Origin of the sequence: Allobosea sp. 67-29 (assembly GCF_001898115.1) — a bacterium.
GTDB lineage: Bacteria > Pseudomonadota > Alphaproteobacteria > Rhizobiales > Beijerinckiaceae > Allobosea.
Map to the genome: position 1 here is coordinate 334,473 of NZ_MKSQ01000026.1, position 42,698 is coordinate 377,170.

34 protein-coding genes, 1 tRNA gene and 3 pseudogenes (1 of these 38 only partly in view) are annotated in these 42,698 nt (G+C 66.3%); 14 read left to right on the plus strand and 24 right to left on the minus strand.

Annotated features, from left to right (window positions below):
- Positions 1-191, minus strand: the beginning of a protein-coding gene (locus tag BGO20_RS20670; protein ID WP_291659350.1) for a serine/threonine-protein kinase. 847 nt of this gene lie to the left of the window's left edge; the window shows 191 of its 1,038 coding nt (coding positions 1-191); its start codon is at positions 189-191; its stop codon lies off the left edge, out of view.
- Complete coding sequence (locus tag BGO20_RS20675; protein ID WP_299858711.1) at positions 184-741, minus strand: hypothetical protein; 558 nt, start codon at positions 739-741, stop codon at positions 184-186. Before BGO20_RS20675 ends, BGO20_RS20670 begins: the two co-directional genes overlap by 8 nt.
- A gap of 476 nt (positions 742-1,217) precedes the next feature.
- On the opposite strand from BGO20_RS20675, the pseudogene BGO20_RS20680 reads away from it, so the two are divergent.
- Positions 1,218-1,420 (plus strand): annotated as a pseudogene (locus tag BGO20_RS20680) (SOS response-associated peptidase); the annotation flags it as partial.
- On the opposite strand, the gene BGO20_RS20685 reads toward BGO20_RS20680, so the two are convergent.
- From BGO20_RS20685 to BGO20_RS20725, 9 genes are all read right to left on the minus strand, one after another.
- Positions 1,410-2,063, minus strand: coding sequence for a hypothetical protein (locus tag BGO20_RS20685; protein WP_291659352.1), 654 nt, complete (start codon positions 2,061-2,063; stop codon positions 1,410-1,412). The pseudogene BGO20_RS20680 and the gene BGO20_RS20685 overlap by 11 nt on opposite strands.
- A gap of 402 nt (positions 2,064-2,465) precedes the next feature.
- Positions 2,466-2,972 (minus strand): hypothetical protein, encoded by a 507-nt coding sequence (locus BGO20_RS20690; protein WP_291659353.1) that lies wholly within the window; start codon positions 2,970-2,972, stop codon positions 2,466-2,468.
- A gap of 76 nt (positions 2,973-3,048) precedes the next feature.
- The gene (locus tag BGO20_RS20695; RefSeq protein ID WP_291659354.1) at positions 3,049-3,381 is read right to left on the minus strand and encodes a GrlR family regulatory protein; all 333 of its coding nucleotides are present in this window, start codon (positions 3,379-3,381) and stop codon (positions 3,049-3,051) included.
- 106 nt (positions 3,382-3,487) lie between these two features.
- Positions 3,488-3,733: a hypothetical protein gene (locus BGO20_RS20700; protein WP_291659355.1), complete on the minus strand. Its 246-nt coding sequence runs from the start codon at positions 3,731-3,733 to the stop codon at positions 3,488-3,490.
- 204 nt (positions 3,734-3,937) lie between these two features.
- A tRNA-Arg gene (locus tag BGO20_RS20705) sits at positions 3,938-4,014 on the minus strand.
- Between the two features lie 528 nt (positions 4,015-4,542).
- Positions 4,543-5,460 (minus strand): serine hydrolase, encoded by a 918-nt coding sequence (locus tag BGO20_RS20710; RefSeq protein ID WP_299858715.1) that lies wholly within the window; start codon positions 5,458-5,460, stop codon positions 4,543-4,545.
- 29 nt (positions 5,461-5,489) lie between these two features.
- Positions 5,490-6,302, minus strand: coding sequence for an ABC transporter permease (locus tag BGO20_RS20715; protein ID WP_291659356.1), 813 nt, complete (start codon positions 6,300-6,302; stop codon positions 5,490-5,492).
- A gap of 4 nt (positions 6,303-6,306) precedes the next feature.
- Complete coding sequence (locus BGO20_RS20720) at positions 6,307-7,242, minus strand: ABC transporter permease (protein ID WP_291659357.1); 936 nt, start codon at positions 7,240-7,242, stop codon at positions 6,307-6,309.
- A gap of 37 nt (positions 7,243-7,279) precedes the next feature.
- Positions 7,280-8,806, minus strand: coding sequence for an ABC transporter substrate-binding protein (locus tag BGO20_RS20725; protein WP_291659358.1), 1,527 nt, complete (start codon positions 8,804-8,806; stop codon positions 7,280-7,282).
- Positions 8,807-8,919: 113 nt separating this feature from the next.
- Between BGO20_RS20725 and BGO20_RS20730 the strand changes: the two genes are divergently transcribed.
- Together BGO20_RS20730 and BGO20_RS20735 are read left to right on the plus strand one after the other, a co-directional pair.
- Positions 8,920-9,798, plus strand: a complete 879-nt coding sequence (locus BGO20_RS20730; protein WP_291659359.1) for a LysR family transcriptional regulator — start codon at positions 8,920-8,922, stop codon at positions 9,796-9,798.
- On the plus strand, positions 9,795-10,676 hold the full coding sequence (locus BGO20_RS20735; RefSeq protein ID WP_291659360.1) for a LysR family transcriptional regulator: 882 nt from the start codon (positions 9,795-9,797) through the stop codon (positions 10,674-10,676). Before BGO20_RS20730 ends, BGO20_RS20735 begins: the two co-directional genes overlap by 4 nt.
- 175 nt (positions 10,677-10,851) lie before the next feature.
- Here the strand turns inward: BGO20_RS20735 and BGO20_RS20740 are convergent.
- The 3 genes and pseudogenes from BGO20_RS20740 to BGO20_RS20750 all read right to left on the minus strand — a co-directional run.
- Positions 10,852-11,367: pseudogene (locus BGO20_RS20740) on the minus strand (isochorismatase family protein); the annotation flags it as partial.
- A 31-nt stretch (positions 11,368-11,398) separates the two neighbouring features.
- Entirely contained in the window at positions 11,399-13,579 is a 2,181-nt protein-coding gene (locus BGO20_RS20745; RefSeq protein WP_291659361.1) for a TRAP transporter permease, read from the minus strand.
- 86 nt (positions 13,580-13,665) lie between these two features.
- Positions 13,666-14,640, minus strand: a complete 975-nt coding sequence (locus tag BGO20_RS20750) for a TAXI family TRAP transporter solute-binding subunit (RefSeq protein ID WP_440142615.1) — start codon at positions 14,638-14,640, stop codon at positions 13,666-13,668.
- A 353-nt stretch (positions 14,641-14,993) separates the two neighbouring features.
- Here BGO20_RS20750 and BGO20_RS20755 point away from each other — a divergent pair, with 353 nt between their 5' ends.
- From BGO20_RS20755 to BGO20_RS20765, 3 genes are all read left to right on the plus strand, one after another.
- The gene (locus tag BGO20_RS20755; protein WP_291659363.1) at positions 14,994-15,992 is read left to right on the plus strand and encodes an ABC transporter substrate-binding protein; all 999 of its coding nucleotides are present in this window, start codon (positions 14,994-14,996) and stop codon (positions 15,990-15,992) included.
- Between the two features lie 91 nt (positions 15,993-16,083).
- On the plus strand, positions 16,084-16,908 hold the full coding sequence (locus BGO20_RS20760; RefSeq protein ID WP_291659364.1) for an ABC transporter ATP-binding protein: 825 nt from the start codon (positions 16,084-16,086) through the stop codon (positions 16,906-16,908).
- Positions 16,909-16,919: 11 nt separating this feature from the next.
- Positions 16,920-17,792: an ABC transporter permease gene (locus tag BGO20_RS20765; RefSeq protein WP_291659365.1), complete on the plus strand. Its 873-nt coding sequence runs from the start codon at positions 16,920-16,922 to the stop codon at positions 17,790-17,792.
- A 3-nt stretch (positions 17,793-17,795) separates the two neighbouring features.
- Here BGO20_RS20765 and BGO20_RS20770 read toward each other — a convergent pair whose 3' ends face one another.
- Both BGO20_RS20770 and BGO20_RS20775 read right to left on the minus strand, forming a co-directional pair.
- A complete protein-coding gene (locus tag BGO20_RS20770; RefSeq protein ID WP_291659366.1) occupies positions 17,796-19,190 on the minus strand; it encodes a sensor histidine kinase in 1,395 nt (464 codons plus the stop codon).
- A complete protein-coding gene (locus BGO20_RS20775; RefSeq protein WP_291659367.1) occupies positions 19,187-19,855 on the minus strand; it encodes a response regulator transcription factor in 669 nt (222 codons plus the stop codon). Before BGO20_RS20775 ends, BGO20_RS20770 begins: the two co-directional genes overlap by 4 nt.
- 370 nt (positions 19,856-20,225) lie before the next feature.
- On the opposite strand from BGO20_RS20775, the gene BGO20_RS20780 reads away from it, so the two are divergent.
- From BGO20_RS20780 to BGO20_RS20815, 8 genes are all read left to right on the plus strand, one after another.
- Positions 20,226-21,977, plus strand: coding sequence for a ShlB/FhaC/HecB family hemolysin secretion/activation protein (locus tag BGO20_RS20780; protein WP_291659368.1), 1,752 nt, complete (start codon positions 20,226-20,228; stop codon positions 21,975-21,977).
- A gap of 32 nt (positions 21,978-22,009) precedes the next feature.
- The gene (locus BGO20_RS20785) at positions 22,010-25,909 is read left to right on the plus strand and encodes a two-partner secretion domain-containing protein (RefSeq protein ID WP_291659369.1); all 3,900 of its coding nucleotides are present in this window, start codon (positions 22,010-22,012) and stop codon (positions 25,907-25,909) included.
- Positions 25,910-26,037: 128 nt separating this feature from the next.
- Positions 26,038-28,026: a caspase family protein gene (locus BGO20_RS20790; protein ID WP_291659370.1), complete on the plus strand. Its 1,989-nt coding sequence runs from the start codon at positions 26,038-26,040 to the stop codon at positions 28,024-28,026.
- Positions 28,027-28,098: 72 nt separating this feature from the next.
- On the plus strand, positions 28,099-29,064 hold the full coding sequence (locus BGO20_RS20795; RefSeq protein ID WP_291659371.1) for a hypothetical protein: 966 nt from the start codon (positions 28,099-28,101) through the stop codon (positions 29,062-29,064).
- 268 nt (positions 29,065-29,332) lie between these two features.
- Positions 29,333-30,469, plus strand: coding sequence for an ABC transporter substrate-binding protein (locus BGO20_RS20800; protein WP_291659372.1), 1,137 nt, complete (start codon positions 29,333-29,335; stop codon positions 30,467-30,469).
- A gap of 11 nt (positions 30,470-30,480) precedes the next feature.
- Positions 30,481-31,542 (plus strand): FecCD family ABC transporter permease, encoded by a 1,062-nt coding sequence (locus tag BGO20_RS20805; protein WP_291659373.1) that lies wholly within the window; start codon positions 30,481-30,483, stop codon positions 31,540-31,542.
- A 3-nt stretch (positions 31,543-31,545) separates the two neighbouring features.
- A complete protein-coding gene (locus tag BGO20_RS20810; RefSeq protein WP_291659374.1) occupies positions 31,546-32,331 on the plus strand; it encodes an ABC transporter ATP-binding protein in 786 nt (261 codons plus the stop codon).
- A gap of 3 nt (positions 32,332-32,334) precedes the next feature.
- Positions 32,335-33,129 (plus strand): class I SAM-dependent methyltransferase, encoded by a 795-nt coding sequence (locus BGO20_RS20815; RefSeq protein WP_291659375.1) that lies wholly within the window; start codon positions 32,335-32,337, stop codon positions 33,127-33,129.
- A 115-nt stretch (positions 33,130-33,244) separates the two neighbouring features.
- Here the strand turns inward: BGO20_RS20815 and BGO20_RS20820 are convergent, their stop codons facing one another.
- From BGO20_RS20820 to BGO20_RS20855, 8 genes and pseudogenes are all read right to left on the minus strand, one after another.
- Positions 33,245-34,279, minus strand: a complete 1,035-nt coding sequence (locus BGO20_RS20820) for a GSCFA domain-containing protein (RefSeq protein WP_291659376.1) — start codon at positions 34,277-34,279, stop codon at positions 33,245-33,247.
- Between the two features lie 120 nt (positions 34,280-34,399).
- Positions 34,400-35,860 (minus strand): polysaccharide pyruvyl transferase family protein, encoded by a 1,461-nt coding sequence (locus tag BGO20_RS20825; protein ID WP_291659377.1) that lies wholly within the window; start codon positions 35,858-35,860, stop codon positions 34,400-34,402.
- Positions 35,857-37,038, minus strand: coding sequence for a hypothetical protein (locus BGO20_RS20830; protein ID WP_291659378.1), 1,182 nt, complete (start codon positions 37,036-37,038; stop codon positions 35,857-35,859). The genes BGO20_RS20825 and BGO20_RS20830 overlap by 4 nt, the downstream gene beginning before the upstream one ends.
- Positions 37,035-38,213, minus strand: coding sequence for a polysaccharide pyruvyl transferase family protein (locus BGO20_RS20835; RefSeq protein WP_291659379.1), 1,179 nt, complete (start codon positions 38,211-38,213; stop codon positions 37,035-37,037). Before BGO20_RS20835 ends, BGO20_RS20830 begins: the two co-directional genes overlap by 4 nt.
- 32 nt (positions 38,214-38,245) lie before the next feature.
- Positions 38,246-39,550: a glycosyltransferase family 4 protein gene (locus BGO20_RS20840; RefSeq protein WP_291659380.1), complete on the minus strand. Its 1,305-nt coding sequence runs from the start codon at positions 39,548-39,550 to the stop codon at positions 38,246-38,248.
- 2 nt (positions 39,551-39,552) lie between these two features.
- Positions 39,553-41,748 (minus strand): glycosyltransferase family protein, encoded by a 2,196-nt coding sequence (locus tag BGO20_RS20845; protein ID WP_291659381.1) that lies wholly within the window; start codon positions 41,746-41,748, stop codon positions 39,553-39,555.
- Positions 41,749-41,752: 4 nt separating this feature from the next.
- Entirely contained in the window at positions 41,753-42,520 is a 768-nt protein-coding gene (locus BGO20_RS20850; RefSeq protein WP_291659382.1) for a hypothetical protein, read from the minus strand.
- Positions 42,517-42,698 (minus strand): annotated as a pseudogene (locus BGO20_RS20855) (glycosyltransferase family 4 protein); the annotation flags it as partial. The pseudogene BGO20_RS20855 and the gene BGO20_RS20850, both read right to left, overlap by 4 nt.

The following is a 42,698-nucleotide window of genomic DNA, read 5'->3' on the forward strand; positions in this document are numbered from 1 at the left end:
GCATACAGCGCCTTAGCCTCTGCAAAATAGACATCGGGCGCCGCAAGGTCGGCTTTGGCAATTTGCTTGACGACGATTTCGGCACCGAGCTGCGGGTCATTCGCGAGGAACGTCTTCGAATTCCGCCCGTCTGCGCCGATTTCCCTGATTTCTTCGAAGAAGAGCTCCGCCTTGCGATAGGGCTTAAGCATTGACCGCCCCCATGGCGCAAAGGATCGCTTCCCGCTCGATTTCCGAATGGCCCGCCCAGCCTTCCACGCCAGGATCAACGGCGCCCTTCACCATCGGCTTAATGATGTCTCGGTTTTCGCCGATGCGGCCCGCGATCGTCGCGATAGTGCCCATATAATAGGACTGCAGAGCACTACTCGCGAACGCCTCTTGGATTACGCCTTCGATCTTGACACGCTCGATGCTCAATTGCTGAGCGAACGGCTCCGTCACGCGCAGACCGGCCCGCTCAACCTGGAATTCTCGGAGTACATCCAAGAGGTTGCTGCGGACGTATTTGAGTGCGTCCGGCACATCGAAGGCCACTGGGATGACGATCTCCTCGACGTTGATGATTTCGCGCCTGTCGGAGTCATAGACAGCGAACGTCACGGCGGACGGCGCCGCGCGAATGCCTATCGTCAACATTTTTCCCCCCAGCAGCTCGTTTTCGTGAACCGTTTCCGACTCGTTTAGCGCTGTCAAGGCGCGCGAATTGATGGGCTCCGCACAACCTGAGCGCCGCCACATCTCGACCCCGGTACGCCTTTTGTTCTGTTTATGTTCTCATCGTTGAGGACGCAAGCCATGTCACCGCAGCCGGCCGATCAGCATGTTGCAGACGCATCTATCGATGCGAAGATCACGTCGCTGATCGCTGATCGAAGAGCATGAAGGGTTCGAACGGGCCGCGTTCCGCGCGTTGGCGCGCAGCTACCTTGTGTTGCTGGCAAAGAGCGACCGAATGGCCGCGGAGGCCGACCAGTCATGCTCGCGGGGCTATCTGCGCGGCCTGTTCTCGCAGGGCGCGCGGCCGATCCGCGAACAGGAGCCGTGAGCGAGCCGCCTGGACCGCACACGTCGTTGGAGTTCTACCCATGGATCATCGTGCGCTTCCGCTGCACGAAATGCCGACGGTATGGCGACGCCCGCCTGGCCAAGCTGGCGGAGAAGTTCGGAGCGGGCGAGACGATCGAAGAGTTGATCGTTCGCTTCCATGCGACCTGTCCCGGCCGAACGCCGAGGTCGGCGCGATCCATCCAAAGGCCGTGCCGGTGTCCTGACGACGCCCGAAGAGTGCGAGGCCTGGATGACGGCGCCATGGGAGCAGGCGAGAGCGCTGCAGCGGCCGTTGGTGGATGGATCGCTTCAGGTGATAGGTCGGGGAACGAAGCAGGACGAGGAGCTCTTAGCCAGACCTAACTTGTGATAATATTTTCGAATTTCTCCAGTATATAAATGTGGTCCCTTGTCTTCAGCGGGGCAGCGCAGAAGTACATATTCGAGTGGAATGAGTGGTTGGCGCGCCGCTCAATTCGAAAAGAGTTGGGGCCATTTTCCGTCGGGTCAATTCTTAGATCAAACCCGCCAACGCGAAACGCTCTGCCAGGGTCTCGATATGACCCCATCGCCTGCATAATCATTGCAGATAGCTCAGGCGCCCCTTTGATATTTAAGTCAAAACCATCAGCCATCTCAACTTCCATATGGCTTCCGTACATACGAGGCAAATTGTTGTTTTCAGTAAAATTTAATCCGAGACCACCAGGTGCCCAACTAATAATATCATCAATTATTTCGTCGCAATCATCTGTTTTGCTCGTCGTTTCAACAGCGATACCATTATTGTAAATTCGCAATTTATCGATAACTACACGTCCATTAAAATATCCATGCAAAAACGATACACCTTTCTCGAAAACAAAATCCTCCGCCTTCAACGGAACCTCGACAAATCCATACCTTCCCTCCAGCGCGCGCACTAAATGCTTACCGTAAACTTGAAGCCCGTCATTAGTTCGAATATCACCAAACCGAATTGCTTGAGAGAATAGAAATCTGTTCGTTTTCATGAATGCACGCCTCCGAGAGCTGGCAATGGCTTCGCCGAAGACGGCGGGACAAGACCCGGCGACGGGCGAGCGCGCAGTTCCTGGTGCGTCGCCCAGGACGGTAGAGTGTCATTGCGTCGGCCCCGGTTCAAAACTGACGCGGAACCCATCTCCAGTTCCTCGCCAGCAATCCCGATAAGAAGATCGCTAACGGTGGCAAGTCGCCAGTTTCCGGGCGACGAGAAAAGTCTGGTGATGATTTCGGGCTTTCGCCCAATACGCCGGGCCAACTCAGCTCGAGTTAGCCCGTCCTGCTCAGCAACATCTTCGAATCTGGACATCACAAAATCATAGAGCCGCGCCTGAAGGCGGGCCTGGAAGTAGGCCAATTTCTCGCGGGGTACCGGCGCGCCCTCCGAAATCTCAGATAGCAACGATGTTCTCCGAGATGTAGTCATTTTCGAACTCTCCTTTGTGGGGAGGATATGTGTGAAACAGCGCGCGCCACTGAGCTTTGCAGTCCGATATTGCATCGCGGAATGCCTTTGAAGATCGATCGGCAAGTGGCGGTCGAGCCAACCACGAAATTGCCCGGGATCTAGGCCAGCACGTTAGAGCGACGAAGACATCTCTTTCCGCGAAGCGGCCGAAAATTCGGAGCGCCGGCCTGTTGACCGCCCGAAAATCCCAAACTTCATCATGCGGTGGGTCAAGTCGACCGAACTCTGCCTCCGCAGCCTTGTACGGTCGCAGACAAACGCCGACATGGTCACCCCGCACGAAGCGCTCGAGCTCAGCTTGCAGGACCATAGCCCGCGCTCGACAAGCCGCCGTATCGTCTAAGCCGTCCAGAACGCTGCGAATTTCCGAAGAGATGTACATGTGGCGCCGCACCGGATCGCTCTCAAGCGCCGGCTGCAGAAGCGACAATCGCCCCTCCTGAACCCGGCGGTTGAGCTCGGTGTGAATTGACATATAAGTCAATAGGCGCCGTTTGGCTAGCGGCTTAATCGGCTAGACGAGTGAGAGTGGCCCTCATCTCGATCCCTGGCGCCTGCGGCGAACTCCCGCGAAGCTCGATCAGGCTGCCGTTAACCTGCCCACGGAACTGCGCCGTGATGTTATCGACCCCAAAGACGCTCTGGATGCCAGGAGTGTTGCTATGACGGGTGACGGTGAGTATGGCCGAGATAGAACTGTCGTCCTCCTCGTAGGTGCCTACATACATCATTGCCGAGTCGCCGCCTCGCGCCTTCCCTTCCTGGATGACAATAACGCCGGTCCCGGCGCCCAGCGGCGTCATGAAGCTTGCTCTGTAAGTTCCGGCCTGAACGCTCATGTTTCCCTCCCTCGACTTCGACCGACACAACTCCATCTGAGTCGTGTCTCACGTAAAAGTTGTCGAAGCCGGCTCAAGCCGCTTTTCCCCGCTGTACACAGGCAGATCAGGCGCTATCGCATCCGTTTCTCGTGATCCCCGTCACGCGCCAGCTCTCCGCCAGGCCCTTCCCGTCGATCGCAGCCGTGTCGATCTGCATCCGGCATTGGCGCTGCGCCGCGATCGTCGGAACACCGTAGCTGCCAGGAATGACGATCGTGCTGGCCGGGCCGTTGACAATGAAAGTCCGGCCCGAGCTCGTCGGATACATGTCGGTTGGCGTCATGCCGGTGCGGCGCATGAAGTCGGCCATCGTACCGCCGACCAGAGATTGAAATTCGGCCTCGCGCTGAGCGGCGATCTCGGCGTTCGTCGTGCAGCCTGCGGCTGCGAGACATAGGGCAAAGGCCCAATGGAATGCGCTGCGCCGAAGAAGCGCACTCCAACCATCCGAGCGGCTGTGTGGGACAGCCGTGTGGGACGGATTGGCAAATTGAGCGTAAATGTTTGATTTTATTGGCGCGCCCGACACGATTCGAACGTGTGACCTTTGCCTTCGGAGGGCAACGCTCTATCCAGCTGAGCTACGGGCGCTAACCGTGGAGGCTGGATAGCCGATCCCCGCCGCTTCGGCAATGTGGGATTTGCGATTATGCGCGGATCTCACGAGGCTAAGGTTGCGCGGTTAAACGGTATCGGCGTGGCGGGGCCGTGGGTGAGGCGGGGATGGCACCCGTGCCCTGACCGGCTCAGATCGCGATCCAGGCGACCTGCAGCTCGCCGGTGGTGTCGAGCACGCCCGGAGGATCACAGAATCCCGAAGAATTTAGCTTCAGGCTTTCACGCTATCCACATGGGCCGTACGGTTGGGCCACTTCTGACCGGGCAATCACTGCTCGCGTGGCTCTCAAACCCGCGTCGGGCCTCGTGATTGAGCCCCTCCGCGCCGCGCAAGCGCGCATCTCAGGCGAGAACTTGTTCGTTTCTCCTTCGCCATGGCAGGCTGGGGAGGCCTTCGAGAAACGCCGGGACGGTTCAGGGTCTTCGCAGGCAGCGCTCTCAGGGCACAGCCTCCGCTGTCAGTGGCGCGTTGGATTGACGTCCGTCAGACGGCGGAGAGTATCAAGGAGCTGGCATCTCCTTCGCCGCGATGGAGCCGAGTTGCGGCAGAAACCCATCGTCCTCGGCGATCGCCTCCCCTTGCGAAAACACCGTCAGAATGAACTCGGCTCCGTTCGGAAGAAGCGCTCTGATCGCATCGTGACGTCGAAAATCGGCGCGCTCGTCGCCAAGCCAGCGGGTGCGCCCGGCCTTCGACCAGATTTGCGTCCCTTCGGGCATGCCGCCGGCCAGATAGCCCATCACCTGATAGGCGCCTCGCTGGACGAAGGGGCTGGCGAGATCGCGAGCGAGGAGATTCTGAACCTTCTCTCGCCTCGCCGCGCTGAGCACCGAGCCATGGAAGATCGCATGCATCAGGCGGGCCATGGCAATCGGCGTGAGAGCGTTGTGCCCGGCCGGCGAACGATCGAGGCCGATCTTTTCGCGGCCATAGCGCAGGTCGTCCATCAGCTTCTGATTGAGGTTGATGCCGGACAGCTCCGGCCAACCGACCTGCTCGAAGAAGCGGTTGATCGCCTGACGTCGCTCAACCCACTCGGCCATCTCCGGCTGGGGAAGCAGCGTGTCGCCCGTCGTTCCGGATACCAGGTCGATGATGTAGTTGGTCGCCGCGTTCGAGGACCAGAGGATCATGTCGCGCATGGCGCGATCGAGCTCCTCGTGCTCGGTCAGCTCCCCCGTTTCCAATGCCGCCTGCGCGGCGACGAGGAAAAACACTTTGACCAGCGAACAGGGATAGCTGCGCCAGTCCGGGCGCAGAGCCACTCCCTTCGGCCGTCCGCCGTCGCGCTCCGGCACCAGCAGCACGAAGCCGAACTGCTCGGCAGGGACGCCGCGCTCGCGAAAGACGGCTTCCGCCTTCGCCGTCAGCAGCGCGCCGATGCGCTGCAGATTTTCATCCGTGTCGAAAAAGCTCATGGCGCACCTGTCGGAGGCGGGTCGTAAGATCAGCCCTTGGGTCGAAGGGCGGTATCGAGGCCTTCGCCGATCAATGCGAAGGTGACGCCGGTGTAGATGATCGCGAGGCCCGGGAAGGTCGCGATCCACCACGCGTCGAACAGGAATTGGCGTCCATCCGAGATCATCAGCCCCCATTCCGGCGTCGGCGGCTGAATGCCAAGCCCGAGGAAGCTGAGCGAGGTCACCGCAAGGATGGTCAGCACCACATCGGCCATCGCGTAGACGATCGCGGGATTGACGGCATTGGGCAGGATATGGGCGGTGACGATGCGCGGCGTCGTGCAGCCGAGGCTGCGCGCTGCCTGGACGAATTCGAGATTGCGCAGCACCAGCACCTCGCCGCGCACGATGCGGGCGAAGGAAATCCAGTTCACCAGAAGGAAGGCCAGGTAGAGATTGGCCTCGCCCGGCCCCAGCACGCCGACGATCGCGATGACCAGCACATAGAAGGGGAAGGCCCAGAAGATGTCGGTGATGCGCATGATGAAGGTGTCGACGCGCCCGCCGATGAAGCCGGAAATGGCGCCGATGATCACGCCGAGAAGGGCCGGCGCGACGACGCAGATCAGCGCGACCTTGAGATCGACATAGCCCCCGGCCAGCACGCGCGAGGCGACGTCACGCCCGAGATCGTCGGTGCCGAACCAGTTCGTCAGGGAGGGCGGCTGGAGCGTGTTTCCGTAGTCGACTTCGAAGGGATCGTGCGGCGTCCAGACCTGGCCGAGCGCGACGAACGCGGCGAGCAGAGCCAGCATGGCGAGCCCGACGAAAAGACTCGGATTGGCGCGGAAACGGCTCATCGGCTCACTCCAGCCTGATGCGCGGATCGGCCAGCGCATAGGCGAGATCGGTCGCCAGATTGATCAGCACGACGAGGACGGCGAAGACGATGGTGAGTCCCTGGATCAGCGGGTAGTCACGGGAAAAGATCGACTCGACGAAGAGCGAGCCGAGCCCCGGCAAGGCGAACACCGTCTCGATCACCACCGTGCCGCCGATCACCCAGCTCGTATGGGCGCCGAGCACCGAGATCGATGAGATCAGCGCGTTGGGCAGCACATGGACGCCCATCAGGCGGCTCGTGCCGGCGCCCTTGGCGCGGGCCGTCGTGACATAGTCCGAGCCGAGCACGGCGAGGATGGCGCTGCGCAGGCTGCGGATCGTCAGTGAAGCGGTCGCCAGCGCAATGACGAGCGCCGGCAGCGTGGTGTGATGCAGGCGCGAGAGCAGGTCGTCGCCATAGCCCGAGGTCGGGAACAACGGCAGCCAGATCGCGAAGAGGATGACGAAGATCAGCCCGAGCCAGAAGGACGGCATCGCGATGACGATGGTGAAGGCGAGCTTGATCGCGAGGTCGACCGGCCCGCCGCGCCGCATCGCCGACCAGAGCGCGAGCGGCACCGTCATCGCCACGGCGAGCACCGTCGAATAGGCGACGAGCCACAGGGTTGCCGGCAGCCGCTCCAGCACGAGCTGCATCACCGGCCGGGCATGCACGACCGAGCGGCCGAGGCTGCCCGAGCCGATATCGGCGAGAAAGAGCAGATATTGCCGCCAGAGCGGCAGGTCGAGGCCGAGACGCTGCTTCATCAGCGCGATCTCCTCGGGGCCACCGCGCGCGCCGAGGAGCAGCGTGGCGGGGTCGCCGGGGAGCGCGCGCAGCAGCAGGAAGCAGGCCAGCGTGATGCCGAAGAGGACCGGCACCAGCTGGGCGAGGCGCTTGACGATGTAGATCAGCATGGCGATGCGGGAGGAAGGGCGCGCCAGCGCCTGTCCATCACTTCAGCTTCACATCCTCGAGGCGGAAATTCGAGGTCGGCAGCACCTCGAAACCCTCGACATTGCTGCGATAGGCATAGGACGTGCCGGGATAGAACAGGAAGACCGAGGGCGCGCCGTCATGGGCGAGCTTGATGATCTCCTGGAACATCTTGCCTCGCTCCGGACCGTCGGCCGTCACGCGCTCCTTCTCGTAGAGCGCGTTGACGCGCTCGTCCTTCCACTCGGTATGATAGGCGTTGGCGCGCTCGGGATTGACAAGGAGGAAGCCGACGAGTTGGTCCGGGTCGATGGTGTCGCTGGTTGCGAGCGATACGGCCATCTCGTAATCGCCGGATTTTGTCGTGGTCCAATGCGTCCCACCCTCGACGAGGCGGATGTCGGCGGTCACGCCGATCTGCTTCAGCGCGGCCTGCAGAGCTTGTCCGACCTGGCGGTGCAGCGGCTTGCCGGAATCGACCAGCAGCGAGGTCTTGAAGCCGTCCTTGTAGCCGGCTTCCGCCAGCAGTGCCTTGGCCTTGGCGATGTCGTGCGGATAGGGCTTCAGGTTCGGGTCGGCATAGGCCATCGGCGGCATCGGCGAGTTCGAGACCTTGCCGGTGCCGTAGAGCAGTGCCTTCACCAGCCCTTCCTTGTCGATGGCGTAGTTCAGCGCCTGTCGGACGCGCTGGTCGTCGAAGGGCTTCTTCCTGGTGTTCATCAGCACGAAATCGGTGCGGAAGACGTTGGCGACGGCGGTCTTGATCTTGCCGTTGCGCCCGAGCGCCTGGAGCTGGTTCAGCGGAATGTCGATGGCAGCGTCGACCTCGCCGGCCTGCAGCTTCAGCACGCGGCTATTGCCCTCGGGGATGACCATCAGCTCGGCGCCGTCGAGGTCGGGCTTCCCGGCCTGCCAGTAATTCGCGTTCTTCCTGAGAGACAGACCCTGCCCCTTGTTCCAGGCCGCGACGGTGAAGGGGCCGCTGCCGATCGGCTTGTCGAAGAACTTGTCGCCAGCCGCCTCGAAGGCCTTCTGCGGCAGAATCGCCGAGGAGAACAGGGCGAGGTTGTTGAGGAGCGGGGTGAACACCTTCTTGAGCTTGAGCACGACAGTGCGGTCGTCCGGCGTCTCGATCGTATCGATGCCGGAGAAGAAGCGCTTCCAGTTCGATGCGTCGCTGCCGGCGCGTTTCAGCGAGAAGGCGACATCGGAGGCCGTCACCGGAGTTCCGTCGGAGAACTTGGCCGCGCGCAGCTTGAAGCTGTAGGTCATGCCGTCATCGCTGACCTTCCAGCTCTCGGCGAGGCCGGGCTCCAGCTTGGTCGCATCCTTGCTGGGTCGCAGCAGGGTGTCGAAGATCAGAAGTTGGGCGTAGATCGAGGCGTTGTCGCTGGTCGCGATCGGGTCGAGCGAGACGAGGTCCTGTGTCTGGGCCAACCTGAGAATGCCTTTGGCGAGCGCCGCGGACGGCGCCGTCATAAGAGCCGGGGCGCCGATGGCGAGCGCGAGGGCGCCAGCCGAGATCAACGAGCGAAGCTTGGTCATACCGATCCCCTGATTCATTGGCCGCGCCATGGCGACGGCTTGTATCCTTCCATGAGGGAGACTAGTCCTTCCAATGAAACATTCGGCAGGTTCATCGACCGTTTGGAATAGTCATGAAGCTGGGCTCTCTGCGCGCGATCGATGCTTTCGTCCGGCTCGGTGGAACCGGCGAGGCGGCGCAGGGACTGGGCATCAGCCAATCGGCGGTGATCAAGACGTTGCGGCAAGCCGAGGAGGAGCTCGATCTCAGCCTCGCCACGACCGCCCAGGGCCGGCTGGTGCCGACCCCGGAGGCTCACTCGCTCGTCCGGCAGGCCCAGCCGCTGTTCGGTGCGCTGAGGCGCGCCGGCCATGAAGCGGATATGATCCGGGTGGGCATGGCCAATCGGCTGAGGGTAGCGACCGTTCCCGGCCTCGCCCACAGCATCCTGCCGCCGGCCATCACCCGAACGCGGCGAGCGCTCGATCAGTCGGCAGCAGTGGAGATCATGTTCGACCATGTGCGGGAGCATCTCGCCACGGGCGAGGCCGATCTCGGCATCTCGTATGGCCCCATGAGAGCGGACGCCATCGAGGACGTGGCGCTGGGGCGAAGCCCTCTGGTCTGCGTGCTGTCGCGCGATCATGCACTCGCCGGGCGTGAGAAACTGGTCAGAGGTCACATCGAGGGCGAGCGCCTGATCAGCTATGGGCCGGACGGCGTCAGCGCGTCCGACAGTTTCCAGGAGGCGTTGACCAGTGCAGGTCTGTCCGAGCGGATCGCCATCACGGTTCGTCACACGGATACGGCCTGCCATCTCGCCCGCGAAGGTGTTGGCATCGCCCTGGTCGACGGGTTCGTGATCAGCAGCAATCTGGTTGAAGGTCTCGCCGCGCTGCCGCTCGAGCAAAGCCCCCTGGTAACGGCCTATGCCCATCATCGCCGGCACTCTCCTCTCGATCGCGCAGCCCGGTTGCTCCTGTCGCAACTGCAGGAAAGATCCGGGCCATGAAGGCATTCACGCCCGCCCATGCCGCGGTCCTTCGCGCGGTGCATCGCTTCGGCACGACGGTCGAAGCGGCGCATCGGCTTCACCTCACGCAGTCGGCCATCAGCAAGATCATTGCGCGCAGCGAAGCCAGCCTTGGCATCCCCGTCTTCGAGCGCAGGGAGGGGCGCCTGCTGTTGCGCCCGGAAGCCGGCGCACTGATGACTGCGCTCGACTCTGTCGATCAGGAATGGCGCGAGCTCGGAGCCGCTGCGGCACGGTTGCGGGCCGGCCGGGAAACGCCGCTGCGTATCGCCTCGACGCCGAGCATCGGACAGGGACTTATCGCCCGCGCCTTGCGTCGCCTGACGGACGAATACCCGCAGGCACGCGTCGAGCTGATCATGGGCGATGCACCGACGGAACTCTCCTTGGGGACGGCCGATATCGGCCTGATGTTCTCCCCGCGCGTCACGGACGACATCACGCTGACGCCTCTCGCCGGCGGCGAGATCATCGCGCTGGTGCGGGAGGACGATTCCCTGGCGAAGCGCCGCACCGTCAGCCTGCATGATCTGAAGACGCGACGCATGATCTGCTTCGATCGCGAGAAATCGCCGCTCGGCTGGCTCATTGCGCAATGCTACGAGAGGGAGGGGCTCGAATATGCGCCGTTCATGACCGTTCCCTACAGCATTTCAGCCGCGCATCTTCTGGCTGAGCCTGGCGATGTGACACTGATCGACAGCCTCCTGACGCAGGCGCAGCGTTTCGATGGGCTGGTTCAGCTCTCCCTGGAGCCGCAGATCCCCACCACGATCTGTCTGATGACCATGCGCAGCCGGCCGCTCTCCCGATTGGCCGCTCGCTTTGTCGAGATCGTCCGGCAGCGGGAGACGTGAACATGGCGCCTGGTCCCAGCGAACGGCGCGTCCCGGCCATCGCGCGAGCTTCGCGGCTCGGTCATCCGCTTGTGAAGGCTTGCTTGCCGCCCTTTCGAAAGGAACGGCGAAGGCTGGGAAGCGGCCGTGCTTTTTGACTGCGCACGTTCCGGAGCATCGCCGTCCTCCACCCGGATTAGCCCGCGGCGGCGGGCACGAGGGTCTTGAGCAGTTGTTGCTCCCAGAGATGGGCGACGCCGCTGCCCGCGGCGTGCTGCGTGAGCACGCCCGTCATCTTCTCCGCCGTTGCGAGGCGCGCCCGGTCGCGCTGCCATTCGGCGGCCAGCGCGAGCCACGTCATCATGTCCGCGCCAGCCGCGATCATGCGCTGGATGGCGACCTCATGGGCCTCGACCGAGGTAGCGCCGGAGGCGTCGGTGATGACCGTGACGTCCCAACCTTCGCCGAGCGCCTGGATGACTGGCATCGCGACGCAGATCTCGGTCCACAGGCCGGCGATGATCAATTGCCTGCGGCCTGTCGCCTTCACCGCGTCCACCACCTTCGAATCTTCCCGGGTATTGATGAAGGTCCGGTCGATCACCTCCTGATCGGGAAACACGTCGGTGATCTGCGGGAAGATGGATGAGCCCTCCCGGGCTGCGATCACGCTGGTCAGGATGGTCGGAACCCCGAATGCCTTGCCGACCTCCCCTCAAGCCGAGCCTTCTCGATGCCGCCCTCTAAGCGGGCAGCTGCCGCTTCGCAGCCCCGGCCTGCCGGATCAGCACCGGAGCGGCCAGCACAAGGCCCACCGCCATCGAAGCCGGCGTCGCCAGGATCATCGGCATCGCGCTGAAGCCGATGAGGAGCCGCTCCCAGCGTGCGAGCGGCGCGACCAGCCAACCTGCGAAGGCAGCCGACAGGCTGGCGATGCTGATGAGGCAGGCAGCGGTCGAGCCGAGGAACTCCATCCAGGTGAATCCCGGCGCCATGATCAGCATGGACGGCGAGAACACGAAGACGAACGGCACCAGCACCTTGCCGAGCGCCAGCCGGAACGCTGTGTTGCCGGTGCGGAACGGATCGGCTCCGGCCATGCTCGCTCCGGCATAGGCCGAGATCGCGACAGGCGGCGTGATATCGGCGAGCACGCCGTAGTAGAAGACGAAGAAATGGGCCACCAGCGGCGTGACGCCGAGCAGGCCGAGCGCCGGTGCCGCCACGGTGACCATGATGATATAGTTCGCCGTCGTCGGCACGCCGCAGCCCAGCAGGATGCAGACGATGCCGGTGAGCACGAGCGTGAAGAACAGCGTCGCCGACTTCACGTCGAAGGGCAGGAAGGGCAGCGTTCCCAGAATGCCGTTCGCCCATTGGTCCGCCAGCGAGGTGACGATCCAGGAAATCTTGAAGCCGACTCCCGTCAGCGTCACGACGCCGACGATGACGCCCACCGTGGCCGCCGCGGCACCCACGCCGATCGCGTATTTCGCGCCCAGGATGAAGGCGTCGACCATCTCGTTGACGCGGCGGCGGCCCTCGGTCGAGCTGAGGATGCCATGGGCCATCACGGCGAAGGCGGCGAGCGTCAGGACGAGATTGGCTCCTGGCAGGCGCAGGATCTCGGTCGGCGCCGCGACCCCGATCGCCACCATCAGCGCCAGTGCGCTGGCGCCGCGCCAGCGCGCAAGCCCGACGACCATGCAGCCGGTGATGCCCCAGAACGCCGCGAGATAGGGCGTGTAGCCGGTGAACAGCACCACGATCAGAGAGAACAGCGGGGCGATGGTCGGCCAGTCGCGGGCGAAGACCTCGCGCAGCTTGGGGATCTCGGCATCGGTCAGGCCGCGCATGCCGGTGCGCTTGGCCTCCAGATGCACCTGCATGAGCACGCCGAAGAAATGCATGAAGGCCGGCACGATCGCCGCGATGACGATCGTCGCATAGGGCAGGTTCAGGAATTCGACCATCAGGAAGGCCGCCGCGCCCATGATCGGAGGCGTGATCTGGCCGCCGGTCGCAGCGGTCGATTCGATCGCCGCCGCGAAATGGCGCTGATAGCCGAGCCTGATCATCATCGGGATCGTCAGCGAGCCGACGGTCACCGTATTGGCGACCGACGAGCCCGAGATCATGCCGAACAGGGCCGAGCCGAAGATCGAGATCTTCGCCGGCCCGCCGGCAAAGCGCCCTGCCAGCGAGGCGGCGACGCCGAGGAACAGCCGCCCCAGCCCGATGCGCGTCGCCAGCACGCCGAAGAGCACGAAATGGAAGACATAGGTCGCGACGACGCCAAGCGCGACGCCGTAGATGCCCTGGCTGGTCAGGTAGAGATGGTTGACCAGAACCGGCCAGCTCGCGCCGGGATGCAGGAAGATGCCCGGAAACCAGTTGCCGTACAACGCATAGAGGATCGCGACGACGGCGATCAGCGGCAGCCCCCAGCCGATCGAACGCCGCGTCGCCTCGATCATCAGGACAATCGCGATCGTACCCATGATCACGTCGAGCGTGGTCGGGTTGCCGACGCGGAACGCGAGGTCCTCGAAGATCCAGGGCACGTAGAGGCTGGCCGCCGCCACGGCCACCGCGCAGACCCAGTCGTAGATCGGCACGCCCCCCGGCCGCAGCAGGGTCGAGGCATGAAGCTTCTCGCCGTCGCTCTTGCGGGCGGCGAAGACCAGGAAGATCAGCCCCAGCACGAAGGCGAGATGGACGCCGCGATGGGTGACCTCGCGCAGCAGGCCGAAGCCGGCCGTGTAGTAATGAAAAGCCGACAGCGCCAGCAGCAGCCCCCCGACCAGGATGGTCGTCCCGTGCGGGATCCGCCGGAAGCGCATCTCCGGATCGAGTTCCGATTCGAGCTGGGCGAGTTTCGCCGCGTCGGTTTCGGTCGAGATCGTCTGTGTCTGGGCCTGCATGGCGCGATCGGCTCTTCAGCTTCCGGGGAAAGCAAGAAGGCGCGGTGGTGGCACCGCGCCTTCGCGAGAACGGGTTCTCGGGCTGCTCACTTGAGCAGGCCGGCTTCCTTGTAGAAGCGCTCGGCGCCGGCATGCAGCGGCACGCCCTGAAGCCCGCTCAACGCGGTTTCCTTGCGGATCGCCTTGCCCTTCGCATGGCCGGCATCCAGCGCAGCGCGGGTCTTGTCGTTCCACAGCGCCTTCGTCACCGCGTAGACGGTATCGGCCGAGATCTTGGAGGACGTCACCCAGTGCGCGCCGACGGCGACCGTCTTCACCGCGCCCACGCCCTTGTAGGTATCGGCCGGAATCTCGTCGGCCGAGAAGAACGGCGACTCCTTCCGCAGCTTGTCGATCTCGGGCCCGGCGATCGGGAGGATGTCGATGCCCGACCCGGTCGAGGCCAGCTCGGAGATCGCCGCGGCGGGGAAGCCGCCGGTGAAGAAGAAGGCGTCGAGCGAGCCGTCCTTCATCTGTTCGGCCGCCTGATTCGGCTTCACGAACTCCGCCTTGATGTCCTTCTCGGTGACGCCGAAGGCGCCGAGAATGGCCTTCGCGTTGAGCAGCGTGCCGGAACCGGGCTCGTCGAGCGAGACCTTCTTGCCCTTCAGATCGGCGATCGACTTCACGTTGGCGGCCTTGCGCACGACCAGGTGCACGCTCTCCGGATAGAGATTGGCGATCGAGCGCAGTTCCTCGACCTTCGGCTTGCCCTGGAAGACGCCGGTGCCGGAATAGGCCCAGTAGGCCACGTCGGCCTGGACGAAGCCGGATTCGGCGGCACCGCTGACGATCGCGTTGACGTTCGCGACGGAGCCGTTGCTGGCGACGGCCGTGGCGACGAGCTGCGGCGGGTTCGAGATCGCGTTCGCGATCAGGCCGCCGATCGGATAGTAGGTCCCGGCGGTGCCGCCGGTGCCGATCCGGAAGAAGGCCGGCGCCTGGGCAAAGGCGAGCCCGGCGGCGAGAGCCGCTCCGCCGAGCACGAGCCCTGCCGCGGCGAGTTTGGAACGAAAACGCAGTGCCATGTATTCAGTCTCCCGATGAACGGGGCACTTTCTAGGGCTTTGCGCGCCGGATCAACCCGAAAATGGCAAAACTGTGTTCCGGGCGTGCCGATCCACTGCCAGAGGCCGCTTTCCTGTCCCGCGCGGGCCCGCCGGCGCGGAGGCAAGCGAGCGACGGCCCAGCGAGGGTTGATCCGGCGCTGCCCAGCGGAAGCGTCCAGGCAGAAACGCTCTCCGGACCGCGGAATGCGCCCCGGCCGGGGCGAAAGGTTGGTGAAAGCTTGGAGGGCTAAGCAGGCTGGCATCGCCGCCAAACCGTCATCCAGAACGGTATCCGGGCGAGAGGACGCAAACCAAGGAGCCTGCCCATGCGCATTCGTGCCGCCATCTTTTCGTTCGCCCTCGTGTCGACCCTCGCGGGTTCGTCCGCGGCCTTCGCCGCCGACAAGGTCACGATCATCGTCGGGGGATACGAGAAGCAGATCTACCTGCCCGCGAAGCTGGCCGAGAGGCTCGGCTACTTCAAGGACGAGGGGCTCGATGTCGAGCTGCTCAACGAGGCCGCCGGCGTCGATGCCGAAAACGAGATGCTCGCCGGCGCGGTGCAGGGCGTGGTCGGCTTCTACGATCACTGCGTCGACCTGCAGGCCAAGGGCAAATTCGTCGAGTCGGTGGTCCAGTTCAGCCAGGCGCCGGGCGAGGTCGAGCTCGTCTCGAGCAAGTATCCCGACGTGAAGTCGATGGCCGATCTCAAGGGCAAGAACCTCGGCGTCACCGGGCTCGGCTCCTCCACCAACTTCCTGACCCAGTACCTCATGATGAAATCGGGCGTGCAGCTCAGCGACTTCACCTCCGTGCCCGTCGGCGCCGGCGCCACCTTCATCGCCGCCATGCAGCAGGACAAGATCCAGGCCGGCATGACCACGGAGCCGACGATCTCGCGGCTGCTGAAGACCGGCGAGGCCCGCATCCTCGTCGACATGCGCTCGATCGAGAAGACCAAGGCTGCGCTCGGCGGCACCTACCCTGCCGCGTCGCTCTACATGAGCACGGCCTGGGTCGAGAAGAACAAGCCGACCGTCCAGAAGCTCGCCAACGCCTTCGTCAAGACGCTGAAGTACATCAAGACCCACAGCGCCGAGGACATCGCCGACAAGATGCCGAAGGATTACTATGTCGGCGACAAGGACGGCTACGTGAAGGCGCTGGCCGACGGCAAGGGGATGTTCACCGCCGACGGCGTGATGCCGCAGGGTGGCCCGGAAACGGTTCTCGCCGTGCTGTCCGGCTTCTCGAAGAACATCAAGGGCAAGCAGATCGACCTGTCGAAGACCTACACGACCGAGTTCGTGAAGGCCGCGAAATAGGTTTCGGCTCCGGGGCCGGCAGGGGCCGGCCCCTCACTCTCCCATTCCCAGCGCAATCGCACGGCGCCGCTCGCGCGGCGAAGGAGGCCCCATGTCTGCAACCGACGCGGCCGGCGGCCCGGTCGTCGAGCTGATCAACGTCTCGCGCCGCTTCATCACGCCCGACGGCAAGTCGATGACGGCGATCCGGGACTTCAACATGAGCGTGGCCCGCGGCGAGTTCGTCGCCGTCGTCGGCCCGACCGGCTGCGGCAAGTCGACGACGCTCAACCTCGTCACCGGCCTGGCACGGCCCTCCAGCGGCGAGGTCCGGCTGTTCGGTCAACCCGTCACCGACATCGACCCGCGCATCGGCTTCGCGTTCCAGACCGATGCGCTCTTCCCGTGGCGCAGCGTCATCGACAACGTCGTCGCCGGCCCCCTCTTCCGCGGCAAGCCGCGCGACGAGGCCTATGCCAAGGCGCGCGAATGGCTCGCCCGCGTGCATCTCAGCGGTCATGAAACCAAGTATCCGCACCAGCTCTCCGGCGGCATGCGGAAGCGCGTCTCGCTGGCACAGACCTTCATCAACGAGCCGCAGGTGCTGCTGATGGACGAGCCCTTCTCGGCGCTCGACGTGCAGACCCGCGTCGTCATGCACGAGGTTCTGCTCAATCTGTGGTCGGAAGCGAAGGCCTCTGTGATCTTCGTCACGCACGACCTCGAAGAGGCGATCGCGCTTGCCGACAAGGTCTATGTGCTGACCTCGGGCCCCGCCACGGTAAAGGCGATCTATCCGGTCGAGTTGCCGCGCCCGCGCATCGTCGGCGAGATCCGCTACCAGGAGGACTTCATCGCCCTGTCCCGCCGCATCTGGGACGACCTGCGCGCCGAGGTCGAGCGCGGCAGCGCGCGTGACGAAGCCGTCGCGGCCTGAGGAGACACCCCATGACCGACGCCACCCTCGCCTCCCCCGTGTTCCGCCCCGGCACCTCCGACGCCGAGATCGAGGCCGCCGCGGCCAAGGCCGCCCGCAATCGCTATTACAAGGTGCTGTTCTGGCGCTGGGCCATCCTGGTCGCCATCCTCGGAAGCTGGGAGCTCGGCGCCCGGACCGGCTATATCGATCCGTTCTTCTTCTCCAGCCCGAGCGCGATCTGGGACCGGCTGGTCGAATGGACGATCGAGGGCACCTCGGAAGGCTCGCTCTGGCTCCATCTCTACGTGACGATGGAAGAGGCCGTGCTGGGCTTCGTGATCGGCTCCGTCGCCGGCATCGTCGTCGGCATCGCGCTCGGCCGCAACCAGCTGCTCGCGGACATCTTCTCGATCTACATCAAGGTGTTCAACTCGATCCCGCGCGTCGTCTTGGCGCCGATCTTCATCATGATCTTCGGACTCGGCATCGGCTCCAAGGTGGCGCTCGCCTTCATCATGGTGTTCTTCGTCGTCTTCGCCAACGCCTTCCAGGGCGTGCGCGAGGCCGACCGGAACCTGATGGCCAATGCGCAGATCCTCGGCGCGCGCGGCTGGCAGCTCACCCGCTCGGTAGTGATCCCCTCCGCGATGAGCTGGATCTTCGCCTCGCTTCACGTCAGCTTCGGCTTCGCCATCATCGGCGCCATCGTCGGCGAGTTCGTCGGCTCGCGCCACGGCATCGGCCTGCTGATCAACATCGCCAAAGGCACCTTCGACGCGGCCGGCATGTATGCCGCGATCGTGGTGATCATGATCGTGGCGCTGGCCGCCGAGTATCTGATGACCTGGGTCGAGGGCCGGCTCGCGACCTGGCGCCCCGCTCCGCTGCAGGATCAGCATTGAGCCTCAGCCGGGCGGCGGCTCCGGCGCCGCCGCCGGCAGCCTGACCTCGACGCGCAGCCCCGGCGGGGGCTGCGTTTCCATGAGCAGGATCGCACCGTCATGGGCGGCGACGATCTCCTTGACGATCGCGAGCCCGAGCCCGGTCCCCTCGATCGTCGAGGGTGCGAGCCGGTGAAAGCGCTCGAAGACCCTTTCGCGATCGGCGGCAGCGATTCCCGGCCCGTTGTCCTCGACGGCGAGCAGCACCTGCCCACCTTCCCGCGCCAGCCGGACGGAGACCGCGCCGTGCCGCGGAATGTGGCGCAGCGCATTCTCCACGAGGTTGACCACGAGCTCCCGGAGGAGCGTGACGTGGCCGACGACGGACAAGGGCTCAGGCGCCCCGTCGAAGGACAGGTCGATCGCTCGGGCGAAGGCGATGCCGGCCAGGCTCTCCGTGGCGGAGCGTGCGACCTCGCCGAAATCGAGCGCCTCCTTGCGCAGCGCGGCGCCGCCGGGCTCCGCCCGCGCCAGGGTCAGCAACTGGTTCACCAGCCGGCCCATGCCGTCGACGCCGCCTTCGATCGCCGCCAGGGCCTCGCCCCGCATCTGCGGGTCGTCGTCCCGACGCGCCATCGCGACCTGGGTCTTCAGCACGGCAAGCGGCGTCCTGAGCTGATGCGACGCATCGGCGACGAAGCGCCGCTGCAGGGCGATATAGGCCTGCACCCGTTCGAGCGCGTGGTTCAGCGCGTCGATCATCGGCCTGAGCTCGCTCTGCACGCCGCCGCGGTCCAGTGCCTTCAAGGATTCCGGGTTCCGGCTGCGCAGCTCGTTGCGCAGCCGGAGCAGGGGAGCAAGGCCGCGCCGGAGCCCGAAGAGCGTGAGCAGGGCGGCGATCCCGACGAGGACGAGCTGGTCCCTGAGAGAGGTCAGCCAGATCTCGTCGACCAGCCGGTCGCGGCCATGCAGCGTCGTGGCGACGATCACCAGCGCGTTGCCGCCATCCACCTTCGAGATCACGGGCTGGGCCAGAGCCACCGCGCGCATCGCCTGGGTGCGGAACTGCCCCTCGTAATAGGCGGGCTCCAGCCCGCGCGGCCGCATCGGTGGCTCGACCACGTCCGGAAAGCCCGCGATGAGTTCGCCGGAGGGCGAGAGCACCCGGTAGATCACCTTGTCGCGGTCCGGCGAGGCGAACATTTCCAGCGCGGAAGGCGGGATCATCGATTCGATGCGCCCGTCCGCCTCCTTGACCTGCTCGGCGATGACGCGGGCGGAGGCGAGCAGGGTCCGATCGGTGATCAGATCCGCCGTCCGGGTGGCGTCGCGATGCAGCGACCAACCATTGAAGGCGACGACGGCCGCCAGCGGCAGCAGCAGCCAGCCCAGCAGCTCGGCGCGCAGGCTCCGGCTCACTCGACCAGCCTCAGCGCATAGCCGAGACCACGCAACGTGCCGATGGAAACGCTGCCACCTCCCAGCTTTTTGCGCACGCGATGGACGTAGATTTCCAGAGCGTTGTCGGTCGCATCATCATCGAGGCCGAAGACGGTGCCGGTCAGTTTGGCTTTCGGGACGACCCGGCCGCCAGCCAGGATGAGCGCCTCGAGTACGCTGAATTCCCGCGCGGTCAGCTCGAGCGGGACACCCTCCAGCGTGAAGCGCCGCCCCTCCGTCTCGAGCACCAGCGCACCGAAGCTGACCTGCGCCGTGCGGTGGTCCTGCCTGCGCCGCAGCTGCGCGCGGATGCGGGCCTCGAGCTCGTCGGGCTCGAAAGGCTTGACCAGATAGTCGTCGGCTCCCGCATCCAGCCCGGCGACGCGGCTCGACACGGCGTCGTTCGCCGTCAGGATGATGACCGGCGTCACACCGCGGCGCTGGCGAAAACGGCGCAGCAGGTCGAGCCCGCTCATCTGCGGCAGGCCGAGGTCGAGAATGATCAGGTCGTAATCCTGTGTGGCGAGAGCGGCATCGGCATCGGCACCGTCATGGACGCAATCGACGACATAGCGGCTCTTCTGCAGTAGCCGTGACAGCCAGTTGGCGAGATCGACATTGTCTTCGATCAGGAGGATTCGCATGGGGTCCGGGTATGGCTGTTCCGCGTGAGATATAGGCAGATCCCGCCTCGGCTCAAAGCATCTTGCCCCCGCCGCGCCATCCCATGTGCAGCGCCGCCAGCCGCGCGCCCCCTTACCTGACGTAATATCCGCGGCGGCCATAACCGAAACGGGCATCGGATTTATACTTTTCTTCGTGCAACTCATTCATTTGACGGAGGCTTCACCTGGGATTGCGCTGGCAAGATTCCTGCGTCACACCCGAATCGACGCCGTGAAGCTGTTACAGATCCGCAACTCGACCGCAGTAGAACGCAAATGAAAGCCATTTTTACCTTGACGCACGCACCGTGAGTTGCTGCCCTCGCCAAAGGACAGGAAACTGATGCGGATGGCTTTCGGTCTTCAACGGCGAATGAGCGGCGCCGGGCTCGTTCTGGCGGGCGGCATTCTGCTGTCGTCATCCGCCTTGGCCCAGACGGCCAGCCAGATCACGCCGCCCAGCTTTCGCCCGGCGCAGCCCGGCACCGGCGGCTCGCTGCTGTTCACCGGCAAGCCCGGACTCGACGCCCCCGCCGGCGCCGACCGCCTGCAGATCCGGTTGTCCGGCGTCAGCATCGAAGGCGGACGTGGCGAACTTGCCGCCGAGCAGGAGCGGCTGCGGGCGAGGCTTGTCCGCGGCCGCATTCCGGCTTCCGAATTGTTCGCTGCGGCGCGGGACCTGGAGGCGGCCTATGCCCGGGCCGGCTATGTCCTGACGCGCGTTCTGCTGCCGGCGCAGAACCTGCGCGACGGCGGGCGCCTGCGCATCGTCATCGTCAGCGGCTATGTCGAGCGGATCGACGCCGGCGCCGTTCCGGAAAGGGTGCGCGCCCGGGTGGAACAGGTGCTGGCTCCCCTGATCGGCAAGCGGGAACTGCGCCTCGCCGAGATCGAGCGCCGGCTGATGATCGCTGGCGACACGCCGGGCGTCGCCCTGCGCTCGGCCCTTTCGCCGGGCAAGCAGCTCGGCGCCACCGTGCTCGTCGTCAGGGCGGAATACCGCCCGGTCTCGGGAAGCGTCGGCTTCGACAACACCCTGTCCAGCTCGCTCGGCCGCACCACGGCAACCGCCGGGCTCGACGTCAGCAGCGTCTTCGGCTTCGGCGAGGCGCTCTATCTGCGGGCCGCCGGACATCCCGGCGGCTCGGATGCGACCGGCTTCGGCGGGCTCTTCGATTCCTATCCGCGCATGCGCACCCTCTCCGGCGGAGCCGTCATCCCGCTGGGCGTCGACGGGCTCACGCTCAACCTGGAAGCCACCGAAAGCCGCACGACGCCGAAGCCGCCGCTCGGCCTGCCCCAGACCGCAAGCGTGTTCGATCGCTACTCCGTGCGGCTGCGTTATCCCTGGCTGCGCTCGCGCGCGCTCACCTTCGCCTCGGAGCTGATCTTCGACGCCGAGGAAGAGCGGGTCGACGTCCTGTTCAGTGGCGCCAAAGTGCCGCTCTCGCTCGATCGCCTGCGGGTGCTGCGCGCGGCGACCGACGGCACGATGCAGCTGCCGAATGGCGGGGCCTTGTCCGGCCGTGCGATCTTCTCGGCCGGGCTCGACGCGCTGGGCGCCCGCAGCGCGGCGGACGCCACGCCCCTCCTGCCCTTGTCCCGGCAGGGAGCGGACGCCGATTTCCGCAAGTTCGAGGCGATCGTCTCCTTCGCGCAGCCGCTGACGGAGCATCTCGGAATCGCCGTGCTTGCGAGGGCCCAGACCTCCTTCAACCAGGCCCTGCCGCGCGCCGAGCAGCTCGGCATCGCCTCCTTCCAGGAGCTCTCGACCTTCGACGCCGGCACGCTGGGCGGCGACAGCGGCTGGGTGGTCCGGGCCGAGGTGAATTCACCATGGCAGATGTCGCTCGCCGGCATCCCTGTTTCCGCCACCCCCTACGCCTTCGCCGCGACCGGGGCGCTGTATCTGCATCGCGCCACTGCGGTCGAACAGGCGACGACCCATGTCTCTTCGATCGGCCTTGGCCTGCGGCTGGGGGCGACCCTCGACCCGTCCTTTTCGCAGGCCTCGCTCGCACTGGAATTCGGGCGCCAGTATCGCGACGACCTGCTGCCCAACGCCAATCGTTTCACCATGGTCGGCTCGATTCGCTTCTGAGGATCACCGCTCGGTTTCGAAAGGAATCGCGGATGAATGGTAAGATCGCAGTCTGGTCCGCGTTGCTCGCGAGCACCTGCCTCGTCCCGCTTGGGTCGAGTGTCGCCGGCGAGCTCCCGGCCGGGCCGTCCGTCGCACACGGCACGGTCGGCATCGCCGTGCCCGGCGCGAATGCGATGACGATCCAGCAATCGTCGCCCACCGCCATCGTCAACTGGCAGAGCTTCTCGATCGGCGCCGGAGCCGCCGTCAACATCCAGCAGCCGTCGAGCGCGTCCGCGCTGCTCAACCGCGTCACCGGCTCGGCGAGCTCCACCATCGCGGGGCAGCTCAACGCCAACGGACAGGTCTACCTCGTCAACCCCAACGGCATCATGATCACGCCGAGCGGCACCGTCAGGGCCGGCGGCGGCTTCGTCGCGTCGACGCTGGGCATCAGCGACGAAGACTTCGCGGCCGGCCGGCGCAGCTTCACCGGAACCGGAACCTCGGCCGCCGTGGTCAACCAGGGCAGCATCGAGGTCGGCCCCGGCGGGTACGCCGCCCTGCTTGGCGGCTCGGTCGAGAATGCCGGGACGATCAGCGTCCCGCTCGGAAAGGTGGGCCTCGGCGCGGGCGAACGGGCGACTCTCGACATCTCCGGCGACGGCTTCCTGGAAGTGGACGTGCCCTCGGGATCGGCTGGAGAGAAGGCGCTCATCCAGCATAGCGGCCGGATCAGCGCGAATGGCGGGCGGGTCGAGATCAAGGCGGCGACGGCCCGCGAAGTCGCGCGGCAGGCGATCAACCTGACCGGCGTGGTCGAGGCCCGTACCGTGAGCGGCCGCTCGGGCGCCATCGTGCTGGGCGGCGGAGCCGGCGGCACGGTGACCGTCTCGGGACGGCTCTCGGCCAGCGCCAGCCGCCATCGCCGCAAGTCCGCCGCGTCCGCGAAGGGCGGCTCCATCACCATCACCGGCGATCGCATCGGGCTGGCCGGGGCGACGATCGATGCCAGCGGCCCGGCGGGCGGAGGAACGATCCGGATCGGCGGCGACCTGCAAGGCGGCGGCACGCTGCAGCATGCGCGCAAGACCGTCGTCGACGGCAACACCCGGATCATCGCCGACGCGACCGAGAGCGGCAACGGCGGCACGATCGTGTTGTGGTCGGACGAATTCACGGGCTTCGGCGGCCTGATCCGAGCCAGGGGCGGCCCGCAGGGCGGGGACGGCGGCTTCGCCGAGGTCTCCAGCAAGGGCGTGCTCGGCTACGCCGGCCAGACGATCCTGACCGCAGCACGCGGCAAGTTCGGAACGCTCCTGCTGGACCCCTACGACATCTATATCGAGAGCGGGCCGACCACGAGCGGCTCCCTGACCGGCTCGCCGCCCAACCTGGACTTCACGCCGAGCGGGCCGAATTCCGTCATCAGCGTCGCCGACCTCCAGGCCGCGCTGGCGACAGCCAACGTCACGATCCAGACCGGCGGCTCCTCCAGCGCGGGGGCACAGGCCGGCAACATCACGGTGGGGGCGCCGATCAGCTGGGCCCAGTCGTCGACGCTGACGCTCGACGCCAACAACAACATCGTCATCGGCCAGGCGATCACCGCGCCGGCAGGTGGTCTCGTGCTCTCGGCCGGCGGGACCATCACCACGCCCCTCAGCTATGGTCGCTCGGACGGCACGACGGCGACCTCGGCCACTGCCGCCGGAGCGATCAATGTCGGAACCTTCTATCTGCAATCCGGCTCCTGGCAGCAGGTATCGGCGTCATTGCCGACCTTCGCCGCCACCAACTTCCGGATCAACAGCAGCTTCCTGCGCGCGCTCGGCGGCGATGGAACCGCGGCCAATCCTTACGCGATCAGCGACGTCTACGGCCTGCAGGGCATCAACACGATCACGGATCTCAGCGGCGGCCTCGACCTGACACTGAACTATCGGCTGGCGAACGACATCGACGCCAGCGGCACAAGCCAGTGGACCAACGGCAGCGGCACGGTCATCGGCTTCACGCCGATCGGCGGCAATGCGACCCATGGCCTGCCTTATGCCGGAACCTTCGACGGCCAGGGCCACACCATCAGCGGACTCTTCATCAACCTGCCGGGCGCCAGCCAGGTCGGGCTTTTCGGCAATCTGTCCGGCACGGTGGAGAAGCTCTCGCTGACGGGCGTCAACATCACCGGCGGCACGACAGTCGGTTCCATCGCCGGCAGCAATTCCGGGACCATCAACGACGTCCGCGCTAGCGGGAGCGTCGCGGGGCAGAATTATGTCGGCGGGCTGGTCGGTCAGAACTATGATTCCGACAACCCCTCGCCCACCGTGCTGCCGGTCATCACGCGCTCCATGGCTAATGTCTCGGTGCTGGCCGGCACCGGCGCACAGAGCGTCGGCGGCCTCGTCGGCAACAACGAAGGCACGATCTCGCTTGCCTATGCGACCGGCTCGGTAACGGCAGGCGGCGGCGGAACCGCCATCGGCGGCCTGATCGGCACCAACGGCAATGGCTCGGTGTCGCAATCCTATGCGACCGGCGCGGTTGACGGAGGCACCGGCAGTACCGCCGTGGGCGGTCTCATCGGCTTGAACTTCGCGCCGGTATCGGCGTCCTTCTGGGATGTGACGAGCACCGGGCAGGGGCAGGGCATCGGCTCGGATTCGACCGGCAGCGCCGCGCCCACCGGCCTGACGACCGCGCAATTCCAGAGTGCCGGCAGCTTCGTGCCTCTGGCGGCTGCGCAGGGCTGGAGCTTCGAGGCCGACTGGGCTCCGCCGGCTGCCGGCTTCTACCCTGTGCTCTACGCCCTTGCTCCGGTCGTCCGAGCCGTCACCGACGGTACGGCTCGCCCCTATGGCAGCACTTCGGCCTTTCCGCTGCTTGCGAGCTATGGCGGCCCCAGCAGCTATGTTTTCGGGCCGTCCGGCGATAGCCTGGCTCTCACCAACCCCTTCTCGAGTGCGGCAGGCGCCACGAGCGGCGTCGGAACCTATGCCGTCACCGGCCTCGACCAGATCAGTTCCCTCGGTGTCGCCTACCGTGTCGTGGCGACGCAGACCGATGCGGCGCTCGCCCCGACTCTTACGGTGACTCCAGCCGCGCTGACACTGACCGCCAACAATCAGCTCAAGCCTTACGGCGTGTCCTTCACCTTCTCCGGAAGCGAATTCAGCGCCCTCGGCCTGCAGAATGGCGAGACGATCGGATCGGCCGCGCTTTTCAGCGCTGGCGCACCCGCGGCGGCAGGCATCGGGCTTTACGCGATCCTGATCGGCAGCCCGGCGGGTGGAACCTTCGACCCGAGCAACTACGCGATCAGCTTCGTGCCGGGAACGATGACCGTGGCGGCCGATCCGACGTTGATCGACACGCCGCCGGCAGGCAATCCCACGCCGCTTCTGCCGACCACGACAGTATCCCTGCCGAACCCGCCCGACAGCTTCGACCTCGGTGGAACCGGGGGTGCCGGCGGGGTTGGCGGCGGTGGCCCCACCCTCGGAACCGGCCGCCCCGGCGAGCTCGATGCCGCGCGCGATACGCTCGCTTCGATCGAACGCTCCTCCAACGACCTCGAATCGAAGGTGGCGAGTTGCGAAAGCCAGTTCGAGCGCCAGAAGAAGGCGGTGAGCGAATACAAGAGCTGCGTGGGCGACGCGCTCGAGCAGTTCGCCGACGCGCTTGATGCGAAGGCCCTGACCCTGCCCGGGCCCATGCGCGGCATACCTGCGGCGATCCGTCAGGCGGCCCGCAAGGTCCGTGCGGCACGGACGATCCAGGAGGCGCGTGCGGCTGTCGGCGAGGCCGTTGCCGAGGTCCGCAAGGCGATCGCCCTGCTCAGAGCCGACGACCCGGCGATCGGCCGCGTCCAGCTCCAGCAGGCCAGCCGCATCGCCTCTGCGCTGGGATCGGTCGAGAACAGGCTGTCGCGTGCGACGGGCCTGTGAGGTCGCATCGCCGCGGCGAACCCGGCCCAGTCCGGATATGGACGCCCCTCTCCGGTGCGGCTAGAAATTCGTCGCGGGGGCCCGATGACATTGCTGGCGTGAGAATGCCCGGCTGGAAGAGCTTTGCGATGTCGATATGCTCAGGCGGCGGGAGGGCGCGGGGACGGTCGCTGGCCGGTGGCATCGTCGTGATGACGCTCCTGCTCGCCGCCCTCGTGGCGAGCAGCCCCGCCGCAGCGGAACGGCGGGTCGCCCTGGTCATGGGTCTGAGCGCCTATCACGGCCTGCACGAGCTCAAGAATCCGAAGAACGACGCAGCCGACGTCTCGGAGGCGCTGCGGCAGCAGGGCTTCGAGGTCCTGTCCGGCGAGGATCTCGGCCTCGCCGCGATGCGTGATCTCATCAAGCGCTTCACCGCCCGGGCGCGGGAGGCCGATGTCTCGCTGTTCTACTATGCGGGGCACGGCTTCCAGATCGACTCGCAGAATTACCTCGTGCCCGTCGACGCCGATATCCGCGACCCCGCGAGCATCAAGCAATCCATGATCACCCTGCAGTCGATCCTGTCCGGCCTTGAAGGCGGCCGGGGGATCAACCTGATTTTCCTGGATGCCTGCCGCAACAACCCGATACCGCCGGGCGCGGCCGGAGTGGGGGTGACCTTGCGGGACGGGCTCGCCCGTGTCGGCAACGCCGCCAACTTCCTGATCGCCTATGCCACCCAGCCCGACAATGTCGCCTATGACGGCGCCGGTCGGAACAGCCCCTTCGCGACGGCGCTGATGAGCCATATCGCCACGCGCGGACAGGATATCGCCGCGATGATGATCAAGGTCCGTCGCGATGTCATCGCCGCGACCGGCGGGCAGCAGATCCCCTGGGAGAACTCGTCCCTCACCCGGCAGTTCGCCTTCCGCCCCGGAGCTCCGGAGACGGCGTCGCCGGAAGTCCAGCTCTGGCAGCTCGGCGTCGGCCTGCGCGATCCGGCGCTGCTGAAGCTCTACATCGACCGCTTCCCCACCGGCGCTCATGTCAGCGAGGCGCGCAGCTATCTGGACCCGACGAAGCTGGCATCGCTCGAAGGCAGCGCCCCCCGCGGCACCGACGCCACCGGCGACGACACGATGTGGGAGCTGGCGTCGCGGGTGCGGCTGAGACCGCTCACCGAGTTCTATCTGCAGCGCTTCCCCGCCGGAAAGCACATCGAAGCGGCCCGAAAGCAGCTCGAGGCGCTGCCGGACACCAACAGTGCCGACATCGCGCCGGAGACGCTGTGCGAAAGGCTGGCAACCCATCCGCGCGACGCCACCGCCAATCTGGACGGCGTGCCGCTCGACACGCTCGTCGCGAATGCCGATCGGGCCATCGCGGCCTGCCGTCAGGCGATGGCCAACCATCCGGAGATGCCGAATTATGCGGCGCTGCTCGCACGGGCGCTCTGGGCGGCGAACCAGCGTGGCGAGGCCCTCGCGCTCTATCGCAAGGCGGCCGAGCGCGGCAATCTGCGCGCGATGGTGAGCCTCGGCCTGATCCTAGAAGCGGGAGACGGTGTCGCCAAGGACGTGCCGGCTGCCTATCGCTGGTACGAGCGCGCCGCAGCGGGCGGAAGCGCCGACGGGGCCATCAACCTCGCCGTGGCCCTGATGCAGGGCAGCCCCCTGCCGCGCAACGCGCCCCGTGCGCTCGCGCTGCTCAAGGCCGCCTCCAGCCAGGGCTCGGCCATCGCCACCTTCAATCTCGGTGTCCTGGCCGAACAGGGCGTCAACGGCTCGCCGGAGCAGGCTCTCGGCTATTTCCGCAAGGCCGTCGAACTCGGCGATGTCCGCGGCTACCGCGCCGCCGCGGTTCTCCTGGACGAGGGCCGCGGCACCCGCAAGGATCCGGATGCGGCCGCGGAATCGCTCCTGCGGGCCGTCGCGGCCGACAGCGGCGACACGCTCGACGAATTGACGAAGGCCTCGAAGAACTGGTCCGCCGACACCATCCGCGCCGTCCAGCGCCGGCTGCAGCGCGAAGGCTATTATCAGGGCGCCTTCGACGGTCGGACCGGGCCGAGGCTGCGCGAGCCCTTGCAGCGCTGGCGCAACGTCGGGAGCCTCTTTCCGAGCAACGGGTAGTTGCCGGGGGCCACGCCGGCGGGCATGTACCCGCTTGCGACCCGCACGCGCGGACAAACCGGAGACGCCCCGATGAGCGATCGCCTGCTCTATCTCTCCCGCCACGACGTCAAGGCGCTCGCGATCGAGCCGGCAGAGGCACGCGAAGCGGTGCTTCGGGCCTTTCGAGATCACGCCGCCGGCCTCAACAGCAGCCTACCCAAGAGCATGCTCGCCCTCGGCCCCGGGCACGGCTTCCAGGCGATGACGGCGGCCTCCCGGGTCGAGGGTGTGGCAACCCTGAAATGGGTCTCGATGGCCCCGGCCGGCCTGGCTGGCACGGCGCCAAGCGTCAGCGCCCTGATCTGCGTCAGCGACTATACAAGCGGCCGGCCTCTCGCCGTGCTCGACGGCGACGAGATCACCCTGATCCGCACCGCCGCTCTTTCGGCAGCCGCAGCATCGCTGATGGCGCCAGCCGAGCCCCGGACGATTGGCTTCGTCGGCTGCGGGCTGCAGGCGCATGCCCATCTCGCGGCCTTCCTGAGCCTCTATCCCCGCCTGTCGACGGTGCTGGCGCTGAGCCGGAGCCGCGCCTCGGCGGAACGCCTCGCCGAGGCCGCACGCGCGCGTGGTCTCGATGCCGATGTTGTCTCCGAAGCCGCGACGCTGCTCGCCCGCAGCGATGTCGTCGTCTCGATGGTGCCGGGCGCTCCCGGCCTGAGGCCTTTTCTCGACGCCCGCCTGATGAAGCCTTCGGCCTTCGCCGCCGCCGTCGATATCGGCCGCAGCTGGATTCCGGAAAGCCTGCCCGCCTTCGACGTGCTGGCGACGGACAGCCTGGAACAATCCAAGGCGCCCTATGATGTCGACGGCAATCCGGTGACCACCGTCACCTTCGGGCATGATCTCGTCGGGCTGGCCGGAGGCGCCGGTGCCGCGCGCGATCGGCGCGCCTTCTTCTGCTTTCGCGGTTTCGCCATCGCCGATCTGGCGCTGGCGCACCTCGCCGTCGCGCGTGCGCGGGAACGCGGCATCGGCACCGACCTGCCGCGGTGACGCGGGTCCTTCCGCCCTTGCGGGCCGGCGCCGAGCGGCTTGCGGGCGAAGTGTCCGGAACCGGCTGATCAAAACCATCGGCCGCCACGACGATCAAGCCCACGAAATTCCTCGAGGATCTACTTTAGAATAAATCCGAACGATCCGAACAGGCGTAGCATAATCCTGTATTCATTGCATTTAGAGCAATTATAAACTGCAAAATTGCTTTGCTGAACTGGAGCAGCCTGTGTTAGCGCGGGGTCATCTTTCTGGATGGATCTCTGTCATGGCCGCTTCCCGTTGGCTTCCCCGCCTGATTTCAGCGTTGGCACTCGGCATGGCCGTGCTCGGCGCATCGACCGCATCGGCGGAAACCATCGAGGTCACCGATCTTGCCGGCCGCGTCGTCAAGGTCACGCGCGACCCGCAGAAGATCGTGCTCAGCGAAGGGCGCCAGCTCTACACGCTGGCGATGCTGGACCGCGACGATCCCTTCAGGCGCGTCGTCGGCTGGGGCAACGACCTGATCGCCAATGATCCGGGCGCCTGGCAGAAATACCTGGCGAAGTTCCCTAAGGCCAAGGACGTGGCCGACATGGGCAACCCCTATGCCGCCGATGTCAGCATGGAGAAGATCGCCGCGCTCGGCACCGAGGTCTACATTCTCGACCTCTCCAACTACTTCAAGGCCCAGGAAACCGGCCTGCTCGGCAAGCTCGAAAAAGCCGGCATCGCCACGATCTTCGTGGATTTCCGGCAGGACCCGACGCAGAACGTGCTGCCGAGCGTGCAACTGCTGGGCCGCGTGCTCGGCCGCGAGAAGGAGGCGAACGCCTTCGCCGACTACTACCTCCAGCAGACCCGGCGCATCTACGCCCGCATCGGCGCCATTCCCGACAAGAAGAAGCCGCTGGTCTTCGTCGAGCGCGCTGCCGGCCTGCTGCCCTGCTGCGCCACCTTCGGTCCCTTCAATTTCGGGCGCTTCATCGAGGAAGCCGGCGGACGCAATTGGGGCAGCCAGTATTTTTCGGCCTTCCAGGCGCAAGCCGCGCAGGAGAAGGTCCTCTCCGACAACCCGGACGTCTATTTCCTGACCGGCGCCAACTGGTACGGCAGCAATCCGGGCAGCACCGCGGTCAGCCTCGGCTATGACGCGACGCCCGAGAAGGTACAGAAGGAGCTTTCGGCCCTGATGGGCCGGCCGGGCTTCCAGCAGCTCAAGGCCGTGCAGGGCAAGAAGGTGATGGCCTTCTACCACCAGTTCTATGACGCACCCTACTACTTCGTCGCCGAGCTCGCGATGGCGAAGGAATTCTATCCGGACCTGTTCAGGGATATCGACCCGGAAGCCGTCTTCAAGGAATTCCACGAGAAGTTTCTGCCGATCTCCTACTCCGGCGTGTTCTGGGCCAAGCTGCAGTGAGGTAGGGGCGGATGGCCGCTGTCATGCCCGCGGCGGCTCATGCCGCCACGGATTATCGCAAGCGCAATGCCCGCCGCCTGCAGCTCGTCCTGCTGGGACTGCTGGCCCTCGCCCTGTCGCTCGCCCTCGACGTCTCGATCGGACCCGGCAACCTGCCGCTTGCCGACGTGCTGCGGACGCTCGCCGACCCGCAGGCGGCCTCGCCACGCCTTGCCGTCATCGTCTGGGACCTGCGCCTGCCGGTCGCACTGATGGCGCTGGCGGTCGGCGCCATGCTGGGTCTCGCCGGAGCGGGCATGCAGACGATCCTGTCGAACCCGCTCGCCGACCCGTTCACGCTTGGTGTCTCGGCCGCCGCGACCGTCGGCGCCTCGGTCGCGATCGTCACCGGCTGGAGCGTCCTGCCCGGGGCCGGCCCCTTCATCGTCACGGCCAACGCCTTCGTCTTCGCGCTCGGCGCCTCGCTCATCCTGTTCTTCATGACCAAGCTGCGCGGCGTCAGTGCCGAGACCATGATCCTGGTCGGCATCGCCCTGCTCTTCACCTGCAACGCCGTCACCGCCCTGCTGCAATACCGCTCAAACGAAGTGCAGCTCACCCAAATCGTGTTCTGGACGCTGGGCAGCCTCGCCCGCGCGACCTGGGCCAAGGTCGGCGTGGCGGCGCTGCTGATCGCGCTCGCCCTGCCGTTCTTCCTGATGCGCGGCTGGGCGCTGACGGCGCTTCGGCTCGGCGACGAGCGGGCCGAGAGCCTTGGCATCCGCGTCGACCGTCTGCGCCTCGAGATCCTGATCGCGACCTCGCTGCTCGCCGCCGTCTCGGTTTCGTTCGTCGGCGGCATCGGCTTCATCGGCCTGGTCGGACCGCATATCGCCCGGCTGCTGGTCGGCGAGGACCAGCGCTTCTTCCTGCCGGTCGCGACGCTGGCGAGCGCCACCCTGCTCTCGCTCGCATCGAGCCTGTCGAAGGCGATCACCCCCGGCGTCATCTACCCGATCGGCATCATCACCGCGCTGATCGGCGTGCCGTTCTTCTTCAGCCTGGTCATGTCGATCCGCAGCAGAGGGGTGTGAAGCATGGCGCTCGCGATCCACGATCTCTCCTTCCGCTACGGTGCGACGCCCGTGCTGACGCGGCTTTCGACGGGAGCATTGCCACGCGGCGAGCTCGCGGCGCTGGTCGGCCCCAACGGCGCCGGCAAGTCGACGCTCTTCCGCTGCGCCGCCGGGCTGCTGCGGCCGCAGGCCGGTTCGGCCACGCTCGATGGCGCCGACCTCGCCCCGCTGACCGGCCGCGAGCGGGCGCGCAAGATCTTCTACCTGTCGCAGGACACCGAGGCCCGCGTCGCGCTCTCGGTCTTCGACGTCATCCTGCTCGCCCGCAAAAGCCTGCATCGCGGCTTCGCCCTGGCCGCCTCGGCCGACGACATCCGCGCTGTCGAGGCCGTCATCGCCGAGCTGGGCTTGAGCGCCTTCGCCTCGCGCGACATCGGCACGCTCTCCGGCGGCCAGCGCCAGCTCGCCGCGATCGGCCAAGCGCTGGTACGAGAGCCCGACGTGCTCCTGCTCGACGAGCCGACCAGCGCGCTCGACGTCCGCCGCCAGCTCGACGTGATGGCGATCATTCGCGAGGCGACACGCCGGCGCGACATCGTCACCGTCGTTGCGATCCACGACCTTTCGCTGGCAGCGCGTTTCGCCGACCGTGTCCTGGTCATGAACGACGGGGGCATCGCCCGGGCCGGCGCGCCCGCCGAGGTGCTGGCCCACCGGGCGGTTTCCGAGACATACGCCGTCGGCGTGCATCTCGAGCGCTCGGCACGCGGCACGTTGCTGGTCGAACCCTATATCCGGACTGAGTGAATCATGTCGGTACCCACCCCATCGGCACCCGCCCCCCAGGACAATTTCTCGCTCAAGGAGGAGATCCGCGCCTACTGGTCCGCCCGTGCCGAGAGCTTCGACCTGTCCTTCGGCCATGCAATCAAGTCGGACCGCGAGTTGCAGGCCTTCCAGCGGCTGATCCGCGGCGCCTTCGGATCGGAGCCGCTCGAGGTTCTCGACCTCGCCTGCGGCACGGGCGAGATCACGCGCGCGCTGCTCTCCCTCGACCACCGCGTCACAGCGCTCGACTTCTCGGAGGCGATGATCGCCCGCGCCCGTGCAAAGCATGGCAAGGCGGCGCGCATCCTGCTCGGCGATGCCGAGCGGCTTCTCGACGACGATGCCAGCTACGATGCGCTGATCACGCGCCATCTCGTCTGGACGCTGACCGATCCCGAAGGCGCCTTCGCCGAGTGGTTCCGCGTTCTCAGGCCCGGCGGCCGGCTGCTCGTCATCGACGGTGACTGGGTCAACCGCAGCCGTTGGCAGGCCCTCGTCAACCGCTTCGGCAACTGGCTGCGCGACCGCCGCGGCGCGCCGGTGCACCAGATCGACGCCGACACCCACGCCTCCATCACCAAGCGCTTCTACTTCCGGGACGGCCTCAGCCGCGAGAGGCTCGAAACCATGCTGAGGGCGGCAGGCTTCGGAGAGATCGCGCCGGCCGACTATCACCAGGTCGTCCGCGAGCAGCAGCGCGCGGCGCCACTGCACGACGCGATCCGCCTCGCCTCCTCGACCCGCTTCGCCCTGGTCGCGCGCAAGCCCGGACCCTAGGCCCTCCGGCCGCAAGAGTGGACACAACGGAAGCCCCGCGTGTCCACCTCGAGCGACGCGCGATGCGGCGGTCGATGGAGGCTGCCACCGGCAGCAACGACAGCCGGTTCGCTCGTCAGGCCGCCTGAGACCGCTCCACCGGCGCCAGATAGGCGTTCTGGAAGGTCGTCATCACATGCGCGACCATATCGCGAGCAATGTGGAGCTGGTCTTCCTGGAAGGCGATCGCCCGCGGCGAGTTGAGCACGATCTCGTAGCTCGGGAAGTAGTCGACGAAGTCGTGGCGCCGGAACAATTCCTCCGCCACCGCCCGCAGCACCGACTTCGAGGCGCTGTTGGCGACGATGACATCGGCATCCTTGAAGGTCGCGCCGAACGGCACCGGCGAGACGGTGACGACGAAGCGCATTTCCGGATGGCAATGCTCGCGGATCAATCCGAGCATCTCTTCCATGTCAGCGAGCGTCGCGTCGTAGCCATAGTCGACGAAGCGGAAGCGTTCCGGCATCCGCTGCAGCCAGTTCGGGCCAGGATGAGCATTCATCGCGATTCCGGTCTGCGCATCGAGCCAGGTCTCGGTCAGTCCGAGCGTAAAGAAGCAGACCCGCGCCTGCTTGATCTGCGCTGTCGCCTCGGCAAGTCGCTTGCGATTGGCGAAGGCGTTCTCGCGATCGAGTAGCTTGAGCCCACTGGCCTGCGGATCGAACCACTGTCCGGGCGCGAGCTCGATCAGCCCTTCGTCGGGGTAGCTCTCCCCGAGCAGGGCCCGCTTCAGCTCATGGGTCATCGAGCGCACCGAGTATTTGTTCAGTGCCCCGCGGGAAAGCTCGCCGCGACTGGCTCCACCGCCACGGCCGGTTTCCTCGTTCCAGCTCTCGAAATGCTCGGCCGGCACCCCGTGGCCGTTGAGCAGCAACCGCAGGCCGCGCATCATCAGGAGGTTCTCGACCTCGCGCGCGAAGCACGAGCCCATGGTGAAGATCGGCCACGAAGGATCGATCCTGAATTTCGGCTTGTGCTCGATGGCGAGATAGTCGCCCGTGGTCAGGCGCTCCTTGGCCATCCTTTCCGGTTTGCCCGAAATCCAGCCGCGCACGGGGTTGCCGCGCATGATCGAAAGCGCTGTGCCTGCATCATATTCGATCTTCATGACCGTCTCCTGATTGGTGGGAACCGATAGGCTTGCAGTCTTGGGCTCGAGACCTGCTGGACCTGTGAGGCCGAATATGGATCCGGGGCTGGCCGACCGTGATCCCGCCCCGGCCAGCCCTCACATCCGATGAGGAATCCCGTTCCGATCGAGGAAATTGCGCATCCGGTCGTAAGACCCGCCATAGCTCTTCGCGAGACCGTTCAGAGCCGCTTCCTGATAGACCGCACGCCAGCCGCCCTCGGCCAGGGCCGCTTCCGGCACGACCGGGATCTTCAGCGTCTCGGCCAGCTCCTGGCTGCGCGTGTCATAGGCGACGAGCACGCCGGGCACGCCATGCGCCACGGCCGGCAGCACGCCATGGACGCGATAGCCGACGGCAAGGTCCTGCGAGCGGGCGAAGGCGTCGTAATGCTCGACATCGAAGAAGGAGAAGAGCTGCTTCTCGTAGATCCGGCGCATCGCGGCATCGTCCGCCCCGCTCCACCAGCCGGTCCGCACGAATTCGGAAACCGCATTTTCCTTGGCCGCGGCATCGCGCAGGAAGAACGCCTTCTCCTCCTGCTCGCCATGCGAGGACATCACCATCTCGCTCTGGTCGTCGACCTTGAGGAGGGCGGCCTTCTGGTTGCGCAGATAGGCTTCCGGATCGGCGGTGTAGCTCTTGTCGGCCTCGCGACGCAGGCTGAACGCGACCTTGCGGATATCGCGCTGGTCGGGAACGCGGATCTGGAGGTCGCGATTGCGGGTCCGGAAGATCGAGGGACAGCCCACCACCTCGACATTGCGGATGCCGTTCTGCCGGAGCGTCTCGGCGCTGAAGGCGCCGCGCACGCCGATGGCGGCCGAACGTTCGGCCACGATCGACCAGAAGCGCCTCGAGGCCTCCGGCAATTCGATCCTACGGTTCTGGCTCGCCTGCGCGCCGACGCCGATGGCGTAGACCGGCAGCTTGACCTTCTCCAGCACCTCGACGGCGCGGAACCACTCCATGCTCTCATGGATGAAGTTCGAGCCGCGCACGAAGACGAAATCGAACTCGCTGGCATAGCGCGCGATATCGGCATCCGTCGGCGACATGATCTTCATCGGCTCCAGATGCGCGTAGTCGAGGAGCTTCAGCGTCGAGTCGTAGACGATCATGTCGCCGATGTTGAAATAGTCGCTGAGCAGCTTCTCCATCGGCGCGCGGTACCAGCGCACCTTGTCGTGGTCGTAGACCTCGCCGGCTGGATAGATCACCAGCGCCCGCAGCTTGGTCTCGGTCGGGATCGGGCGCAGGTTCGAGCCGGGGGCGAGCGTGCCCGTGGTCGCGTCGGCAACCGCGATCGAGCGGAGGCGTCCTTCTGGCAGACGCGGCAGCGGGATCGCCAGCTCCACGGCATCAGCTTCGCCCGTGACGATCGCGCCGGGTTGGATCGTGGCGTAATCCTGCCCGTCCAGTATCAGCTTGAGAGCTGGCCAGCCTCCATCCGGCCGGCGGCTGACGGAGACGACGACCTCGCCCGTGTTCGCCCGCAGGATTCTGGTGGCGGTATCCAGCGAAACGGTCGGGACCGGCGAGAGCACGGGCGCGTTCATGGGTCCTCCTTGACGAAACGAAGCTTCAGGCGGACCAGGTCGCGATCGGGGCCGACTTTGCAGCCCGTGACGTGCATCCGCGTCATGAACAGGTAGGCGGTGTCGCCTGTCGTCTGGAAATTCCGCGAGCGCGATTGCGGGTCGGCGATGGCGCCATAGGCGTAGCGCAGCCGGTCGCTGCAATCCTTGCTCCACATCGTTGGCTGCGTGAGAAGCGTCTGCAGCGGCGACCAGTGGATCAGGTCGTCGGACCAGCTATAGGCGACGCGCCCGCGCACGACGTTCTGGCGCGGGTCCGGGCCGAGATGGAACAGCGCGAGCCATTTCCCGCTCGCCTCATGCCGCGTGACGGAGCCGACCGTGGTCGGCAGCTCCTTGAGCGGCCGGCACGGCCGCGCCTGGCTCAGGTCATCGCGATAGGGATCGACGGCGGGAATGGTAAAATCCTGCCCGTCGAAGGCGCGCCACGTCGTCGGATCCTTGATATCCGTGGACCGGAACAGACAGACGCCGTTCTTCTGGCCCTCGCCGCCGGTGGTCGCGATCAGCGCATACCAGGCGCCGTCCTTCTGGACGATGTTCGACGGATTGAAGAAGCCGCGATGCCGGCCCTGATCGACATCCTGCCTGTAGGGCGGAGCCGCCACCAGGGGGCGCGGCTCATCGGTCCTGAAGCTGCGCCCGCCATCGCTCGACCTGGCGGCGGTAACGACGTTGTACCAGCAGCTCATCGCCTCCTTGAAACGGCAGGCTCCGGGATGCTTGTCGGCATGGTACTCGGCATGGATCAACGCCTGGACATGACGTCCGTCGTCGGTCCAGGTCGCGGCGATCCAGCTCTTGTCGCTGAACTCGCTCGGATCGGCGCTGTTCTTCGCCTCGAAGGAGACGGCGCAGCTCTTGCGAACCGAGGACAGGTCGGCGCCGATCAACGGGCGGCTGCGGTAATGGCTGGCGAAGGCGACGACCTCGCCCTTGTCGTCACGAAAGGCCCGAAGCGGTGCGTCCGGCAGGTCCCACTCCTCGCAGCGCTCGCGCGCCCAGGAGACGACTGTCTCCTCCTTGGCACCGGGCGCGACCTCGAGCCTGTAGCCCGGAGCCTGCGCCTGTGCAGCCAGAGGCGCCAGCAGCAGAAATGCCGCCGACAGGGCTGCGTTCAGGGTGTGGGCGCCGCTCATGCCACCTTCCGCTGCGGCTCCGCTGTGCGCGGAACCATCTTGTTGTCGACGCCGTTCTCGACGAGGAAGTCGCGCATCTGTCCGTAGACCTGGGCGTAAGCGGTATTGAAACGATCGAATCGCGCCTGGTCCCAGTAGTCCTCCAGCCGGAACTCCTGGCCGGCAAAGACATCCACGCTCGGAATCTTGAAGGTATCCGCGAACTCGACGGTACGGCTGTCATAGGTGAAGTAGATCGACGGCGTGCCATTGGCGAGCGCCATCAGATTGCCGTGCAGCCGGTAGCCGAGCACGAGATCGAGTCCGCGCACCAGCCGCTCGTACTCCGCGACGACGTCCGAATAGAACATGCGGCTCTGATAGAGATCCGCGACCTGCTCATCGAGATACCAGCTGGTCGCCCAGGCATTGTCCTCGAGCGCGGCCATGGCCGCGGCCTTCTGCTCGGGTGTGCCGAGGGCGAGCTTCTTTTCCTCGGCTTCGCCCTGCGACATCAGCGTGACCTCGAAGCGGTCCGCCATCGCCTTCACCAGATCGCGATGGAAGGTGAGGTAGCGCTGGATGTCCTGCGCATAGGTCTTCGAAACCTCGCGCCGCAGCGTGATGCCGGCCTTCTTGACCTGCTCGAGCGCGGGCAGGCGGATGGCAAGATTGGGATTGTTGTTCCGGAACGCGGTGGGGCAGCCGATGATGCGGACGTTCTTGATGCCGAGATCGTTCAGCACCTCGGCCGAATAGGTCCCACGCACGCCGAGCGAGGCCGTCGAATCCCCGATCAGCTTGAGGACCGTCTTGGTCGCCTCGCTCAGCTCCAGCGTGCCGCTGACCGGTGCCTGCGCGCCGATGCCGAACGCGATGACCGGAATTTTCAGCCGGCGCAGCACATCCGGAGCCTGAACCCAGTCCATCTCGGCATGGACGTAGTTCGAGCCACGCAGAAAGACATAGTCGTATTCGGCGTTCAGCCTGTCGATCATGGCCGGATCGACGCGATCGATCGGCAACTCGTCGAGCTTCTCGAAATTGAGCAGTTTCAGCGAGGAATCGAAGACGAAGGCATCACCGATGTTGTGATAATGGTCGATGTGGCTGGCGAGGTTGGCGTAGTCGTACCAGCGCACATTGTCGTGGTCGTAAACCTCCCCGGACGGGCTGATGACGAGGATGCGGGCCATGACTGGTCTCCCCTTGTTGTCTCGTTGTGGTGTCAGGCGATCATCGCCGCAGCATCGCGTCGCGCCGGCGCCGGCCGGCTGCGCTCGGCGATCAGGCGGCGATAGAGCGCGAGATGGGTCTCGGCGCATTCGCGATGGCTCATCGGCCGCGTGATGCCGCCGCGCAAGCGTTCCCAGAGCCCGGGTTCGGTCAGCGCGCGGGTCATGCAGTCGACGAGATCTTCCGGGCTGCCGGCGCGGAAATGCAGGCCATCGACCTCGTCCGTGATCTTCTCCGCCATGCCCCCGAGTTGGCTCGCCAGGATCGGGCGGCCATGGAAGAAGGCTTCCTGGATCACGATCGGCGAGTTCTCCCACCAGACGGATGGCATCACCACCCAGTCGACCGAGCGCATCAGGTTCGGCATCTCGTGGTTCTGGAACGCACCGCAGAAGCGCACGCGGCGGCCGGCGCTCTCCACCAGCTTCGCGAACTTGTCCTTGTAGGCCTGGGGCTGACGTTCGAGGTTGCCGCCATAGACCAGCAGGATCGCATCGTCGTCCCAGACCGAATCCGGGATGCGGGTCACGGCGTCGATCAGCACGTCGGCACCCTTGTAGGGCGTGAGCTGCCCGAAATAGGCGAAGCGCGAGCGACGCGTGCGCCCCTCCGGCAGGGAGCGCGGCGGGGCGGTGCTGGCGACGTCGATGCCGTTCTCGATCACCGAGAAGCGCTCCTCGGCGAGCCCCCAGTCGACATAGCGGTCGGCGAGAAAGCGGCTCGGCGAGACGAAATGGTCGGCAAGGCCGAGCATGCCCTTGATGAAGGTCTCGCGCGCCAGGAAGCGGGCCGGCGAGATGTCCGGGAAGCAGGCGTTGCAGTCGGTCGGCGAGGCCCGGTAGCAGAGCTTGAAGGCACCGGTCTTCACCATCTGGCCGTGGTGGTGGCAGATCGAGAGATATTCGTGGAAGGTCACCACGATCAGCGCGTCGGGCAATGCGTCGCGCACCGCGAACAGGCATTCGAGCCCAAGCCCGATGAAATGGTGGAAATGCACCACGTCCGGCTTCAGGTCGTGCAGCACGCGCACGAAGTCGCGGTCGATCTCTTCCGTTGCCCGGTTCGAGATCAGGAAGTGGTCGTAGTCCTCGGCGTAGTAGAGCAGTTCGCCGCCCCGCTGTCGCAGGCTCATCAGTGCCGTTCCCGCGTGGCGCGGCGTCGGCGCGCCGACGCGGGCGAGATAATGGGAATCGACGCCCTCGCCGGTCTGCAGCCCCTTGTGCAGGTTGTAGGACGCCACCTCCGCCCCGCCGAGCGAGAGCGAGGGATGGCCGTGCGATATCACCAGAACCCGCATCCTCAGCCTTTCATGTTGGAGATGGCGAGCGCCCAGCGCCGGTCGAAGCTGGTGCGGTCGGCGAGTTGCGCGAGCGCGCCGGCATGGGGTGTCGCGGTCTCCGCATCGTCGACGGCATAGACCTCGACATCGGGTACCCAGAGCGAGGGCGAGCCAGCCATTCGCAACTTGAGGCAGAGATCGAGCCCCTTCTCCGCCGTGGTGAAATAATTGCGCGCGAAGCCGCCGACCTCGATGAAGGCAGCGCGCGACAGGACGCAGCATTCGCTCGCACCGGCCGCGACCTCCATCGGCCCGAGATTGCCGACCGCATCGAGTGGATAGCCGACGAAGCGGTTGGCGATGCGCCGGCTCGCGCCCTCGCCTTCCAGCCAGGCGCCGGCCCAGCGGATGGAATCGTCCTCGAAGAGCAGCGTCGGGCTCGCGACGCATTGGCCGCCCCGTGCCCGGTAGGCCCGCTCGAGCCGACCGAGCCAGCCGGGCATGCGGATCTGCGCGGCGCCCGACAGCAAGGCGACCGTCTGGAAGCGACAGGCGCGCACGCCGGCCTCCAGAGCGTCGCAGGCATCCTCGACGCCCTCGACGGCCACGAGGCGCATCGACAGTCCATAGAAGCGCGCGAGCCGACGTGCCTCGGCCCCCACGCGATCGAAGCTTTCGGAGGGCGCGGCCAACACCATCGGCAGGGGCCGCGCCTCGGGATCCATCGCGAGCAGCGCGAACAGCGCCGATAATTCGCGATGGCGGTGATCAAGGCCGATGACGAGGCCGATCGCAGCCTCGGGATCGAAAGTCCCGACATCGAGGGTTTCCGCCGCGCGCGGCGGCGCGATCTCAGCTGCCTGGAGCGCAGGGGCGATCTGACGCTCGACCACCGCGTTGGCGGTGGAGGAGCGCGGATCGAGCAGGCCGAGCACGCGCTCCAGCGCGCGCCGCGCCGGCGCGCGATTCGACTCGAGCGGCAGAAAGGCCGGGCCCGTGCCCTGCACCTCGAAGGCGAGGTGAAGCGGTTGCCCCGCCTCCGGCAGGAGCTTGGGCGCAAAGACGATGAAGCCGTGATTGTTGCGCCGCGACGCCAGGGCCGGGCCGAAGCGCGGATCCTCCATGAAGGCGGCGGTCACGTCGGCACGCTGCACGCGTGTCCACAGGCGATCGACGGCGCAGGACTGGCTGCCGCTGCGCAGGGTGACGCTCCCCACCCGGCGTTCGGGGTCGAACAGCCAGCCGATGATCAGAACGCCGGTGTCCTCCACGATGGTCACCGCGTCGATGCCCGCCCGCACCGGTTCATCCAGCAGGCAGACGGTGTCGCGACCGTCGAAGCGCTGCGAGGCGCGCCGCAGCTTGTCCGCCGTCGCCGGAGGAGCGGTGCCGCGCTGCAATCCATCCCGCAGGTGCCCCGGCACGGTGACCGGCTCGAGCAGGACGTAGCGCTCGTAAACCTCCAGCGCGCGCCAGCCGTCGTTGCCGCGGAAGTAGAGGCGCTCGATCTCGCCCGGTCGCTGGGCGTGACTGTCTTCGAGCAGTCCGAAGAAGCCGCGGGCGCCCTCGCCGAGATCGTCGCGCTCGAAGGTCCCGGCTTCGAGATGGGCCGGCGACAGGCCGCCATGCGAGATCAGAAGCTTGGTGCGCCCGGCGGCGAAATGGGACGTCCAGCCCTGCAGGAAGATGCCGTCGCCCGCTCCCGCCTCGCCGAGCGCTCCCATCACCTCCACGAAACCGCCGGGCCGCGCGACCGTCTGCAGCAGCATCGCCACAGCGCGCAGACGGCGCGGATTGGGCGCACCGGTCAGCAGCACCTCCAGGAGCCCGTCGACGACGCTCGGGAAGGCCTGCCCTGCGTCGTCGCCCAGCTCGGAAAGGAAGGCCTGCAGTGGCTGCGGCTTCGGCGCCAGGATCAGCCGCAACGGGCGGCCGGGCCGTCCGATCAGCAATGCGCCGCCGCCGTTGTCGACGCTCGGTGCCGGCGCCAGGCACAGGAAGCCCGTGGCCGACGACGCATCGGCGCCGGGGCGGCGCCAGCTCAGCACCATGGTCTGGGCACGGTTGCGCGGGTTGCCGTCGACCGCGACCGGAACCTTGGCCGGGATGGCGTCGCAGGCGCTGCGGACGAGAATCGCGTTCTCGCCGAGCGGCGTCCAGGCTACGGTCGGCGCCGGCGCGACGGCTGTCCGCTCGGGGACGATGACCTCGCTCATCGTTTCAGCCTCCCCACAGCGTGACGGCCAGCGTGACGAAGGACATCGCGGCGGCGAGCGCAGAGAGGAAGCCGAGGATGACCGTCACCTGCCTTAGCGGCGCGCGCGCCTCCTTGCGGATCGCGGCCAATCTCTCGTCGAAGCCGCGCAGCGTGCCGTCGAAGCGCAGCTGGAAGACGTCGAGCTCTCCCAGCCGCCGCACGAGCTCGCTCTGCGCTTCGGCCTCCGCCTTGGTCGCCTCGGCGATCGCATTGTTCTCCTCGAGCCGGGCGGCGATGCGATCGAGCTTCTCGTTGAGTTCCTTCTGGGCGAGCTGGGCGCGGCGGCTGAGTGCGATCAACACCTCGACCTTGTCGAAGAAGCGCGCCAGCGGCACGGCGATCGCCGCCTCCGCGGCCAGTTCGTCCGCCGCCGGCAGCCGCAATTCCAGTTCTGAACCCGTCGCCGGCGAAACCCCGACGACGCTCAGACGGCCGCGGGCCGCGATCAGCCTGTCGTCCAGCTCCATCGAGAAGGCATGCCTGCCGTCGCCGATGCCGTTGCGGCGCAGGTCGATGCGGCTTTGATCGGCCAGGGCCTCGAGGGCGAGTTTGCCGTCGCAATAGAGCTTCACGACAATCGGCTGGTCGGGGCGGGCCTCATCCCAGATCCAGCCATGCAGCCGGTTGCCGTCGAGAGCATCAATCCGCCCGTTCAGCTTGGCCGGATCGGGCTTCGGCGCGTCGATCCGTGGCAGGCGGACCTCGTTGTCCTGATGTGTAGCCGTCGTCATGCGGCCTCCGCGAGCTTGAGGCTGTCGAAGAGAGCGAGATGCCGGTGGGCGCATTCGGCAAGCGAAGGCTGCTCGGGGATGCCATGGACGAGACGCTGCCAGAGCCCGGTCTCGTCCATCGCCCGGCGCAAGGCAGCGGCGAGAGCGGCGGGGTCGCCCGGGCGGACATGCAGCCCGT

Coding starts and splice junctions, on each gene's coding strand:
- BGO20_RS20735 (WP_291659360.1), top strand. CDS start 9,795: ATGAAGGCATTCACGCCCGCCCATGCCGCGGTCCTTCGCGCGGTGCAT.
- BGO20_RS20730 (WP_291659359.1), top strand. CDS start 8,920: ATGAAGCTGGGCTCTCTGCGCGCGATCGATGCTTTCGTCCGGCTCGGT.
- BGO20_RS20805 (WP_291659373.1), top strand. CDS start 30,481: ATGGCCGCTGTCATGCCCGCGGCGGCTCATGCCGCCACGGATTATCGC.
- BGO20_RS20840 (WP_291659380.1), bottom strand. CDS start 39,550: ATGCGGGTTCTGGTGATATCGCACGGCCATCCCTCGCTCTCGCTCGGC.
- BGO20_RS20785 (WP_291659369.1), top strand. CDS start 22,010: ATGAATGGTAAGATCGCAGTCTGGTCCGCGTTGCTCGCGAGCACCTGC.
- BGO20_RS20760 (WP_291659364.1), top strand. CDS start 16,084: ATGTCTGCAACCGACGCGGCCGGCGGCCCGGTCGTCGAGCTGATCAAC.
- BGO20_RS20720 (WP_291659357.1), bottom strand. CDS start 7,242: ATGCTGATCTACATCGTCAAGCGCCTCGCCCAGCTGGTGCCGGTCCTC.
- BGO20_RS20830 (WP_291659378.1), bottom strand. CDS start 37,038: ATGAGCGGCGCCCACACCCTGAACGCAGCCCTGTCGGCGGCATTTCTG.
- BGO20_RS20710 (WP_299858715.1), bottom strand. CDS start 5,460: ATGAGCTTTTTCGACACGGATGAAAATCTGCAGCGCATCGGCGCGCTG.
- BGO20_RS20725 (WP_291659358.1), bottom strand. CDS start 8,806: ATGACCAAGCTTCGCTCGTTGATCTCGGCTGGCGCCCTCGCGCTCGCC.
- BGO20_RS20695 (WP_291659354.1), bottom strand. CDS start 3,381: ATGAGCGTTCAGGCCGGAACTTACAGAGCAAGCTTCATGACGCCGCTG.
- BGO20_RS20820 (WP_291659376.1), bottom strand. CDS start 34,279: ATGAAGATCGAATATGATGCAGGCACAGCGCTTTCGATCATGCGCGGC.
- BGO20_RS20800 (WP_291659372.1), top strand. CDS start 29,333: ATGGCCGCTTCCCGTTGGCTTCCCCGCCTGATTTCAGCGTTGGCACTC.
- BGO20_RS20745 (WP_291659361.1), bottom strand. CDS start 13,579: ATGCAGGCCCAGACACAGACGATCTCGACCGAAACCGACGCGGCGAAA.
- BGO20_RS20775 (WP_291659367.1), bottom strand. CDS start 19,855: ATGCGAATCCTCCTGATCGAAGACAATGTCGATCTCGCCAACTGGCTG.
- BGO20_RS20700 (WP_291659355.1), bottom strand. CDS start 3,733: ATGGCCGACTTCATGCGCCGCACCGGCATGACGCCAACCGACATGTAT.
- BGO20_RS20715 (WP_291659356.1), bottom strand. CDS start 6,302: ATGAGCCGTTTCCGCGCCAATCCGAGTCTTTTCGTCGGGCTCGCCATG.
- BGO20_RS20755 (WP_291659363.1), top strand. CDS start 14,994: ATGCGCATTCGTGCCGCCATCTTTTCGTTCGCCCTCGTGTCGACCCTC.
- BGO20_RS20795 (WP_291659371.1), top strand. CDS start 28,099: ATGAGCGATCGCCTGCTCTATCTCTCCCGCCACGACGTCAAGGCGCTC.
- BGO20_RS20815 (WP_291659375.1), top strand. CDS start 32,335: ATGTCGGTACCCACCCCATCGGCACCCGCCCCCCAGGACAATTTCTCG.
- BGO20_RS20790 (WP_291659370.1), top strand. CDS start 26,038: ATGTCGATATGCTCAGGCGGCGGGAGGGCGCGGGGACGGTCGCTGGCC.
- BGO20_RS20835 (WP_291659379.1), bottom strand. CDS start 38,213: ATGGCCCGCATCCTCGTCATCAGCCCGTCCGGGGAGGTTTACGACCAC.
- BGO20_RS20685 (WP_291659352.1), bottom strand. CDS start 2,063: ATGAAAACGAACAGATTTCTATTCTCTCAAGCAATTCGGTTTGGTGAT.
- BGO20_RS20825 (WP_291659377.1), bottom strand. CDS start 35,860: ATGAACGCGCCCGTGCTCTCGCCGGTCCCGACCGTTTCGCTGGATACC.
- BGO20_RS20810 (WP_291659374.1), top strand. CDS start 31,546: ATGGCGCTCGCGATCCACGATCTCTCCTTCCGCTACGGTGCGACGCCC.
- BGO20_RS20780 (WP_291659368.1), top strand. CDS start 20,226: ATGGCTTTCGGTCTTCAACGGCGAATGAGCGGCGCCGGGCTCGTTCTG.
- BGO20_RS20675 (WP_299858711.1), bottom strand. CDS start 741: ATGTGGCGGCGCTCAGGTTGTGCGGAGCCCATCAATTCGCGCGCCTTG.
- BGO20_RS20845 (WP_291659381.1), bottom strand. CDS start 41,748: ATGAGCGAGGTCATCGTCCCCGAGCGGACAGCCGTCGCGCCGGCGCCG.
- BGO20_RS20850 (WP_291659382.1), bottom strand. CDS start 42,520: ATGACGACGGCTACACATCAGGACAACGAGGTCCGCCTGCCACGGATC.
- BGO20_RS20765 (WP_291659365.1), top strand. CDS start 16,920: ATGACCGACGCCACCCTCGCCTCCCCCGTGTTCCGCCCCGGCACCTCC.